Annotated in this window: 36 protein-coding genes (1 of these 36 cut by a window edge); 17 read left to right on the forward strand and 19 right to left on the reverse strand. The window is 37.6% G+C overall.

Features of this window, described 5'->3' with window-relative positions:
• The 4 genes from lgt to PVV57_RS01950 form a co-directional block, all read left to right on the forward strand.
• A protein-coding gene (gene lgt / locus PVV57_RS01935) for a prolipoprotein diacylglyceryl transferase (RefSeq protein ID WP_273717620.1) crosses the window boundary here: on the forward strand, positions 1-551 show its 3' portion. The gene continues 328 nt to the left of window position 1, outside the view; only the last 551 of its 879 coding nucleotides appear in the window; its start codon lies off the left edge, out of view; it ends in the stop codon at positions 549-551.
• Positions 526-1,605, forward strand: a complete 1,080-nt coding sequence (locus PVV57_RS01940) for a class I SAM-dependent methyltransferase (protein ID WP_273783334.1) — start codon at positions 526-528, stop codon at positions 1,603-1,605. The genes lgt and PVV57_RS01940 overlap by 26 nt, the downstream gene beginning before the upstream one ends.
• Before the next feature lie 102 nt (positions 1,606-1,707).
• The gene (gene pgeF, locus PVV57_RS01945; RefSeq protein ID WP_273717622.1) at positions 1,708-2,490 is read left to right on the forward strand and encodes a peptidoglycan editing factor PgeF; all 783 of its coding nucleotides are present in this window, start codon (positions 1,708-1,710) and stop codon (positions 2,488-2,490) included.
• Between the two features lie 761 nt (positions 2,491-3,251).
• Complete coding sequence (locus PVV57_RS01950) at positions 3,252-4,184, forward strand: ribose-phosphate pyrophosphokinase (protein WP_273717623.1); 933 nt, start codon at positions 3,252-3,254, stop codon at positions 4,182-4,184.
• On the opposite strand, the gene PVV57_RS01955 is transcribed toward PVV57_RS01950, so the two are convergent.
• Entirely contained in the window at positions 4,181-5,680 is a 1,500-nt protein-coding gene (locus PVV57_RS01955; RefSeq protein ID WP_273717624.1) for an ATP-binding protein, read from the reverse strand. The genes PVV57_RS01950 and PVV57_RS01955 overlap by 4 nt on opposite strands.
• A gap of 287 nt (positions 5,681-5,967) precedes the next feature.
• On the opposite strand from PVV57_RS01955, the gene PVV57_RS01960 reads away from it, so the two are divergent.
• Both PVV57_RS01960 and pth read left to right on the forward strand, forming a co-directional pair.
• Positions 5,968-6,597 carry a 50S ribosomal protein L25/general stress protein Ctc gene (locus tag PVV57_RS01960; protein ID WP_273717625.1) on the forward strand — a complete coding sequence of 210 codons (630 nt, stop codon included), beginning with the start codon at positions 5,968-5,970 and terminating at the stop codon, positions 6,595-6,597.
• 75 nt (positions 6,598-6,672) lie between these two features.
• Positions 6,673-7,254 (forward strand): aminoacyl-tRNA hydrolase, encoded by a 582-nt coding sequence (gene pth, locus PVV57_RS01965; protein WP_273717626.1) that lies wholly within the window; start codon positions 6,673-6,675, stop codon positions 7,252-7,254.
• Between the two features lie 405 nt (positions 7,255-7,659).
• On the opposite strand, the gene PVV57_RS01970 is transcribed toward pth, so the two are convergent.
• On the reverse strand, positions 7,660-8,400 hold the full coding sequence (locus PVV57_RS01970; protein WP_273717627.1) for a L,D-transpeptidase: 741 nt from the start codon (positions 8,398-8,400) through the stop codon (positions 7,660-7,662).
• Positions 8,401-8,653: 253 nt separating this feature from the next.
• Here PVV57_RS01970 and ychF point away from each other — a divergent pair, with 253 nt between their 5' ends.
• Complete coding sequence (gene ychF / locus PVV57_RS01975) at positions 8,654-9,757, forward strand: redox-regulated ATPase YchF (protein WP_273717628.1); 1,104 nt, start codon at positions 8,654-8,656, stop codon at positions 9,755-9,757.
• Positions 9,758-9,909: 152 nt separating this feature from the next.
• Here ychF and PVV57_RS01980 read toward each other — a convergent pair whose 3' ends face one another.
• The 4 genes from PVV57_RS01980 to petA all read right to left on the reverse strand — a co-directional run bounded on the left by PVV57_RS01980 (position 9,910) and on the right by petA (position 13,148).
• Positions 9,910-10,350 carry a PRC-barrel domain-containing protein gene (locus tag PVV57_RS01980; protein ID WP_273717629.1) on the reverse strand — a complete coding sequence of 147 codons (441 nt, stop codon included), beginning with the start codon at positions 10,348-10,350 and terminating at the stop codon, positions 9,910-9,912.
• A gap of 110 nt (positions 10,351-10,460) precedes the next feature.
• Entirely contained in the window at positions 10,461-11,345 is an 885-nt protein-coding gene (locus PVV57_RS01985) for a cytochrome c1 (RefSeq protein WP_273717630.1), read from the reverse strand.
• Entirely contained in the window at positions 11,339-12,595 is a 1,257-nt protein-coding gene (locus PVV57_RS01990) for a cytochrome b N-terminal domain-containing protein (RefSeq protein WP_273717631.1), read from the reverse strand. Before PVV57_RS01990 ends, PVV57_RS01985 begins: the two co-directional genes overlap by 7 nt.
• Positions 12,596-12,599: 4 nt before the next feature.
• Entirely contained in the window at positions 12,600-13,148 is a 549-nt protein-coding gene (petA, locus tag PVV57_RS01995; protein ID WP_273783335.1) for a ubiquinol-cytochrome c reductase iron-sulfur subunit, read from the reverse strand.
• A 590-nt stretch (positions 13,149-13,738) separates the two neighbouring features.
• On the opposite strand from petA, the gene PVV57_RS02000 reads away from it, so the two are divergent.
• Positions 13,739-14,215 carry a tRNA (cytidine(34)-2'-O)-methyltransferase gene (locus PVV57_RS02000; RefSeq protein WP_273783355.1) on the forward strand — a complete coding sequence of 159 codons (477 nt, stop codon included), beginning with the start codon at positions 13,739-13,741 and terminating at the stop codon, positions 14,213-14,215.
• 738 nt (positions 14,216-14,953) lie between these two features.
• Here PVV57_RS02000 and PVV57_RS02005 read toward each other — a convergent pair.
• Positions 14,954-16,207 carry a CCA tRNA nucleotidyltransferase gene (locus tag PVV57_RS02005; protein WP_273783336.1) on the reverse strand — a complete coding sequence of 418 codons (1,254 nt, stop codon included), beginning with the start codon at positions 16,205-16,207 and terminating at the stop codon, positions 14,954-14,956.
• A 248-nt stretch (positions 16,208-16,455) separates the two neighbouring features.
• Here PVV57_RS02005 and PVV57_RS02010 point away from each other — a divergent pair, with 248 nt between their 5' ends.
• The 5 genes from PVV57_RS02010 to PVV57_RS02030 all read left to right on the forward strand — a co-directional run bounded on the left by PVV57_RS02010 (position 16,456) and on the right by PVV57_RS02030 (position 24,962).
• The gene (locus tag PVV57_RS02010; protein ID WP_273783337.1) at positions 16,456-17,487 is read left to right on the forward strand and encodes a MoxR family ATPase; all 1,032 of its coding nucleotides are present in this window, start codon (positions 16,456-16,458) and stop codon (positions 17,485-17,487) included.
• Positions 17,488-18,399 (forward strand): DUF58 domain-containing protein, encoded by a 912-nt coding sequence (locus PVV57_RS02015; protein WP_273783338.1) that lies wholly within the window; start codon positions 17,488-17,490, stop codon positions 18,397-18,399.
• The gene (locus PVV57_RS02020; RefSeq protein ID WP_273783339.1) at positions 18,396-21,194 is read left to right on the forward strand and encodes a DUF4159 domain-containing protein; all 2,799 of its coding nucleotides are present in this window, start codon (positions 18,396-18,398) and stop codon (positions 21,192-21,194) included. The genes PVV57_RS02015 and PVV57_RS02020 overlap by 4 nt, the downstream gene beginning before the upstream one ends.
• Positions 21,191-23,287 (forward strand): glutamine amidotransferase, encoded by a 2,097-nt coding sequence (locus PVV57_RS02025; RefSeq protein WP_273757931.1) that lies wholly within the window; start codon positions 21,191-21,193, stop codon positions 23,285-23,287. Before PVV57_RS02020 ends, PVV57_RS02025 begins: the two co-directional genes overlap by 4 nt.
• Before the next feature lie 784 nt (positions 23,288-24,071).
• Positions 24,072-24,962 carry a metallophosphoesterase gene (locus PVV57_RS02030; protein ID WP_273717638.1) on the forward strand — a complete coding sequence of 297 codons (891 nt, stop codon included), beginning with the start codon at positions 24,072-24,074 and terminating at the stop codon, positions 24,960-24,962.
• A gap of 1,413 nt (positions 24,963-26,375) precedes the next feature.
• On the opposite strand, the gene PVV57_RS02035 is transcribed toward PVV57_RS02030, so the two are convergent.
• From PVV57_RS02035 to PVV57_RS02090, 12 genes are all read right to left on the reverse strand, one after another.
• Positions 26,376-27,200, reverse strand: a complete 825-nt coding sequence (locus tag PVV57_RS02035) for an outer membrane protein (RefSeq protein ID WP_273717639.1) — start codon at positions 27,198-27,200, stop codon at positions 26,376-26,378.
• A 781-nt stretch (positions 27,201-27,981) separates the two neighbouring features.
• Positions 27,982-30,906 carry a bifunctional [glutamine synthetase] adenylyltransferase/[glutamine synthetase]-adenylyl-L-tyrosine phosphorylase gene (locus PVV57_RS02040; protein ID WP_273783341.1) on the reverse strand — a complete coding sequence of 975 codons (2,925 nt, stop codon included), beginning with the start codon at positions 30,904-30,906 and terminating at the stop codon, positions 27,982-27,984.
• Between the two features lie 98 nt (positions 30,907-31,004).
• A complete protein-coding gene (locus PVV57_RS02045; RefSeq protein ID WP_273783343.1) occupies positions 31,005-32,387 on the reverse strand; it encodes a HAMP domain-containing sensor histidine kinase in 1,383 nt (460 codons plus the stop codon).
• Positions 32,371-33,069 carry a response regulator transcription factor gene (locus PVV57_RS02050; protein ID WP_273783344.1) on the reverse strand — a complete coding sequence of 233 codons (699 nt, stop codon included), beginning with the start codon at positions 33,067-33,069 and terminating at the stop codon, positions 32,371-32,373. Before PVV57_RS02050 ends, PVV57_RS02045 begins: the two co-directional genes overlap by 17 nt.
• Before the next feature lie 81 nt (positions 33,070-33,150).
• On the reverse strand, positions 33,151-34,662 hold the full coding sequence (locus PVV57_RS02055; protein ID WP_273717643.1) for a Do family serine endopeptidase: 1,512 nt from the start codon (positions 34,660-34,662) through the stop codon (positions 33,151-33,153).
• A gap of 187 nt (positions 34,663-34,849) precedes the next feature.
• Positions 34,850-35,305, reverse strand: a complete 456-nt coding sequence (locus PVV57_RS02060) for a cytochrome c-type biogenesis protein (protein WP_273717644.1) — start codon at positions 35,303-35,305, stop codon at positions 34,850-34,852.
• A gap of 1 nt (position 35,306) precedes the next feature.
• A complete protein-coding gene (locus PVV57_RS02065) occupies positions 35,307-37,286 on the reverse strand; it encodes a heme lyase CcmF/NrfE family subunit (protein WP_273783345.1) in 1,980 nt (659 codons plus the stop codon).
• A gap of 7 nt (positions 37,287-37,293) precedes the next feature.
• On the reverse strand, positions 37,294-37,773 hold the full coding sequence (gene ccmE, locus PVV57_RS02070; protein ID WP_273783346.1) for a cytochrome c maturation protein CcmE: 480 nt from the start codon (positions 37,771-37,773) through the stop codon (positions 37,294-37,296).
• 301 nt (positions 37,774-38,074) lie between these two features.
• Entirely contained in the window at positions 38,075-38,848 is a 774-nt protein-coding gene (locus PVV57_RS02075; RefSeq protein WP_273783348.1) for a tetratricopeptide repeat protein, read from the reverse strand.
• Positions 38,849-39,147: 299 nt separating this feature from the next.
• On the reverse strand, positions 39,148-40,566 hold the full coding sequence (locus PVV57_RS02080) for an ATP-binding protein (protein ID WP_273783350.1): 1,419 nt from the start codon (positions 40,564-40,566) through the stop codon (positions 39,148-39,150).
• Positions 40,563-41,231, reverse strand: coding sequence for a response regulator transcription factor (locus PVV57_RS02085; RefSeq protein WP_273717649.1), 669 nt, complete (start codon positions 41,229-41,231; stop codon positions 40,563-40,565). Before PVV57_RS02085 ends, PVV57_RS02080 begins: the two co-directional genes overlap by 4 nt.
• A 21-nt stretch (positions 41,232-41,252) precedes the next feature.
• Positions 41,253-41,489: a hypothetical protein gene (locus tag PVV57_RS02090; RefSeq protein WP_273717650.1), complete on the reverse strand. Its 237-nt coding sequence runs from the start codon at positions 41,487-41,489 to the stop codon at positions 41,253-41,255.
• A 395-nt stretch (positions 41,490-41,884) separates the two neighbouring features.
• Here PVV57_RS02090 and PVV57_RS02095 point away from each other — a divergent pair, with 395 nt between their 5' ends.
• The 4 genes from PVV57_RS02095 to PVV57_RS02110 all read left to right on the forward strand — a co-directional run bounded on the left by PVV57_RS02095 (position 41,885) and on the right by PVV57_RS02110 (position 46,982).
• Positions 41,885-44,035 carry a transglycosylase domain-containing protein gene (locus PVV57_RS02095; protein ID WP_273717651.1) on the forward strand — a complete coding sequence of 717 codons (2,151 nt, stop codon included), beginning with the start codon at positions 41,885-41,887 and terminating at the stop codon, positions 44,033-44,035.
• A 17-nt stretch (positions 44,036-44,052) separates the two neighbouring features.
• The gene (locus tag PVV57_RS02100; RefSeq protein ID WP_273717652.1) at positions 44,053-44,649 is read left to right on the forward strand and encodes a DUF1214 domain-containing protein; all 597 of its coding nucleotides are present in this window, start codon (positions 44,053-44,055) and stop codon (positions 44,647-44,649) included.
• Positions 44,642-45,181: a hypothetical protein gene (locus PVV57_RS02105; protein WP_273717653.1), complete on the forward strand. Its 540-nt coding sequence runs from the start codon at positions 44,642-44,644 to the stop codon at positions 45,179-45,181. The genes PVV57_RS02100 and PVV57_RS02105 overlap by 8 nt, the downstream gene beginning before the upstream one ends.
• Before the next feature lie 1,015 nt (positions 45,182-46,196).
• The gene (locus PVV57_RS02110; protein WP_273783351.1) at positions 46,197-46,982 is read left to right on the forward strand and encodes a DUF1499 domain-containing protein; all 786 of its coding nucleotides are present in this window, start codon (positions 46,197-46,199) and stop codon (positions 46,980-46,982) included.
• Positions 46,983-47,374: the final 392 nt, after the last annotated feature.

The following is a 47,374-nucleotide window of genomic DNA, read 5'->3' on the forward strand; positions in this document are numbered from 1 at the left end:
TGTCCTTTCATGGCGGACTCATTGGCATTATCATTGCAATGATCTGGTTTGCCCGTAAAAATCATATCAACATACAAGCCATGTTTGATATCATTGCTGCAGGAGCTCCTATTGGTATCGGCATTGTACGAATCTGCAATTTCATCAATCAAGAATTATGGGGCAACGTTACCACACAACCTTGGGCAGTTTGTTTTCCCCTAGATCCTTACTATTTACCGCGCCATCCAAGCCAACTTTACGAAGCATTCATGGAAGGATTTATTCTCTTCATGATTCTCTTCATTGTGATTTTTGCCTTCAAAGCATTCAAACGCCGCGGGACTGTGTCAGGAATATTTATTATAGGTTATGCAATCGCACGCAGTATCTCAGAAGTTTACCGCGCTCCTCAAGAAGATCCAGAATGGTTTTCTACTCTTTTTCATTCTACAGGCTTTACCTATGGCATGGCTTTATCTCTTCCCATGCTTCTTTTAGGTTTTTATCTCCTCCTTCAAGCATTTAAAGACAAATCTACCGAAAATGGCATCCCTCAAAGAAAAAATTAAAGAAATCATCGTATCTCATGGGCCAATTACTGTCAGCCAATATATGACGTTGGCACTGACCGATCCTCAATTTGGTTATTATCAAACACAAACACCTTTTGGACGTGCTGGTGATTTCATTACAGCTCCTGAAATAAGCCAATTATTTGGAGAGATAATTGGCATTTGGACTCTTGCGAGCTGGAAAGCCCAAGGTTGTCCTCATCCCTTTATTCTTGCTGAGATAGGTCCAGGACGTGGAACTTTGATGGATGATATTTTGCGAACCATCCAAAAGCTTTCTACAACAGCATTTAATGCTGCTGAAATTTTTCTGATTGAAATAAGTAAAAAACTCGCAAAAGAACAAAAAAAGCGCCTTTGCTCTTATCAAAAAAAAATCCATAGCATTGAAAATTTTAATCAAATTCCTCCAAAACCTCTCTTCCTCATTGCCAATGAATTCCTCGATACACTCCCCATCAACCAATATATTAAAGTCAATGGAGAATGGAAAGAACGCTGCATTACAGTCAATCAAGATGGAGATTTCATCTTTATTGCTGCCCCGCATAAACTTCCCTCTTCTTGTCTAGAAACCTATTGTTCTAAAGTCCCTAACGGAACAATTTTTGAACATGCCCCCTTGCGACATCAATTCATGCAACAAATCAGCCACCATTTAGTGCAAGTAACAGGTTCTGCTTTGCTTATCGATTATGGTGCTTGTAATCTTGCCTTTGGCGATACCTTGCAAGCACTCTCAAAACATAGATTTCGTGATGTTTTTGAGGCTCCTGGTGAACATGATTTAACATCCCATGTTGATTTTTCTTTTTTAAAAAATATAGCCCTTGAACAGGGCTGTTTTGCTGAAATCTTCGAGCAAGGAGAATTTCTTTTAAAAATGGGGCTGCTAGAACGTGCACAACAACTTGGAGAAGGCAAAAGTGCTTCCTTGCAAGACAAAATCCGCCAAGATATCGAACGGCTTGCTAGCCCAGATCAAATGGGCAAACTATTTAAAGTTTTACATTTCAGTGATAAAAATATACCCATACCTCCCCAATTTTGATGATCGGTAATTTTGTTAATAAGCACATCATCCTCCGAAATCTTCATTGACAAATACAAACATCTCCATCCCTACTTCAAATAATCCCCATAAGGAACTTTTATGAAACCTATCCCTCACCCTATCCTTGCCAAAAATCTTTCCCCTTTACACACCCATGGGATAAAACATGGATTTTTTACACGTCAAGGTGGTATTTCAAAAAGCCTTTACCAAAGCCTTCATGTTGGACAAAGCTCAAATGATCACCCTGAACATATTACACAAAACCGCACTTTGGTCGCTCATTATTTTGATGTTGAGGTACAAAATTTAGTCACTGTCAATCAAATACACTCTTGTGAAGTCGTTGTCGTTGATAAAGCTTTTATCGGCTCCCCTCCTAAAGCCGATGCTCTCGTTACGACTACAAAAGATCTTGTAATCGGCATTCTTACAGCAGATTGCGGACCCGTTCTATTTGCGGACCCACAAGCTGGCGTCATCGCCGCAACGCATGCTGGCTGGCGCGGAAGCTTAAATGGAATTATCGAGAAAACAATTGCTGTTATGGAAAAGCAGGGAGCCAAAAGACAATCAATAATAGCAGCCCTTGGACCTTGCATTGGTCCTTGTCACTATGAAGTAACAGGTGAATTCTACAACCAATTTATTGAGTGTCATAGCAAATTTCAAAAATATTTTTTAAAAACAGAAAAAGTCAATCACTTTCATTTTAATCTATGGGCATTTATTATAAATCAACTCAAAGAAGCCGGCGTTAATGCTTCTTGTGTAGAGCTTTGTACCTATCAAGATGAACAGAATTTCTTTTCTTATCGACGTGCAATACACCGCAACGAACCTGATTATAGGCGGCAAATTTCTGCTATTATGTTGAAATAAATATTTCTTGCCTCACAAAAAGATCAAAACCGCAAACAAAATAATGCCAATAACATAAGTAAGCTTTTTTCTACTATGCTTTTTTCATAAAAATTCTTATTGGCTTCACAAAACAAACTCTTCTTTTTAACGTTTTCTTATAATGACCTTTAACACGTAATTATTTAAACATAAAATATCATTGAAGCTGTTTTCAAAATCAAGTCATTGAAGAAAAAGCTAATCTGGATGATTAAAAATATCTTCACTCTATCTAAAAACAATGACATATCGATTTTAGAAAACACCTAGAAATACCAAAAAAATAAAAAACATGACACGCATCACGATCAGCAAAAGAAACCTTAGAACAAGTAATATATAAAGGCTCATAGTGATAAAAATATTTCTAAATTATGAAATATTTTTTATCATGTTATGAACTATTTCATTTTTAAAATAAAAGAGCATACCTATTTAAATGGAATTTTGTAACAAAGCTCTTTAAGCCATCTTACTTATAGTGATCACAACAAATCAAATGAATTTCTCTATCACAGATCCCCCCATACAAATAAACCGCATCCTTTGTTTTTTCTTAACAATTTCAATAATTAACTCTAAAAGGAACAAAAATGTTGGAAAAAGAGAAAACATACCGCATAGCACTTTAACAATAACCGATAAAATTGTAAGGCTTTCGTAATTGTTCTCTTGCAATTTAATAAAAAGAAATTAAAAACCGTGTCGCATTCCTACCATGATTATTCAGAGGTTCTACTATGAAACTTTTCTGCGGAAATTCTAATCCACGCCTAGCTGAAGATGTTACAAATTATCTGAACATACCCTTAGGCAAGGCAACTGTAAAGCGCTTTGCTGATCAAGAAATTTTCGTAGAATTGCATGAAAATGTCCGTGGACAAGATGTTTTTGTTTTGCAATCTACATCTTATCCCGCAAATGATCATTTGATGGAATTACTCATCATGATTGATGCCCTTCGTCGTTCTTCTGCGCGTCGTATTACAGCGGTGATACCTTATTTTGGCTACGCTCGCCAGGATAGAAAGCCTGGACCACGGACTCCCATTTCTGCAAAACTTGTTGCCAACCTGATTACTGAAGCAGGCGCCCATCGCGTTTTAACATTGGATCTTCATGCAGGACAAATTCAAGGTTTCTTTGATATCCCTACGGATAATCTCTATGCTGTCCCTGTCATTTCTCGCGATGTCAAAGTGCATTATTCTCTTGAAAATGTTATTGTTGTTTCACCTGATGTGGGCGGTGTGGTCCGCGCACGCTCACTCGCCAAGCGTTTGAACAGTTTGCTTGCTATTGTAGATAAACGTCGTGAACGTCCCGGTGAATCAGAAGTTATGAATATTATTGGTGATGTCTCTGGAAAAGATTGTCTTTTGCTGGATGATATTGTTGATTCCGGTGGAACTTTATGCAATGCAGCCAGTGCTCTGCTGAAACACGGTGCCAATAGTGTCACAGCTTACATCACACACGGTGTTCTTTCTGGAAATGCTATTGAACGTATTACTAACTCAGAGATGAAAGAATTAGTTATTACAGATTCAATTATGCCAACAGAAGCCATTGAGAAGGCGCATAATATTCGCGTTTTACCCATTGCCGATCTCATTGGAGAAGCAATCGCTAGAACAGCCGCAGAACAATCTGTCTCAAGCTTATTTGGTTAAAGTGGTTCTTTGGGATCCCCGGGTGCCGTTTCGACACCAAGATTGGGAAATGCAACAATGCGTTGACCACTAAAATGCGTATGAATAACAATGAGTCCGCGCTCTTCAAAATAGCTTAAAAGCCGGCGTGCACGACTTAAAGAATGAGTCCCATAAAGACGGGCTAAAAATGCATCGGATGGGCATGGCTTTCCGCTCAATGCGGCCTGTGCCACATTCAAGAAGACTCCTTGAACATCATCTTCCAAACTTTCTGATATCTGCAAAATATGTTTCCAGTGCTCACTAACAACTGTTTGTTCGTCGACAAAAGCTTGAGCGATCGCTAATTTACGCCGAAATTGTGAAAGATTAAAAGGAACCTGTGACATACCATGGATACGGCAACGAACCGAAAAATCTTGATAAAGCACCGCTGTTGAACGATAAAAAGCCTCAGGATCCTCAAGAATTTCCCGAATAACTTGTTCTGCTTGACGATCAAGCTCAACATTAGAAAGTTCAGGAAATAAACTTAGGGGTTCTTCCAATACCTCTTGTTTTTTATGCACTACCTCCTCTAACATCTCGTGCATTGACTTTTCTCTCACCGACTCTCGTATTTGTTTAAATGGCGTTAAAATTTCCTCTGGTGATGCCGTAAAAACGAGTTCTTGTACATCATCCCGCTCTGTTGGAAGTGGCATTAATTTAGGGCTAGAAGAGCGTGCTAAAGTTTCAACAGAACCAATGATAATTGGTAAGGGACGTCGTGATAAAGCAGGGCCTAAAGCGATAAAATGTCCCCGCTCAAGATCTCTAAACATTTCCGCTTGACGACGCTCCATTCCCAAAAGATCAGCCGCACGCATCATATCAATATCTAAAAAAGTCCGCCCTATTAAAAAGTTTGAAGCTTCAGCAGCAACATTTTTGGCAAGCTTAGCCAAACGTTGTGTCGCAATAACACCAGCAAGACCACGTTTGCGTCCTCGACACATAAGATTAGTCATAGCGCTCAGAGAAATTTTACGCGCTTCATCGGAAACTTCTCCTGCCGCAGTTGGAGCAAACAATTGTGCTTCATCAACAACGATAAGCATAGGATACCAATAATCACGTTCCACATCAAACAGTGCTCCAAGGAAAGCCCCCACAGCACGCATCTGTTGTTCAGTATCCAACCCTTCAAGATTAAATACCACCGAAACCCGATGTTGCCGAATGCGATGAGCAATACGCGTCAACTCTAATTCGCTGCGTTGAGCCTCTACAATCACATGACCAAATTTATCTGCCAAAGTTACAAAATCGCCTTCTGGATCAATTACACAGTGCTGCACCCACTGAGCACTTTGCTCTAAAAGACGGCGTAAAAGATGTGATTTCCCTGAACCGGAATTACCTTGTACAAGAAGACGTGTCGCCAATAATTCTTCCAAATCAAGAAATGCTGGCATCGATTTATGCAAAGCACGACTCTCTGATATCTCACCCAAGGCAATCTCAACCTTCATAACATCTCCAGTGTTTGATTTTAAACATATCAGCGCCTATTGGTTGATTCTCCATACGCACCCGCAATTTGTAACATTTCCTCCTTTTTAACGGTAGAAATCATCGATTTTTCCCACAACTCTTGCATCTATGAATAGTTTGAATTATAGAACAAGCTTCTACGTAGACACCCTTGGAGGCAACGTAGAATGGAGCAATCGCTGCTTATCAGCGCATATCTTCATATCCATGCAAAAACTGTTATTGTTTTTGAAGGATCTCCAATCATGTAAAAAGGACTTAAATTATGAGTAAAAGTTACACTCTTAAGGCCGAAAAACGCGAGCGGGTTGGTAAGGGGTCCTCCCGTGAACTTCGCCGCAACGGTCTTATTCCTGCTGTCATTTATGGTGAAAAACAACCTCCTTTGGCAATAACAGTTCCCTATAAAGAAATTTTCTACAAAATCCACGCCGGTGGCTTTCGTACCACCATTGCAACGATTGTTCTCGACAAGCAAAAAATTATGGTCTTGCCAAAAGATTATCAATTAGATCCTGTGCGTGACTTTCCCTTGCATGTCGATTTCTTACGCATTTCAGCAAAATCCGTTGTAGAAGTGAATATTCCTGTCCACTTCCTCAATGAAGATACAGCACCTGGACTTAAAAAGGGTGGTGTTCTCAATATTGTCCGGCACGAAATTGAATGTACTGCTCCAGCAAGTGCTATTCCTGAAGCTATTGAAATTGATCTCTCCAGCTACTCTATTGGTGATTCTATTCACATTTCAGCAGTGCAACTGCCAAAAGATGTGACTCCCATCATTCAAGATCGAGATTTTACCATTGCAACCATTGCAGCTCCTGCTGGTATGGATGTCAGCGATGAAACTTCTGAACAAGAAAATGATGAAGAGAACACGCAAACTTCATAAAACTCAAAAGGCGGGAATCCTTTCCGCCTTAATTTATGAGACATTACCTTACTCATATTTTGACTGAAGATACACATGTGGCTTATTGCTGGTCTTGGCAATCCTGGTTTACAATATCAAAATAACCGCCATAATATCGGTTTTATGGCTATTGATGCCATTTATCAGTCCTTCTCTTTTTCTTCATGGTCGAAGAAGTTTCAAGCAGAAATCTCCAATGGTTTCATAAATAATGAGAAAATTCTTCTTATAAAACCACAAACTTTCATGAATCTTTCTGGTCAAGCTATTGGTGAAGCTTTGCGATTTTATAAATTAGATCTGAAGAATTTGATCATCATTTATGATGAGTTAGACCTGTCACCTGGAAAAGTTCGTATAAAAATTGGTGGAGGAAATAATGGGCATAATGGCATTAAGTCTATTGATGCCCATTGTGGTACTGACTATTGTCGTATACGCATAGGGATTGGTCATCCTGGAAGCAAAGAACTTGTTCATCAGCATGTTCTTGGAAATTTTACCAAATCTGATCAAGAATGGTTACCCCCTCTCTTAGATGCACTTGCAAAAAATATTGCTCTCCTCCTAAAAGGTGACAAATCTCTCTTTATGAATGAAGTTTCACAAACGATAAAAAACAAGAACTTACCCTAATCGCTTATTTTTCTTATCGGAAAAAATCAACCCGTCTCTATAGAGACTTTATATAACATGTTGATTTATAAAAATTAATTGTTTTGTAAGCTGAATAAAAACGCCCAATATCATAAGATTCATTTCAAAACTATTGATAATGAAACTATCAAAACCATTGTCCTACACCTCAAAAGTTGATCAGTTATACGGATAAAAACTCTCAAAAAAAGAAAGAAAAATGCTTTTTATAAATCTTCTCAACGGAAAATCCTGTTGGGGCAACATGAAAAGCTGGCAAATAGAATAATGATATTTGTACATACCTTTTGAAAAAGAGAGGTCTATACACTCTTTTTGGAGAAAGAGAAGATTGGATAGCAAACCAAAATACTCAAATAGCTCTTTCCAATCTTCTCCCTAAAATTAAAAATCATTTGGTTGAATGGTTGACTGTAGCGGATCGTAGTCATTTGATTGTTGGCTGTAAACTGTAGACACACTCCTATTGTTTTGCAATACCACGACGCGTGAACCAACAGGAACACGATCATAAAGATCAATAATATCTTGATTGAGCAAACGGATACACCCGCTTGAAATAGCACGACCAATTGACCAAGATTCATGTGAGCCATGAATACGGAAAAGTGTATCTTTCCCATTTTTGAAAAGATAAAGTGCTCGTGCGCCCAATGGATTATCGGGTCCTGGTGACATTCCTTTCCCCAAATGACCATAACGTTCTGGTTCTCGAGCCATCATGGCGGCAGTAGGAACCCAATTTGGCCACCGACGCTTGCGCTGTACAACCCCTTCACCTTCAAATGCTAGGCCTTCCTTACCGACGCCAATTCCATAGCGTAAAGCCTTTCCATTTTCACCAATAAGGTAAAGAAAACATTCTTGCGTATCGATAACCAACGTTCCAGGTGGATAAGATGTATAATAAATCACTTCTTGTCGCCAAAACTTTGGGTCAATTGTCGCAAGATCAACAGCAGGTAACGGATAAGTTTCATTCGTTACAGGACCGTACAAAGCCTGTATTTCTGGTGGAATGTATCGAGCTTGTTGAAAAGAAGCTGATGACATATCTGACTGATGTGTAGCACATCCAGCCAAAGCTAAAAGTGCTGCAATTAAAAAGGCACAACGCGATAACACTCTTCTATGTTCTCCGATTAATTATTTATACAGATTTGCGTACCATAAAAAACTTAGCACACTATTAACATTAACTCGAAGTTTTCTTAATGATTAAAATAAGGAGAAATTTAAAAGGTAAAAAAGCAGATTATTCGTTGCTGTAGACTTTTTTCTCACTTATCGTAATACAAAGACTATAACTCCTCTGAAAATATGCTATAAAAAAGAAGTTTTATCTTGTCCAGAAAATCAACAGAAAAGAAAGACTCTCATGGGCTTTAAATGTGGTATTGTCGGATTACCTAATGTTGGGAAATCAACTCTTTTTAATGCATTAACAAAAACAGCTACTGCACAGGCTGCCAATTATCCTTTTTGTACCATTGAACCTAATACCGGTGAAGTTGCTGTCCCAGATTTACGAATGGAAAAAATTGCATCGATTGCAGGTTCAAAAGAAATTATTCCTACACGCATTAATTTCGTTGATATTGCGGGGCTTGTCCGAGGTGCTTCAAAAGGCGAAGGTTTAGGGAACAAATTTTTAGCCAATATTCGCGAAGTCGATGCCATTATCCACGTTTTACGCTGTTTTCAAAATGAAGATATTACCCACGTAGAAGGACGTATTGATCCTATTTCTGATGCGACAACAGTTGAAACTGAACTCATGCTGGCAGATCTAGAAAGTCTTGAGAGACGAATCGTACAAATCCGTAAACGAGCAACTGGAAAAGACAAAGAAGCTCTCACAATTCTACCCGTTATGGAAAAAGCATTAAATATCCTACAACAGGGAAATCCTGTCCGGTTATTACTCAAAGATATCTCTTTAGATGAACACCACATTCTGAAGAATTTGAATCTTCTCACTTCCAAGCCTGTGCTTTATGTTTGCAACGTGAGCGAAAATGATACTGCTCATGGAAATAGCTTTACCCAAACAGTTGAAAAAATGGCAACAGAGCAAAATGCGCAAAGCATTATCATTTCTGCTTCTATCGAAGCGGAAATCACACAATTGAGTGAAGCTGAAGCATCAGAATATCTCAATGCTCTAGGACTCTTTGAACCAAGTTTAAATCGCCTTATTCGCGCTGGGTACCATTTACTTGATCTTATTACTTACTTCACCTGCGGACCTAAGGAAACACGAGCATGGACAATTACGCGTGGTACAAAAGCTCCCCAAGCCGCTGGCGTTATTCACTCAGATTTTGAGCGCGGCTTCATTCGTGCCCAAACCATTAGCTACAATGATTATATTGCTCTGGGAGGAGAAAGCGGTGCCAAAGAAGCAGGCAAAGCACGCGATGAAGGAAAAGAATACATTGTGCAAGATGGCGATATCATGTTATTTAAACATAATACTTAAATCTTCATTCTCCTTTAGTATTTTATCTTGAAAATTTTGAATCCATGGAAGATTATTACAAAAACTCCCAAAGTTCTCCTGAAGAAAAAACTGTTGCTACCATAATAATATGGTAGCAACTTCTTTATCCATTAAAGAATGGAAATATAAAATTAGCGTGCCCAATGCCCTTCGTATCTAAATGTTGGTGCGTCCTTTAAAGAATCTTTTGTCGCATTTGTAATAAGTTTCCACTTACCATAATCATTTGTCATCTGGATTGTTTCTGGAGAAACGACCACATAACTCTCCCCTATGCCAAGGAAACCGCCAACAGCAATCACAAACCCTGCAATATTATTTTCACGTAGAATAATATCTTTTACTTCACCAATATTTTCATCTTCTATATTATAGACATCAGCGCCTATAAGGCTGGAAGCAACAAAATCCGTTGCTAAAGGTGTCACATAACGTACAGACTTATCGATCCCTACCTGTACAATACCCGTCGAGGAAATTATTTCAGATTTAGAAGGAACTTCAAAAGACTGAGCATAAGTACTAGAAGCCATCAAAATTGACATAAGAGTAGTAAATGCAATTTTTTTCATTTTAACATCTCCGTTTTTACTTTTCTTTTACTTTACAAAACCTCAATGCATCATAAACAGAATTGTTCCTTATGCTTTTTATACTCTCTACTCTTTCAAAAGCAGTCACTTTATCCTTTTCTCTTTACTTCCTCTTTTGTTTCTTCCTCTAAACCAAACCAAATATGATTTTTTACAATATAAACAAGCCCTGCAAAAATGATTAAAAATAAAATAACACGAAAACCTGTTTTTTTACGAATTTCCATATGAGGATCAGCAGCCCACATCAAAAAAGCAGAAACATCACGCGCGTAATGTTCAACAGTTTGAGGGGTACCATCTTCATAAGTAACGACACCATCACTCAAAGGAGGCGCCATGGTTAAAGAATTACTGGCAATAAAATAAGGATTATACCAATAACCATCCACAATTTCTAACTCCTTTGGCGCTTCCTGATATCCTGTTAAAAGAGCTGTAATATAATCTGGACCCGCTGTATCATAATGAGTCAAGACATCAGTAATTAAAGCAGGAAACGGCAAAGAGGCACCACGTGCACGCGCCATCAATGATAAATCTGGGGGATAGGCACCATTTAAAGCAAATCTTGCTTCTTCTTCCTGCGTAAAGGGAGAAGGAAAATAATCCGTTGCGACCCCAGGACGTTTAAAATTTTTTCCTTCTCGATTAGGACCATCGCGCACTTCATATTGTGCTGCCAAAGCTTTAATCTGTTCTTGATCATACCCGAGAGCTTTTAAATGGCGAAAAGCCACATATTTTAACCCATGGCAGCTGGAACAAACTTGTTTATAAACCTTTAACCCACGCTGCAATTGCGCCTTATCATAAAACCCAAATGGCCCTGAAAAACTCCATTCTTGTTTTTTAGGAATCCGTAAAGGGAAAGAAATAAATTCCTCCCCTTGATCAGAGATATCACTCGCCAAACTCTGAGCAGAAAAGCTCATAGCAATCATAACAATCAGTCCAATAAGAACATTTACCATAGTCTCGTTTTTTTCTGTTTCAGATCTTGCATAATTGAAGAAGGAAGAGAACGACTTTTTTCAAATCTAGGCAAAATCGGCAAAATAACCAAAAAGAATATAAAATAATAAACCGTAGCCAATTGCGTCCATAAAAGAATTCTGTCACTTATTTCTCTTGACCCCAGCCAACCAAGAAAAATGACATCAATAACAAACGCCCAAAAGAAAATTTTATAAACAGGGCGATATCTTGCCGAACATATTTTAGAACGATCTAACCATGGAACAAACATTAACACGAGAATCGAACTGACGAAGAGAACAAAGCCCACAAAAGTTGAAGAAAAAATACCAATATCAAAAGTTATAGCACGCAGCATCGCATAAAAAGGCAAGAAATACCATTCTGGAACCACACGAAGCGGCGCCTTTAAAGGATCAGCTACGCTATAATTTTCGGCTTGCCCCATATAATCGGGCATATAAAACAAAAACCAAGAAAAAAAGATCAGAAAAACAGTAATGGCAAAAATATCTTTGATAAACGCATAAGGCGAAAACGGTATCGTTTCTTTCTCTGATTGTATCGCAAGACCCGTTGGATTTCCTTGCCCCACACAGTGGATCGCCCAAATATGAAGCCCCACAAAAAGAAGCAAAACAAATGATAAAACATAATGGAAAACATAAAAACGATTCAATGTTGGTTGCTCTACGCCATAACCACCAAGAAGTGTCTCATGCAACCATGTCCCCACCAAAGGTATCGTTTTTAAAAGTCCTGCAATCACTGAAGCGGCTGAAATAGACATCATCCCCCAAACAAGCACATAACCAAAAAAAGCAATTGCCATCATGATGATATAAATAAAAATCCCTGTAACCCATACCATCTCTCGCATATTTTTATAAGAACCATAATAAAGTCCGCGCGCCAAATGGATATAAACGGCAATAAAAAAAAATGAAGAGCCTACACTATGCCATGGACGAAAAAGCCATCCAAACTGCCCCTCACGCCGAAATCGTTCACCCGTTTCAAAAGCCAAATGAACATCTGGAACATAATGCATCGCCAAGACAAGACCCGTCAAGAGCTGTGATAAAAGCATAATGGTCAAAATGCCGCCAAATGTATAAAAGTAATTAAGATTACGCGGAACAGGAAAAATCACAAATGCATTATAAAAAAAACGAGGAAGAGGAAAACGCTTATCAAACCAACGGGCAAGAGCGCTTTTAGGACAATAAGGAGGAAACCTTGTCATAACCTTATCCTATTTTGAGCAAAGTATCAGAGAGAAATTGGTAAGGTGGAATAGCTAAATTATAGTTCGCTGGACCTGAGCGCACTCTTCCAGCGGTGTCATAAACAGATCCATGACACGGACACAACCACCCTCCAAACCTACCTGATTGCCCAAGCGTTACACAGCCTAAATGCGTACAAAGATTAATGACAATAAGCCAATTTTCACGCCCTTTGCCTGCTGAACGTGCAAAATCTGTCGCTTCTTTTTCACCTTCAAGATTAGGATTGCTCGCTTGACGATCTTTTAGAAGACTCAAATTCACAGCGCGCGCATCAGCAATTTCTTTTGCCGTACGGTTTCGAATAACAACAGGCTGTCCTCGCCACTTTACCGTTACCGACATCCCCTCTTCAATACCAGAAAGGTCAACCTCAACAGAAGAAGATGCCAAAACAGCCTCATCTGGGCGCAACTGACGGATAAAAGGCCACGTAACAACTCCCATGCCAACTGCTCCTGCAACAGCTGTTACCAAAAACAGAAAATCCCGCCTCGTCTGCTTACCCATTACCTTAACTTCAAAGAGACACTTTTCAAAAACGTCCTTTTATCATACCCTCACCCCTTGTACAATGACGGATCAATCCATTGTCTTAACCCATAAAATATCTTTGTAGAAAACTTATACCATTTGTATGATTGATACAAAAATCTAGTTTAATGATAATTAATCGTTTTACAGAGTGAATAAGAAACCAAAATACCGTAAGTTTCTTGTATTTCAAATCTCTGTTCCTATTCAATCAATCAAAACCCTTCTCTTGCCTGATAAAAATGGATAGAACATGTAAATAAACACTCTTTAAAGAAAAAACTTTCTTGTTATGGTCACATCTCAGTCAAAATGAATGATCCAACCTCATTAAATATCCTACTTTTCACCATAATAAGCCAATTCATTTCATGTATTGCTCAATCAAAGGAAATCATCAATCAAGAGATTTTCTCTTATCTCAAACAAATCTTTATCCGTAACTTTTTCCCTTAAACTTAAAGGTCATACAAACTAAATGTAAAAACATATATTTCTCAAAAAATTTTTTCGAATAAATGACGGCACTTCTTTACAAAGTTGAAAAAAATCATATTACAGAGAACATGACACTTCATATAGCTCTTTTCCAACCTGATATTGCTGGTAATACTGGAACAATTTTACGTCTTAGTGCTTGTTTTGGTTTACATGTGCACATTATTGAACCCGCAGGCTTTAATCTGTCAGATCGTAATCTCAAACGTGCAGGATTGGATTATCTCGAATATGCTTCCTTAGAACGACACATTGATTGGCAACATTTTATAAGCTCCATGAAACACTTTAACCGCCGTCTGTTGCTTTTAAGTACAAAAGCAAAAACATGCTACACGCAGATATGCTATCAAAAAAATGATGTTTTACTTTTTGGTCGTGAATCAGCTGGTGTCCCCGATTATGTTCATGAATCTGCCGATTACACATTGAAAATTCCCATGCAACCACAGGCCCGCTCTCTCAATCTTGCCATGAGTGTAGCCATAACAACAGGGGAAGCCCTGCGCCAAATTGGTTATCATGAAAGAAACTGTAATCTATAAAAACACAACAATTCTATCAAAGCTTTAATAGAATAATCAAAATGTATGAACTCTGGTTCTCAAATAAGGAGAAAAAACTCATCTTTCAAGAATTTTATAAATCTTAAAAGCAGATACTTTTCAACGATACTTTTAGAATAAAGCCTCTAACAATGCATAAGCTATCCTATAAATACAGTTAAAGCGTATAATGCCCGCCATTTCCAATAATCAAGGGCTGATAAAATAAACAGCTATAAAATAAGATGACTAAAAGAAAAATAAAAAGAACTCTTTAATTAAGGTCACTTTATCACAAAGCAGTAAACGCCATTGTATTGCTCATTCATACACTTGATTAAAATAAACGTTTCTTAGTGCTGATTACATCCATTTCATATCACCACCTGTGAATGATTAAATCCCTCTCATAGTAAAAACCATGGAACATTTCCCTCTTTATGCTCATACAAAGAATAAACCGTTATTATTATTCTCTTTGTCTGTTCAAAAAATTTCCCCCTTACTTTAATATGGTTCATAAGAGGCATTCTTCCTCCCTATAATCATTTTTCCTCACACGACCTCCCTTGCTTGTGACGTATAAGGTAATAATTTTGATTGATGTAATATGAACAGATTTGAAATAATCTTACAATATTCGGTACTCTTAATTTCACATGAATAATGACAAATTATTATAAATTAAGTGTCTTAACTTAAAAAATAAAAACAGCCGTGCATTTATAAACAGCCATATTATAAATCAATTTTTTCTAATAATGCATAACGATCCATTAAAAATCCACTTTCAACCCATATCATTTCTAGTTCTTTAAGTTTTTTTCCTAAAAGAATACCTTTTGAAAAACCCTTTTTTATTAAGTCGTTACCATTAATAGGAAAAGTTGGAATCTGCCATTTTTGAACAAGCTGATAAAGTTTGAGATAATCTTCTGTTTTTTGCAAAGAATCCCCTTTTTCTAGGGTCGCGACATGTGATGCAGCGATAGATAAGGATAATTGATCTAAAACCGGCTGTCGTCCATGAAAATAAATCAGTTTTTGCACAAAATGATCAGGACAGTTGTGTTTTATTATTTCTAATTCTGCCCATTCCTTTAATCGTGTTGTTTCCTTATGAGAAAAACGCAAGCGCTGTGCCACTTTATGAAGACGTATAGGATCAGGAGGAAGAAGACTTTCCAGCCGTAAAAATGGATCAACTTTCCAACCAAGTGTCTGTTCTGTTTTCACCAATGCGTGAATTGCATCAATGCCCCATTTTTCTGTTTCAGGAAAAATGAGTGACAAAATTCTGCTTTGTCGCATCCATAAAAGAGCACGTGTTGGGTCTAAAGCCAAAAGAAGCTTTTTCATTTCTGCCCAAATACGCTCAGAAGAAAGTTTTTTTAAACCGTGCTTTAAACGAACACATGCCTTCAATCCTTGCCCATCAGGTCGTCCCGCTCCATACCACGCAAAAAAGCGAAAAAATCGTAAAATACGCAAATAATCTTCGCTAATACGATTTTCTGCAACACCAATAAAACGAACCGTTCGGCTCGCAATATCGCTCAAGCCTCCTACATCATCATAAAGGTTGCCAGCAGCATCACAATAAAGGGCATTTATCGTAAAATCACGCCGTTCAGCATCTTTTTTCCAATCACGACCAAATGCCACTTTTGCATGACGACCATCTGTTTCAATATCACTGCGAAGTGTTGTGACCTCATAAGCACATGAATGCGCAACCACTGTGATTGTACCAAACGCAATCCCTGTAGGAATAGCTTTAAATCCTGCTTCTTCTACACGCGTGATAATCTGTTGCGGTAAGCAAGTTGTCGCAATATCAATATCACTAATAGGCTGCCCTAATAGTTGATTGCGCACCGCTCCCCCCACGATACGCGCCTCTTCCCCCTCTAAAGATAAAACACGAAGAAGTGTTTGGATATCCCTTTGTTGTAACCACGCAACCTGTTTGAAGTTCTGCCTTATATTCACCCTTTAACCTTTCAAAAAAGTTGTCTTCATTGCTTTCAGAAACTCTCTTCATAAAACAAAATTTTTAAGACATCCCTTATAAAACATGCCTCTTTCTTTCAAAGAAATTTTTCTCTTCTATATACGACTTATGAAAAAAACGCCTTATGATGCTTCTTTTCTTCTCATTTTCTGTTACAAACAATAAAATGTCCATTATCATGCAGAGAAAATTACTATTTTTGCGACAAACGCCTTAAGGAAAAAATATGAGTCACCATGATCCAGCATCTAATTCTGTGAAAAAGGTTAATACCAAGCATGAAGCCCAAGTCATTATTGAGGATATTGATGCAGCACACAAAGAATTAGATATTATACAACAAGAAATTGACAAAGTTATTTTTGGGCAAAGTCATGTCATTGAATATGCTTTAACGGCTATTTTTGCTGGTGGTCATGCTCTTCTTGTCGGCGCTCCAGGGCTTGCAAAAACACGTCTTGTGGAAACATTGGGAACCGTTTTAGGGCTTGATGAAAAACGTATCCAATTTACCCCAGACTTAATGCCATCGGACATTATCGGTTCTGAAATTATGGATTCAGATAAAGAGGGAAAACGTTCTTTTCGCTACGTTCAAGGTCCCATTTTTACGCAACTTCTCATGGCCGATGAAATCAATCGTGCCTCTCCACGCACGCAGTCAGCTCTTTTACAGGCTATGCAGGAATATCACGTAACCGTTGCAGGTACTCGTTATGATTTGCCTCAACCTTTTCACGTTCTTGCAACGCAAAATCCTCTCGAACAAGAAGGGACCTATCCACTTCCCGAGGCTCAACTAGATCGCTTTTTGATGCAAATTGATATTGACTATCCTGATCTTACAACAGAGCGACGGATCATTTTAGAAACAACACAAGAAAAAAAATCAAATGCAAAAGCAATTTTATCCGCCCAAAAATTGCAAAAAATTCAAAATATCGTTCGCAAAATGCCTCTTTCAGAAAACGTGATCGAAGCTATTTTAAAAATTGTCCGCTCAGCCCGCCCTGATAAAGACAACAGCCTTGCCAATACTTATGTTTCTTGGGGACCTGGACCGCGCGCATCACAAGCCCTTTCACTTTGTGTTCGCGCTCGTGCTCTTTATTATGGGCGTTTAGCCCCCTCACTTGATGATGTTAAAGCATTAGCCTATCCCGTATTACAACACCGCATGGCCCTTAATTTTTCTGCTCGTGCTGAAGATATAACCGTAAAAGATATTATCAATAACCTTGTGAAAGATGCTCTTTGAATGGCACTTGGCAAAAAAGTTTTACAAAAGCCTCGATTGTCGCTGGCAAAAGAGCTGTATAAGGATACTGGCAAAATGCCATATTTCCTTTTACAAGCACGTCATATTGCCAATACACTGATAACCGGCTGGCATGAGCAACGCAAACGCGGTAATGGAGAAAATTTTTGGCAATTTCGTCCCTATATGGAAGGCGAATCCATTACCCGCATTGATTGGCGCCGCTCAGCGCGTGATGAAAATACGTATCTACGCGAGCACGAATGGCAAATGACACAAACCGTTTGGCTTTGGCCTGATCAGAGCGCATCGATGCATTACTGTTCACGCTTTTCTAAAATCTCTAAAGGCAATCATGCCATCATTCTGACCCTTGCCTTGGCATCACTTCTTGCACGCAGCGGTGAACATATTGCTATTCCCAACTTAATGCCTCCCACAATGACATCCAATGTCGTGGAACGAATAGCCTTTGCTTTAGAAGATTATTCAGATAAAAATTCATTTCCGGATTTCTCAACGATTACACGCTTTTCACATGCCATTATAATGAGTGATTTTCTCGATCATCCTGAAAAAATCATCCAACATTTAAACGTTTTATTGACAAAACAAGTGACAGCTCATTTAATTGAAATCGCTGATCCTGCAGAAGAAAGTTTTCCCTACACAGGTCATACAGAATTTTTTGATCCTGAAACGAAAGAAAAACACATTTTTGGAAAAGCCGAAAATCTTCGTAAGAGCTATTGTAAGCTATATCAAGCACGGCGAAGAGAATTGGTCAATTTTTGCGCACGCCAAGGGTGGTCTTATCACGTGAGTACAACGGATCAACCTTTAACAGAAACCATTTTGCATCTTTCAAATACAATGAGTGACTCTTCATTGCAAAAAAGGAGGGCACTTTGAGTTTTGCTGCTCCCTTTCTGTTACTAGGGCTCTTGTTTCTACCGATCATTTGGTGGCTGTTGCGGATAACCCCTCCATCTCCGCGTCAAGAGCTCTTTCCGCCTTTCCATTTCTTACCCAAACCAACTCATCAGCAGAAAGAAGCAAAACATACCCCTTGGTGGTTGCTCTTGTTGCGTTTAACCATAGCTGCACTTGTTATCATAGCTCTAGCCCGCCCCACTTGGAATCAAAAACCAATAAGCTTTTCCGGATCTCACCCCCTTGCACTCATTATTGATAATGGTTGGGCATCTGTAAAAGAATGGAAAAAACGCATCTCTATTGCTGAAACGCTCCTTGCACAGGCAGAAAAACAGCAAAAAAATATTTATCTTGTTGCAACGGCTGAAAATGATATCTCCGATGTAGAATCCCAACCAGCAAAGATTATAAAGAAGCATTTAATGCATTTGCAACCGCGTCCGTGGCCTGTCAACCGTGTGCATTCCTTAAAAAAACTTAGTAAAATAAACAAAGGAAAACTTCTTGATATTGCTTATTTAAGTGATGGATTACAAACACATGAGGATGAGCAAACTTTTGCTCTGCTTGAAGAATTAAAACCTAAAAACTTCTTATGGTATTTGGCTGATATTTCCGATTTAACCGGCATAACATCCATAGAAAATAACGATGGAAATATGATCGCGCGTATTATTCGCTCAACAACACACGGCACAACACCCGCTACGCTGAGTCTTTACGATTCAAACAATCAACTTCTCGGTCAATTTACAAAAAAATTCTCTGAAGGTGAAACAACAGCACTTGTTCCTTTTGATGTCCCCCTTGAACTACGCAATGATATCGCTTGGATAAAAATCAATAACCAAAACCATGCTGCTGCAACTTTTTTAGTAGACAGCCATAACAGAGTGAGCCGTGTTGCTCTTCTCTCCCCCGATACCAATGAAATGGCACAGCCTTTACTTTCTCCATTTTATTATATTATCAAAGCATTACGAGATCATACACAGCTTATAACTTCCACTGGAAGAGAACTTTCAACGGATATTGATCATTTGCTTAAACAAAATCCATCTGTTTTCATTATGGGTGACATGGTTAATATCCCTGAAAAAGCAGAAAAAAAGCTTTCTGATTTTGTGAATAAAGGGGGAACACTCATCCGCTTTGCAGGAGAAAAACTCAGTAGTGCAGAACATTACGACAGTCTCCTTCCAGTACCGCTGCGTCATGGGCAACGTTCCCTTGGAAGTATTATGTCTTGGACGAAACCACAAAAGCTTGCCCCTTTTGCAAAAAATAGTTTTTTCTTTGATCTTCCTTTTCCAGAAGACGTCACTGTCTCGCGCCAAATCCTCGCAGAACCAAACCCAGATCTTTTTGAAAAAACGTGGCTTAGCCTTTCGGATGGAACTCCTCTTATTACCGCAGCAAAACGTGGTAAAGGAACCCTCATTCTCATTCATATTGCCCCTGACCCTACATGGTCTAATCTTCCTCTTTCTGGCTTTTTTGCACAAATGTTGCAAAAATTAATCACATTCGGGGCTTACGAAAACGCAAATCTAACACACAGAGAAAAAAGAACAACGGTACAAAATCCTTGGCGAACTATAGCCGCTGACGGACGATTACAAATACCACCCTCTGATGTTGTTCCACTGGTCTTTGACGCTCAAAATCCACCCCATCCTTCCTATCATACGCCTCCAGGACTTTATGGGGTCAAAAACGATTTTTATGCACTCAATCTCTTAACTGATACATCACGCTTGATAAAACAATCATCATTGCCAACTTCTCTTCATAAGAGCCCTTTATCTTATAATACAAAAGAAAAAAATCTTATCGGTCCTCTTTTAGGATTTGCCCTCTTATTATTTGCCTTTGATAATTTTCTCATTTTATGGATGGGAGGTATTTTTTCTTTTAATAAACGGCGTAATATGTTTCTCCTCCCTCTCATCATTCTAATTGCCCTGTTTTCATATGATTCAAGGCTTCATGCACAAACGACAGAAAACCATCATGATAGTGTAGAGGCCGCTGGTGCAACACATCTTGCCTACGTTATAACTAACAATCATGAAATTGATACAACAAGTAAAAGTGGTCTAGAAGCCTTAAGCCAATTTATCGCAGAGCGCACAATGCTTACTCCCGGCTCTGTTACAGCACTTGATCTCGATAAAGATGAACTCTCCTTTTATCCTCTTATTTACTGGCCCATTGATGTTAAGAGCCCTATACTAACCCCCAAAACCCTTGAAAAAATAAATAACTTTATGAAGCATGGGGGAACCATTTTATTTGACACGCGCGATCAGATAAAGAGCAATCTTAATCTTGAAGGAGATGCTACTCCAGAAACGCAAAGATTACGAACCATCTTAAAAGGATTAAACATTCCCTCTATTGAGCCCGCATCAACAGATCATGTTGTTGCGCGTTCTTTTTATATTATGCCAGATTTTCCTGGTCTCTACCGTGGTTCACCTTTATGGGTTGAATCCTCATCAACGAACAAAAAAAATAAAAATTCCCTTGCTAGCGGCGATAATGTAAGTTCCCTGCTTATCACCGCAAATAACTTTGCTGGTGCTTGGGCACTCGATGAAAAAGGGTCATGGAAATATCCCCTTGTTCCCAATGATCCGATGCAACGTCTATGGGCATTTCGTGCAGGACTCAATATTGTCCTTTATGTGCTTACTGGAAACTATAAAGCGGACCAAGTTCATGTTCCAGCGCTCTTAGAACGCTTTAAAAGAGAAAGAAGGCAATGATACCACTGTTCACTTTTCAGCCTTTTTTACCGCTCTTTTGGATTCTACTGTTAAGCGGAATATCCATTCTTTTTGTCGTTGTTGGTCTCGTTACACGGCGTCAAGGGTCTTTATTTCGTCTGATGACATTGAGCGCTCTCATTCTTGCTTTGCTCAATCCAATGATTATCAAAGAACAACGCGAACCCCTGAAAAGCACAGTAGGTATTGTTATTGATCGCAGCAAAAGCCAAACTTTTGGAGCACGGATAAACGAAAGTGATGAAGCGCGCGCGCAATTAATCAAAACATTGGCGCATTATCCACAATTTGAACCACGTTTTATTGAAGCTGGAAAACTTGCTGATAATCAATATGCTCCCTCAACGAAGTTGTTTGATGCTTTAACACAAGCACTTTCTGATGTACCGCCCTCTCGTTATGCAGGAACCATTTTTATCACTGATGGACAAGTGCATGACATTCCAAACCTATCAGATCTTCATCATGAAGCACCTCTTAATGCTTTGATCACAGGGCGTTCGGATGAATTTGATCGTCAAATCAAGTTTATTTCTCCTCCACGCTTTGCTCTTGTCAATAAACCACAAAAGCTCTCCATTTTGGTAGAAGATCAAGGAGCCCCCCAAGAAACAATACCCCAGAAAGCCAATATTACACTTAGCGTTAATGGGCAAGAAGTTGGCCATTATTCTGTGACTCCTGGTATTATTTTTGAAACTGAAATTACCCTTCCCCATGCTGAAAAAAATATTATCCAAGCAACAACTGAACCTTACAAAGGTGAACTAAGCTTTGAAAACAACCGCGCCATAGCAACCATTGAAGGAATCAGAGAAAATTTGCGCGTTCTTCTTATTTCAGGGGCCCCTTATAATGGAGAACGGACATGGAGAGATCTTTTAAAAGGTGATTCCAATATTGATCTTGTTCACTTTACGATTTTGCGTCCCCCCACCAAAGCAGATAATACGCCTTTAAGCCAATTATCCTTGGTGGTCTTTCCCACAAGAAAACTCTTTGTTGAAGAGATTAATAACTTTGATCTCATCATCCTTGATGGTTACCAACACTCTTCTGTTCTGCCTTTAATCTATTATGATTATATCGCCCAATACGTACAAAAGGGTGGTGCATTGCTGATGGTAACAGGACCTGAATTCACCCAAAAAAACTCACTTGCGAAAACACCTTTAATAAGCGTTCTACCGGCATTGCCTAATGGAGCTATTCTTGAAAAACCTTTTCGTCCCGCATTAACCAGAGAGGGTGAGCGCCATCCTGTAACAAGGGATCTTGCAACGCTTAACCTTCCAGCCTCTCAATGGGGGCGATGGCTGCGACAAATTGCTATTCAAAATAGTAACAACGGAATTGCTCTCATGAAAGGAGCCGATGAACAACCACTTTTACTTCTTTCCCATGTTGATAAAGGGCGTGTAGGCATGTTGCTTTCCGATGAAAGTTGGCTTTGGGCACGAGGTTTTGAAGGTGGTGGTCCTTATGCGGCTCTTTATCGCCGAATTGCCCATTGGCTAATGAAAGAACCGGAACTTGAGGAAGAAAAATTAAGCTCAACCAACAGCCATCATCATTTAACAATTCGCCGCCAAACTCTGAAAGACTATCCAGAACCCGCTGAAATAACTTTTCCTTCTGGGAAAAAACAAAAGATCATCCTTACTAAAGAGCAAGAAGGTCTCTTCACCGCAACTGTAGCCACTGATGAGACAGGGATTTTTACCATCAAAAATGGCGGTTTGACAATACTGTCTTCTGTAGGGATGCTCGATAATCTTGAATTGTTTGACTTAATTTCAACAAAAGAAAAATTAGCCCCCATTATTAAGCACTCTGGTGGCTACATTGGACGGTTACACTCTGAAGGAAAAGCAAACATTCATCTTCCTCCTTTCCAGCTGATTCAATCAAAAATAAACTTGTCATCTTCCCCAGCACATTCAATTATTTTGAAAGAAGCGACAGAAACTCGTTTAATCAATACCTTTTATTTTTCGGTATTTTCTGGTTTTTTGGCACTGCTTATTTGCCTTTTATTGTTAAGCAGCATGTGGTATCGTGAAGGTCGTTAAAGAGTCCTGAAATTTCGTAGAGTAGTTTTAAAATTAAGCTTATATTTTTGTATATTGACTTGTTTTTTACAATTAGACAAAACATTAACTTATAATGAGTAATTTATCATTTTTTCATATTGCGTTATTATTCTCAGGAGGATTTTCCTTATTTGTAATCCTTTCCATATTAAATCAATTAAAATCATTCTCTTGCATATCATTAGAAGGGGCGCCATATAGATAAAAACCATTGAAAAAGAGAGTGAGATGTCTCTTATGAATCCTCTTAAGGCAAGGATTTTTATAAAATTGGGATCGAATCGTATAATGGTTTTAGTTAGCTCCTTGTATAAAGGTAAAAATGATATTTCGTTTGAGATATTCTTTTGGGAATATTCCTCGTGAGGTGTTTTTTTTTGCGTAAAAACATCTCCCATAAAAGTGATATATGGCAGTGCAAAACCATAAAAATTCCTGATAAATACAATACATTCTTTTGCATGTTACACTGAGTGATAAGATTTTTTATGATAATGTGTGGTCGTATAAAAGCCGTTTAAAAATCTTGAAACTTTATGACCATCATTTTAAAGTTTATCCCATCATACAAAAGACATATCGGTTGCTAGGAATGATCTGTTGTATTACGCTGTCCTTTTTCATAAAAAAGATAATACAACACCAATTCTCCTCAAAATTTTCTCATATTTTCAACTTTTCATTTTACAATCCTTCTTGCCTTTAAGCACTAACTTACCTTATGTTTATTCTTTAAATCGCCTTTAATACTCTACGAGCTTTTATGTTTTATCTTGCCCATATATCGGATGTACATCTTTCCCCTCTCCCAAAACCTTCCCTTTTTGAACTTTCTGGAAAGCGTCTTACCGGTTATCTGAATTGGCAAAAAAAACGTAAGAGTCAAATGGCAACAAATGTTCTTGAAACTTTAATAGATGCCTTGAACAAAAAAAAGCCTGATCATCTTGTGATCTCTGGTGATCTTGTGAACCTTGCTCTCGATAAGGAATTTGAACAAGCCCGTCGTTGGCTCCTTAACTTGGGACAACCTCAAGATATTTCTTTGACATTTGGCAATCATGATGCCTATGTCCGTGGAGCCTTGCAAAAAGCATGTACTCTCTTTAAACCTTGGATCACAGGTGATGTGCCTCAAAAAAGCGCCTTTCCTTTTCCTTATATGCGCATTCGCGAAGATGTCGCCATCATAGCTGCTTCTTCAGCCATTGCGACACCTCCTTTTCAAGCTTCTGGTTATTTTGGTAAAATGCAAGCGCAAACGTTACCGCACCTTTTAAATGAAGCAGCACAGCGCAACCTTTTTCGTGTCGTCATGATCCATCATCCTCCTTTTCCCAAGGCAACGTCTTGGCATAAAAAATTACGGGATATAAAACGTTTTCTAGACGTTATAAAACGTCACGGTTGCGAACTTATTCTTCACGGACATACTCATTTACCCACTTTAAAATACATTGAAGGACCAATTAAAAAAATCCCTATTGTTGGTGTTCCTTCCGCATCACAAGCTTTTGGTGATAAAAAACCACCCGCAGGCTTTAATTTATTTTCCATTGACCGCTTACAAAAACAATGGCACTGTCAGTTGCAACGTTATAGCATTATCAACCCCCAAAACGAGATCGCCTGTACTGAAACAATTAATCTTTAAATGCTTAAACACTTCCAACGTTACCCAAACAATCTAAAGCGAAAATATTTTTACTTCATATCCCTTTGTAAATCATAATTTTATTGCCCTTCTCTTCTTAACAAGACAAAGTTTACCCTTCTTTTGTCGATAAATCAATTTCTCTCAGAAAAGCTCCATTGGCTTGCCCACTGATGTGACTAACTTTACAAATTCATTGGTTTACGTCCTTCCCATTCTCAAGGACGAAAATTTCTATCCTATCTGATCTATCAATAATCCGGATTCTTTTCGTACGGGTTTCCTCTGCCGATTGTGTATGCGATTTACTTCACAAATTTCTACAAACCTTGCTTTACCCCTCCCACCAAAGCATCTCATACGCAAAATCCTCATACCACTTAATGATATTTTATAGGATAATAGAGAAGCTTATTTAGCTTCTATACCTCAATATCAATGACGATAAAAAGCCCAATAATAACTAAAACATATAATTTCAATAATCCATCCCCTTGTAATTCATAAACAAATGATGTTGATTGATTTATGATAAATAAATTTGAAATGATCCCCTACTTTTATACTCGACAGTTATTATCGTAAATTTGAAGAATTTATGAAAAATAATAGACTCTATTTCAATAATAGACATAGATAATAATGTTTTTTATGTCACGATAAATTATTAATTTTCTATCTATTTTTCCTATAAAGTATTTTATAATTATTGTATTACTCTGTATTATTATTTATAATAAAGTATAAAATATCCAATAATAATAAAAAATTATAATATGAATTTTCATTATTATTGAGTTATGATGCTGATGTAATTTTAACGCGCTTTAAAAGAAATTTTTTGTTATTAAATAAAATATTTTATGATAGCGTAAAATAGAAAAGTCGATTGTATGAGAGGCTTTTCAAATACGATAGAATGCCATTGGGTTGCCAATTTACACGTTTGTTTTAAATAAGCATCTTTGCTACTTAAGCTCATTTCACGACGGCAACCCATGAATGGATTAATGGTAAAATCCATTGAACACTATGTTTTTACGTTTATGAGGGAGAAAATCGCTACCATTACACTCTTTTCCCCCAATATTGCAATGGCTCTCGGTACTTAAGACGGTTCATTAGAGGCATTTTTTCTTTCTTTAATGTTTTTTATCCTCACGGCTCTCCCGACTTTTGACGTGCAAAAGAGATGGTTTTGATTGTTTCAACATAGAATAGATTTGAAATGAGAAAATCTTATGATATTCGTAATTCTCATTCCACATAAATAGTGAATTATCTTTATAAATCAAACTATTGTTCAAATAAAACAGCATTCCTTCTGAGTGCAGGAATATTTTCCTGTACCTATTAAAAAATAAAAGCCTCATTTGAAAATGAGACTTTTAAACCGTTTAATTCTGCAAAAAATTAAAATTTATAAGCTACACCCACGCGGAAATCATTTGTCTTGTAGCCTATTTCATATTTATCCTGTACGAACTTCTTCTTGCCAAAATCTGAATAACGATATTCTGCACGCACAATGACATTATCAGTCATTGCAAAATCAACACCCCCTCCAAGGGTATAACCAATCATGGTCTTTTTCTCATCATGCAATAAATCAGAAAGATCAATTGCTCTACTTTTGCTATCAGCTATTGACGCAAAAATATTCTGAAGCTGCGTATAAGCAACCCCTCCAGAAACATAGGGCATCATACGCTCAATCGCAAAACCAACTTTCACCCGCGTAGCACCAGACCATTTTTGTTTTAAAGTATGACGTATAGCCTCAATAAGCAACGCTGGAGATTCCTCCTCATGAGAATCTCTTGTTAGACTTGTTCTTTCTGAAGATTTTGATGTTTCTCCAGTTTGTTTTTTTTGGGGTATAGGAATATCCTTCGCATTCTTTTTATCAGACCACATAATATCCGTATCAATACCTATAATAAGACCATTATCGATATCAATATTGGAACCTGCATAAATCCCCCCTATAAAACCAGAAAGTTTAGGTAAATTTTCTTTTGGAACTCGCTCCCATTTTCCAGCAGCCTTTAAATAACTTGCAGTTGTTTTACCTGAAAAATTGCCAATCTGTCCTCCAAGATAAAACCCTGTCCAAGAAAAAGCAGGTGCTGTAATAACAGAAACAGGCTGCTCACGAACAACGACATCTCCTGCCTGTAATACAGAAATTGAAATTAAAGAAAAGATAGATGTTGAGACTAAATACTTTGTAATCATAATTGCTCCCCTAAAAGCTAATGTGATACATAAATAATAGTAAATCGTTTCACACTTTTTGCAAAAAATCTATAACAAAAATGACACAGTTATAAAAAATTAAAGTTTACATTAAAAAATAAAAATAGTTTATTAATAAATATATTATAAAACTTTTAAATATTATTAATTTTACATTAATTATTACTCTATATTATCTTTTATATTTTCATATTTTTTATTATTAGCGAGCATTGTATAAATAATTATAATATCAATTTTTTGAAAAAATGAGAGAGATAATCAACAAAAGTTTTTGTCTTATCTAATTAAAATATCTTCGTAATATTAGTGTTATAAGAAATCATATATAGCCACTCCCTCTATAAGTTTTTATCTAAAGCTGCGTGATAAAAAACACTCTTTCCCATATTCTTGTGTTGAAGATTTCTCAATTCATCAGTGTATCTGATAGACTGCTGCTTAATAAATGAGCCATATGCTTTTATCATACCCATGAGCTAAGACCATAGAGTATCATTCACTAAAAGGTCGTCACTAGATTGCTTTTTTATAAAGAATGATGCCGAAAAACAAGCTCATTTAACAAATGAAATTCTTTCATCACACTTGAGAAATCAATAGAGAAAAATTTTCACTCTCTAAAACTGTCAAGTATATAATAAAATATTAAAACTAAGATATAAAAATGGAATGAACAGTTTTTATTATTCTATAATATCTATTTATGTTTTATCTAATAATCACATTCAATGCTTTCATAAAATTATTATAAAATATATTAATATTTCATAATTTTTGTAAAAACTGAACAAACCAATTGCCCAGTTTCTGCAATTAATTGTTCAACACGAAGCAAATCAGGTTCCCCAACACTATTTAGCAAAAGGTCACTTAATCCAGGAGGCATATCATTGGGATCAAGGAGATCATTTAAACAAAGCCGTATAATTTGACTCAAATTTGTATAGAGACCATAGGCATAATGTAAATCAGCAATACATGACTGATTAAGAAAACTGTTCGGTAAGTGGTCTAAAATATCCGCGGTCGTCGCTCCAATTTGAAACTCAATGACATGCGTAATAAGAGCAAATTGAGCGATAAACTCCAAATCCATAATGCCACCAGACATCGTTTTCAAATCCCATTGATTTTTTGGCGGCTTTTCTTTTGCAATCAAAGAGCGCATTTCACATACTTCTTTTGCGACTTCGTTCTTATTACGAGAAATAGCAATAATTGCACACACTTCATTTTCTAGCTTTTGTAAAAAATCTGGATCTCCTGTAATGCCTCGAGCCCTTGTTAAAGCAAGATATTCCCATATCCATGCTTCTTGACGATAATATTTTTTAAAAAATGGAAAAGAAACAGCAACAGGTCCTTTATTGCCTAAAGGCCGTAACCTTAAATCAACGGCATAAAGAACACCTTGGCTTGTAAGTGTGGATAAAGCAGAAACGAGGCGCTGTGCTAAACGCGTATAATATTGAGAGATGTAAAGAGGCTTTTCTCCATCAGATATTTCTGCATCATCATCGTGTTCATAAAGTAAAATGATATCAACATCCGAACCCGCTGTTAATTCACGACTTCCAAGCTTCCCCATTCCCAATATGCCAACGCGTCCCCCTTTAATACGGCCATGAAGACGAGAAAATTCCTCTTGAACGGCAGAAAATGTTTTTGTAATCATCAGATCAGCAAGCGCAGTAAAAGCAAAACCTGCTCTTTCCCCTGTAATTGTACCATTCAAAATTCGAATACCAATCAAAAAACGTTGTTCATCTGCAAAAATCCTTAAATGGTCGAGAATTTCCTCATAAGAAAGAACATCTTCAAGAAAATATTCAAGCTGTTTTTCTAAATAGGTTCTTGTCGGTAATTCTGAAAGAATATTTGGGTCTAACATTCCATCAAAAACATGAGATCTGCGTGTAATAATTTCCGCAAGACGTGGCGCAGCCCCCATAATAAGGACAAGCATATCTAAAAGAGAGGGATTAGACTGCAAAAGACTAAAAAGCTGAATTCCTGAGGGTAAGCCCTGTAAAAAACTATCAAAACGCAACATCGCCTCATCAGCACGTTTTGTTGCGCCAAAAGCTTTCAAAAGAGCTGGTGTTAATTCTGTTAATCTCTCTCGCGCTTCAGCAGATTGCGTTGCTTTATAACGACCAAAATGGAGGGTGCGCATAATCCGACAAATATCACTCGCTCTTTCAAAACCTAAACGGCTTAATGTTATTAACGTCTCCGGATCATCTTCTTCTCCTGTAAAAACTAAATTGCCAATTTCTAAACCAAGTTCTTGTTCATTCTCAAACAGTGCTGCATAGTGTTTTTCAACAACATGAAGTGTTTTTAATAAATCACGGATAAAACCGCGTCTGTCGTGATAGCCCATTAAATAAGCAACGCTCGTGAATTGAGAAATATCATTGGGAAGAAGATGCGTTTGTTCATCCGCAAGCATCTGAATACGATGTTCCACATTTCTTAGAAAAGCATAACTTTTTATAAGATTATCTCTTGTTTCCCCACTAATCCAACCAAGCGTGTGAAGTTCCGCTAACATTGCAACTGTCTGGCGTCCACGTAATTGAGGAAAACGCCCACCAGCAATAAGTTGTTGTGTCTGAACAAAAAACTCAATTTCACGAATACCACCACGACCTAACTTTATATTATGTCCATAAGCTGCAATTTGACCGTAACTTTTATGCGCATGAATTTGACGTTTGATCGAATGAATATCAGCAATCGCAGCATAATCTAAATATTTTCGCCACACATAGGGAAAAAGTTCTTTCAGAAAGTTAAAACCTGCTCTCTTATCGCCAGCAACTGGACGTGCTTTAATCATAGCGGCTCGTTCCCAATTTTGTCCACGCCCTTCATAATAACGCAAGGCAGTCCTGACCGGTAAGGCCAAAGGTGTTGATCCTGGATCTGGACGAAGACGAAAATCAAGACGAAAAACATATCCTTCCGCAGTGCGCTCTTGAATGATACGGATTAATCGACGTACCATTTTAGAAAATACGTCGACACTTTCAGAAAGATTACCAATATGAGGGGACGTTTCATCAATAAAAACAATAAGATCAATATCAGAAGAATAATTAAGTTCTCCTGCTCCTAATTTTCCCATCCCTAAAATGATTAAACCACAGTCTTTTTCTGGATTCTCACGGCTCAGCAAATTGATCTTACCATGATCATGTGCTTCTCTTAATAGAAAACGCAATGCTACACCTAGTGCAGCTTCACCCAAACGTGTCAACCAAGCACATGAAACTTCGTAAGTAAAAACACCACTCAAATCAGCTAAAGCAATGAGGACATGCACTTCTCGTTTTTTGCGCCTTAAAGCAGCCATCAATGAAGTTTCATTTATAGATTTATCCTTATCAATAACCGTAATATCATCGATAATTTCGCTCAGCCTTGTTTCTATATCAACATGCAATAAAGGACTAAGATATGATGGGTTGGCAATTAAAACCTCACGCAAAAAAGGAGATAAAGTCATAACCGCACGGATAAAATCAATTTGCGTTCCATTTTCTGAAATGATGGAAACAAGCGGTTCTAAACCTTCTTTCCTTGCTTGTTCTTCCATGTCTTTTAACCATTGGGAACCACTTTCATGGAGAGGGCATAAAGAGAGAAGCTGTGTTTTTAAAAAAGCTTGTTTCATCTCATCTCCCTTGAAAAGCATTTTGCCTTCCTTATCCATTGCATTATACTTGTAAAATAGTCGTTCCGTATGAAAAGAAAAAACTGAAGAAAATATCTTTAAGGAAATAACAAAACAACCCTAAGCCCTGGATTTGCATTTTCAAGTAACAATTCACCCCCGTGCAGCTTCATAACTGCTTTTGCTATACTTAAACCAATCCCAAAACCAGGTTGTGTACGGCTTTCTTCAAGACGAACAAATCGTTCTGTTACTTTTTCACGTTTATCCTCTGCTATTCCTGGACCATTATCGCTTACAACAACTAATAAATGTTCATCACGATATTCCATTGATAAGCAAACCTTCGCTTTTTCCCCATCTTTAGATGCATATTTAATCGCATTATCGATAAGATTAAAAATTGTTTGCGCGACAAGCTCACGATTCAATTTAAGCTCTTTATCAAATATATCTCCTAACTGAAGTAAAACACCTGACTCTTCAGCAAAAGGCTCGTAAAGCTCAACAGCATCTTCAAGGATCAGTTTCATATTCATCATCTCAAGATGCTCAATAGCACTGCTCGCTTCGATGCGTGAAATCATTAAAATCGCATTAAACGTACGAATAAGTTGATCTGATTCAGCAATAACACTCTCAAGGACCTGACGATATTCAAACTTTGTCTTGTTTGCCGAAAGCGCCTCTTCAGCACGATTTCTAAGACGCGTTAACGGTGTTTTCAGATCATGAGCAATATTATCTGATACTTGACGTAAACCAATATTTAACTCTTCAATGCGGTCTAACATAACATTAAGATTCGTTGACAATCGATCAAACTCATCCCCTACCCCTGAAACAGGTAAACGCCCACTGAAATCACCTTCCATCAAGCGCCGTGATGCTGCCGTGACCTGATCAATCCTTTGTAAAGCTCTCCTGCCAACAAAAAACCATATGAGTAAAGCGCCTCCCACCATTGCAGCAAGTGCAATGATCACAGCTTTACGAATAACCGCCGCAAAACGTTCGGGCTCATCCAAATCGCGTCCTATAAGAATCTTCATAGCATTAGGCAAATCAAAAACGACCGCCAAAGCGCGATGTTCACTTGTTCTGCCATGTTCTCCAAAACGTGAATACAAAAAGGAGGTAGAAATAAAACCACTCTGCTTCAAAAGACCTAATTCAATACGTGCTACATTGCCTGCTAAAATACGCCCCATAGGATCTGTGACAAGATAAAGAAATGCCCCTGGTTGTCTTGAACGATAATCTATCGTGCGTATTAATAAAGGGAGCCCTCCATAATTATAAGCATTTTCAATATACTTTAATTCTTCATGTAAAGCCTGTTCAGTTTGCTCTGTTAACAACGAAGCAGAAAATGCCGTCATATAAATAGAAAGACCTGTTGCCACCAATCCAAACAATAAAATGTAAAGCGCTGAAAGCCTTAGCGCTGTCGTGCGCATTATATTAATCAAACGATTCATCTTTGTTATCTGGTGCTTTCAGCATATATCCAGCGCCTCGCACAGTATGAAGAAGCGGAACATCAAAATCTTTTTCAATTTTGGCTCTCAAACGAGAAATATGGACATCAATGACATTTGTTTGTGGATCAAAATGATAATCCCAAACATTTTCCAAAAGCATAGTGCGTGTAACCACCTGCCCCGCATAGCGCATTAAATATTCAAGTAAACGAAACTCTCGTGGTTGCAATAGAATGTTTCTATCCCCCCGTTTTACCGTATGTGCTAACCGATCAAGCTCAAGATTGCTTACGCAATAAACAGTTTCTGCTTCTTTAGGATTCTTCCGCCGTTGTAATACTTCAACACGCGCAAGAAGTTCAGAAAAAGCATAAGGCTTTGTCAAATAATCATCTGCCCCTGCACGCAAACCCGTCACACGATCATTAACTTGCCCTAAAGCTGAAAGGATAAGAACTGGTGTTTCATTGCCTTTAGCACGCAATTCCGAAATAATAGAAAGCCCATCACGACGCAAAAGCATCCGATCAACAACCATAACATCATAACTTTCTGTGATCGCTAAAGCGTATCCAGTATCACCATCATAGGCAACATCAACGGAATGCCCTACCTCCCAAAAAGCCTTTTCGAGATAACGTCCTGTCTCACGATCATCTTCGATAACGAGTATTTTCATAAAACGCATCTCCGTTATTTTTATAAAATTACATTGTAGGACAGAAATCTACAAAATCTCTGTCCCACTCATCATAAAGTGCTATTTTTTGAAAATTGGAAGAGCGACAAAACGATTTTGATCATTTGTTCGGATCTGTAAGAGTATAGCTTTTCGCCCTAGCTTTTGGGCATCCTTGATTGCATCAGTAATATCAGAAGTTTTTTTAACAGATTTATTATTCACTGTCACAATGACATCACCTGGGCGGATTCCCTTATCTGCAGCATCTGAATCCGAATCCACATCTGTTACAACCAATCCTAAATCATCGTCAGAAGGAGCAACAATTAACCCATAATCTTCCAATGTTTCATCTGAATCTCCACGTTCATTTAAATATTTTGAACTTTCTTTCTTACCTGCATCTTCAGGCATTGCAGCAAGTTTAACTTTGATATTTTCCTCCTTACCGGATCTCCAAATCCCTAAAGTCACGGTTTCTTCCGGACTCATATTTGCAATACGCTTTGCCAAGTCACGAGAATCATTAATTTTTTCATCATTCACTGAAATAACGACATCACCTGCCTTGATACCAGCCTTTGCTGCTGGCCCTTTTAATGGATCAGTAACCAAAGCACCTTTCGCTTCTTTCAAACCTATCGAATCAGAAATTTCCTTCGTTACTGGCTGAATCATAACCCCAAGCCAACCACGTTGAACTGAACCTTTTTCGATAAGTTGTTGCACAACCTGTTTCACTGTCCCTGCCGGAATAGCAAAAGCAATCCCAACATTGCCTCCTGAAGGAGAAAAAATCGCCGTATTAACGCCAACAACCTTACCATTCAAATCAAAAGTTGGACCTCCAGAATTTCCTCTATTAACAGCAGCATCAATCTGAATAAAATCATCATAAACACCCGTGCCAATATCACGTCCACGTGCCGAAACAATACCTGCTGTCACAGTTCCACCAAGACCGAATGGATTACCAATAGCAACAACCCAATCTCCAACGCGAAGCTTTGAATCATCACCAAAATCAACATAGGAAAATTTTCTTTTATCATTTACTTTTAGGACAGCAAGGTCAGTTTTGGGATCTTTCCCAATAAGCTTTGCGTTCAATTCTGTACCATCATCAAGAACAACTGTATAACTTGTCCCATCAGAAATTACATGATCATTGGTCACAATGTAACCATCAGACGAAATAAAAAAACCCGATCCAAAAGCTATAGGACGGAGTCTCTGTGAATGATTGGGAAATTTATTTTTAGGCTTATCAAAATCATAAAACTCTTTAAAAAGCCTTTTCAAAGGGTGTTGATCTGGTAATTGATCAATCCCTGGACCACTAAAAAAGTTACTAAAGAACCAATCTTCTTTCTTTTTATTGCTCTTTACTTGTACTGCAACAACCGCTGGTTTTACTTGAGCAACGATATCTGCAAATCCTTGTTGTTGCATTAACGAAGTAAATACAGAACTTGCATGAGCCTTTGTCGTCCATAAGCTTGATGTACATCCACTAAAAAACAGTGCACTCTCCAATACTGCGGAAAAACTTACTGCGACAAATGTTTTAAAGAAAGTTTTTTTTAACATTTACTCTATGCTCCTATTCAATCATACTTTCTATCCCAATCTGATCACTTATAAAATACCAGACCTTACCGTTTTCTGTCTAAATTGTTAAAGTTTTGTAAGATTTCAGTATCCTTCAATATAATTACAATAAGGTTGAATGCTCATTGCAAATGAGCTAAGCTTTCCCTCTTATATAATATCCTTTTTAATGTAATGGCGTTTTTGACTGTTTTTTCTTAATTGCATTTACAATCATTATTTTCCCACGCTTATACCCTTTTAACTGGAAAAATATGACACTTGCACCAATGATGATAATAATCAAAGGCGAAAACCATAAAAACCAAGTTGTTTTATTAAATGGTGGTTTTAAGAGAATGAATTCACCATATCGCTCAACAAGAAAGTCAATCACCTGCTGATTACTATAGCCCATTTTTAGTTTTTCCCGAATTAAAAGCCTTAAATCACGTGCTAGAGAAGTATCTGAATCATCAATTGATTGATTTTGACAAACCGGACAACGTAAATGCGATGAAATACCGCGCGCGCGCCTTTCAAGAATTGTATCCTTTAAAATCTCATCTGGCTCTACTGCTATAGCTAATCGAAAAGGAAACATTGCGATTAAAAAAAATAAAATCCAAAGAATTTTTTTCATCTCAATGTCTTCTCCAAAAATTTAAAGCAAGCAGAACCCTCTTGTACATGCCAGTACGAAACCAGTACCCCAGAAGAGAAAGACATCCTCCCATAGCCATCATGAATGCCCCTAACCAAATGCATATGATATAAGGCTTCCACCATATGTGCACAACAAGACCCCGATTATCGAGATGTCCCGGCACAATATAGAGCTGCGATAAGCCATAATTTTGAAGACCAACTTCCGTTGTCAAAGTATTTTGGCTTGAGTAAAATCTCTTTGAAGCTGTTACATGACCCACGATTTTTTTATTTTCATATATTTTAAAACAAAACTCCATTGCCGAATAATTCGAACCAAAACGATCATGCACGGTATCAAAATAAAGCATTTTATCCGCTATCGTCACCCACTCTCCTATGTTCATGGTTAAAATACGTTCTTGACTAAAACTTGCCACACAGACAATACCAAATAATGTAACGCCTAGTCCCATATGTGCCATTGCTGCACCAAAAACAGACCACGGCAATCCAAAAAATCTCTTAACGCGTACTGAAAAAGCTCTCTTGCCATATCCACTTTTTCCCCACAGGTCCGCTAAACTGCCTAAAAAAACAAACGCTGAGAGCCCAATGCCTAAAACTGCAAGAATATCACGCACAGATGTCGCATAAAATAGTATAAAACAGATGGTAGCAACCAAGACAAAAACAAACCACAACCGTTCAAAAACTGCGAGAAAATCACCGCGTTTCCATGCCATCATTGATCCAAACGGAACAAACAACAACAGCAAAAGCATGAGTGGTCCGCAGGTAAGGTTAAAAAAAGCAGCCCCTACAGAAATTTTTTGCCCTGTTAACATCTCAATAAAATAAGGATAGAGTGTACCAATCAATACTGTGGCTGTTATTGTTGTCAGTAACAAATTATTTAAAACAATAAACCCTTCGCGCGAAATTGGTTGAAAAAATCTTTCTGTTTTTACAAGAGGGATGCGCAAAGCAAAAAGAAGAAAAGCCGCTCCCGTAAAGAAAAATAAAAGTGCAAGAATTGCTTGTCCCCGTGCTGGATCAACAGCAAAACTATGAACAGAAACTAAAAGTCCCGAACGAACAAGAAACGTTCCCATAAGAGAAAGGGAAAAAGTAAGCAATGCTAAAAACAAAGTCCAACTTTTCAATATTCCTCGTTTTTCGAGAACAAGAGCAGAATGTAAAAGAGCCGTTCCTGAAAGCCAAGGCATAAACGAAACATTTTCAACAGGATCCCAAAACCAATACCCTCCCCACCCTAGCTCATAATAAGCCCAATAGGAGCCAACCATAATCCCCAATGTCAAAAAACACCAAGAAAGTAAAAGCCAAGGACGGACCCAACGCGCCCAAATCTTATCAATATGCCCCATAATCAATGCCGCAACAGCAAAAGAAAAGCAAAGTGAAAAACCAACATAACCTAAATAAAGAAGGGGGGGATGAATCGCTAATGCGATATCTTGTAAAAGAGGATTGAGATCATTTCCCTGTAATGCTGGTGGATTCACACGTAAAAATGGGTTGGATACAAAAAGAATAAATAAAAGAAAAGCGCTTGTAATCCAACTTTGACAAATTAAAATGAGTGTCTTAAAATCTTCCGGCAAATATTGGCTAAACAAAGCCATCAATGCACTAAAAAAAGTGAGACTTAAAACCCATAACAACATAGAGCCTTCGTGGTTGCCCCAAACACCGGTGATTTTATAGAGCATCGGTTTTTCTGAATGAGAATTCTCAACAACATTTAAAACAGAAAAATCAGATACAACATGAGCGTAAATCATCACTAAAAAAGATAAGAGCAATAATGTGAAAGTGATATATGTTAGAGGAATAGCTGTTTGCATTAACAAACGCTCTTGCCTCCAAAAACCTAAAGCAGGCAAAAAAGCTTCTAATAAGCTTACGGCAAATGCTGCGGCTAAAAAAATATGACCCAGTTCAACAAGCACAATCGAATTATTTCTCCATACTGTAATGTTTTTTCAAGCGATCAGCGGTTTCTTTAGGCATATAAGTTTCATCATGTTTTGCTAAAATACGCGTCCCTATAAAAAAACCCTGTTTATCGAAATGTCCTTCTACAATCACCCCCTGACCTTCACGAAAAAGATCCGGTAGGACACCATTGAAAACCACTTTTTCATGTTTTGTGTTATCCGTTACAAAAAAAATAACGCCTCTCTCTCCCGTATATTGAACGGTCCCCTTTTCAACAAAGCCGCCCAAACGCAAAGAGCGTCCAGTTAAAATATCTTCTCTTGTAATATCAGAGGGCATTCTAAAAAAACTGACCGCATGACGCATTGCATACACAATGAGACTTGCTGCAATTGCCATAACCAAACAACACAATAAGATGATCAGTAAGCGCTTTTTTTTTCGCTGCTTTAAAATAAGCTTCAACGAAGCAGAATTCTTTAAAGATTGATTGTTCATAGACACTCTACGAAAAAATTTTCAACACGTTCTATAAGCATCCATATTTTATTTTTTTAAGAGCTTTGCACATCTTCTATAGAGGTGCAACTTTTTATCAAATACCTCACCTTTGCAAACAAGCTTATCAATACTTTTCTTCCTTTTTTGATTTTTACACCAATTTTTATTTAATCTATAACGACTTGTGCCGTGTTCTTGACATTTTTCATTTCTGTTCTTCACCCCTTCCACATATACCTTCCACTTCTAGATGTTTACTGCTCTTGTCGTTCTAAATAGCTTTTCTCTTTTTATTTCTCTATCTCAATTGGCGACGATCACTTTTCTTTGTCCGTTCACTTGCTGTGCCAAGTAACTGAAACATCATTTTTTCAACCCGTGAGCGTCCTGCAAAACTTTCAGGCATTGTATCAAGAAAGCTTTGTAAAAACTGCACTGCCTGCGCCGTTTTTCCGGCTTGATGAAATGCATCGGCCAACAATAAACGCGGGTAAAAATCTGTTGGCGCTAAATCTGCTGCTTTTTGAAAAGCATTTTGTGCCTCTTGCGTTATCACTCCCCCTTCAGAACCAACCAATGCTAAACCATATCCTACAAGCCTTGGGGCTGTTTCTCCATTCAAACGAAGTGCATCTAAATAAGTATTCACAGCTTCTTGAAAATGACTTTCTTCGAGATACCCTACCGCTAACGCATCTGCTAACTTGCCATCATGAGGAGAGCGGAAAAAAAGCACTTGTAGACGAACAAGCTTTTCTTGCTGACTTAGAATTTTAGGATTCTTATCCATTAATTCGCTAAAAAAATAACTTTTCACTTCTGGATTGCCTGTCAGCCCATAGATACTCCAAGTCATAAGCAGGACAAACAAAACACTTAAAGCTTTAAGAATATTTCTTTTTTTATAATGCCTATAAAGCTTATGAGAATCAACCGTATGCATATGACTTCTATAACCATTCATGGTTTGAACTTGCCAATTTTTCTTTACCCCATCGTCAAAACGTAGTGAAAGAAAAAGAATAATTGCCAGAAAAGTGAGAAAAAATGCTGCCAAAATGAGTAAGAGCATATCGTTTTTTTCCAATACGAACAAAGATAACGCGCTTATCTTTTGCTCTCTTCATGAGAAGAGTGATGTGAAAGGATAAAAATTTATCTTTTTATGAAGAATATCGTAAAATCTATTGTTCATTTCTCTTATATGGCTCACCTCTACCAAGAAAACAAAAACAAGATTTTATTTTCTATTTTGATTATAAATACGGATCTTCTGAAAAGCCTCCCTCCTTTTTTGTCCCTACTTTTTTGTATTGTCTAAAGATTTCTTTACAAAGTTTATAGACATTTCCTGCTTAAGGAGAAAATATGTTATTCTCCCATTTTGGGTAATAAGACTTTTGTACACAGCCCCCCCAAGACAGAACGCGATAAAAAGAGATTGCCACCATATTCATTCACCATATCTGAAACAATTGCTAACCCTAAACCTGTCCCCGGCTTACTTTCATCAAACCGCCACCCTCTTTTTAACGCTTCATCAATTTTATCTTCTGTTAAACCAGGACCATCATCTTCGACAAGGATACTAAAGTATTTTTCTTCTTCAACGTTTGCTTCTAAACAGCAAGAGATCAACACCTTTACACGAGACCATTGAGTAGCATTTTCAATCAAATTCCCTATAATTTCTTCTAAATCTTCCTTCTCTCCAGAAAAAACAATATCATCAACATCCATCATAAATTCAATTTGTTTTTCAGGATTAAGCTTTTTCATAACCCGCACTAAACGATCAACCATACTGCGGACAGATGTATGATAGACAACACTATCGCATTGTGCTGCAATCCGCGCCCGCTGAAGATAATGATTGATTTGAGCTTGCATTATTTGCGTTTGCTCTCTCAACAAACAAGCCTTTTCTCCGCGCATCTTATCTGTCTCATTCATAATCACGGACAGAGGTGTCTTCAATGAATGCGCGAGATTACCAACCTGCGTGCGAAATCGCTCAATAATACGCTGATTATTCTTAATGAGAGCATTCATCTCTTGGGCAAGCGGCATGACTTCGCTGACTAAATCGGTATTCACATAGTGAACTCTTCCTTTTCGAATATCATTCAATGCGCGTCGAATAAGCTTAAATGGTTGAAAACTAAAGAAAATAATAGCCATATTAATAAGAACACTCCCGATACCAAAACTCCAAAGAAAAATTTGCAAAGTTCGCTTAAATCCCTTTACTTGAGCATGCGCTTCATCAATATTCCCAACAAGCCGAAAACGTGCAATATGATTTTTATTATCAAGAACAACATCACTCTCAATCACTTGTAGCTTTTGACCATTGTTTCCCTTTATCCGATAAGAGCGAAAGAATTTATTGTCAAAAGGTATATCGACATCGCTGGGTGTAAATATCTCTCCTGATCCCAATGAGGGGGAGGTCAATCTTCCTTTTAAATTATGAGATATGGCAACAACTTCCCAATACCATCCCGTTGTTGGATCAGCATAACGAATATCATCAATTCCAGCCCCTTCTCTCAAAGTGCCTTCTGGTGCTACCGTCACTGTTGCAATCAAACTATAGAGTTGAGCAGAAAGAATACGCTCTAGGCTCTCTTCAGTTGAACGTTTATAAAATAAAATACTCACTGTAGAAATCGATAAAAGAGAAATAACAACCCATAGTGTTGATAAGATCATAACACGTAAACTGAGAGATCGCGTAATTACAAAAAAGAGTCTCTGAAACCAATGATCCTCTTTGAAAACATTCATTCATCACCTCCCGCTCTCACGCGATACCCCATTCCTCGAATAGTCTCAATCAAATCCACGCCAAGCTTCTTGCGTAACCGCCCTACAAAAACTTCCACCGTATTCGAGTCCTTATCAAAATCCTGATCATAAAGATGCTCAGTAAGCTCCGTTCTTGAAATGACCCTGTCACAATGATGCATGAGATATGAGAGAAGTCTGAATTCATAAGATGTTAGTTTAATCAATTGACCATCCAAAAAAACACGAGATGTCTTCGTATCCAACAAAACATTTCCGTAACATAAGGTACTTGTCGCATGTCCTGTCGTACGACGAATTAGCGCCCGCAAGCGCGCTATCACTTCCTCCAAATGAAATGGCTTCACAACATAATCGTCAGCCCCTGCATCAATACCGTGTACCTTATCAGACCAGCGATCTCGTGCCGTTAACATTAAAACAGGCATGGTGCGCCCTTCTTGACGCCATTTTTCAACAACACGAATACCATCAGTCTGCGGTAAACCTATATCAAGTATCACCGCGTCATAAGACTCTGTGCTGCCTAAAAAATAAGCCTCTTCACCATCAAAAGCACTATCGGAAACATATCCTGCATGTCTTACAGCTTCTGCTAATTGATGGTGAAGATTCCGATCATCTTCAACGATTAAAATACGCATCACAACACCATCTGTCAAAGATTAATCAGTAGGAACGAAAAACTCAACACGGCGCAATTTCTCACCATTACGGGCTGGTACAACAAGCACAATTGCACACATATTCTTTCCATCATGAACAACCAGTTCTGAACGAACGAGAACTCCTTTCTCTTGAGTTGCAACCTTCTTACCCGCCTCAACGCAACCGGCAGCCATAACAGAATCGGCTCCTAAAAAAGCAGTTATTAACACGAACAAAAAAACTTTTTTCATCATAGATATTTCAATAACCTCTCTTCTTATCTTCTGATAAGATAAAAGAAATAATGTTTTTTGGTGGGCAATTTAAAAATCACAAGTCAATTTAAAAGCGACAAATGAAAAATAATTTATCCTCCGTCTTACAGAACAACATACTAATATTAATTAAATTTACAGAATAACATACTAATATTAATCCAAATTTTTAAAAATTCAAAATAAAATATTTTTAATAATGAGCATAAAGTTTATTGGATAAAATAATACAAGCTTAATACACTGTTTTACGGGAAATGAATAATTTTCAAATAAACTCTTTCTCTGTAGCTCTATAGAAAAAAAATACTTCTACTCCATATAATTTTTATAGATTTGTTTGGTTGTATTGCTTTGCCATAGGCTCTTTTTAAATGTTTAATTTTTTTAAAAAAAAGAAAGGACAACAGCATAAGCCATTTCACAGCCCTGCTCTCATCGAATTAGATGCACGATTAGATACAGCGCTTTATCGCATTCGTTCTGCTAACAGTTTTTTCTGGAAAAAGGCAAAAATCATCTCACAAAATTTTCATCTTCAAGGATGGAAACGCTTTATCGTTGAAGTTCTCGATGAAATACTAACATTAGGGTTGATGGGCTTTACTCTTTTTACCATTTTGGGCATTTCTGTTTTTGAACTAACCAAAACAGATTGGGCTTCTCCTAAAAATTTTTCCATTCTTTTTCTAGATCGCTATGGAAATTCCATTGGTCACCGTGGTGCACTGCCGGCGATTTCTGTCCCCGTTGAAGAAATGCCTGACACCGTTATTAAAGCGGTTCTCGCTACAGAAGACCGTCGTTTTTTCGATCATTGGGGTATTGATTTTCAGGGGCTTACACGGGCACTTTCACAAAATATGCAAGCTAAAGGTGTGGTGCAAGGTGGTTCAACTCTCACACAACAATTGGCTAAAAATTTATTCTTAACAAACGAGAGAACCATAACACGTAAAATCAAAGAAGCTTATCTTGCTCTTTGGTTAGAGGCAAACTTTAGCAAAAAACAGATTTTGCAACTTTATCTTGATCGTGCCTATATGGGAGGAAATAATTTTGGTATTGCAGCCGCGGCAAAATTTTATTTTGGAAAAAATATACGTCATGTATCTTTGAGTGAATCGGCTATGCTCGCAGGGCTCTTTAAAGCTCCAACAAAATACGCCCCTCATAGCCATCTTTTTGCGGCTCAAACACGTGCCAATGTCGTCCTTTCTAATCTTGTTAACAGCGGCTTTATGACAAAGAGCCAGATTATCAACGCACATCGCCACCCTGCTAGGGCACTTCCCCAAATAGACAATAATCAGCCTGATTATTTTCTTGATTGGGCATTCGAAGAAGTCAAAAAAATGCGTGATCAACTTCCAAGCCATAGTTTAGTCATTCAAACAACCATTGATCCAGCACTTCAAAAAATAGCAGAAGAATCAATTGCATATCATTTACATCAATATGGTCAACAATATCGCGTAACACAAGCCGCCACCGTTGTACTCGATAATAATGGCGCCGTATGTGCAATTGTTGGAGGACTGGACTATAAAAAAAGCCAATTTAACAGAGCGACCCAAGGTGGACGACAAACTGGTTCTTCATTCAAACCTTATGTTTACGCAACCGCCCTGGAACACGGTCTTTCACCTTCAACAATTGTTTTAGATGCCCCCATCAATTGGGGCGGTTGGACACCAAAAAATAATTCTGGTCGTTATCTGGGAAAAATTGATTTAGCAACGGCTTTAGCCTTTTCCATTAATACAGTCCCTGTTTATCTCACCTATCAATATCTTAACCGCGATACAAAACCCATCATAGACCTCATCAAGAGTATGGAAATTAACGCACATATTTTATCACATAAAACGATGGTCCTTGGAACTTCCAACATGACCCCCATGGATCAAGCAACTGGCTTTAATGTCTTTGCGAATGGCGGGATCGCTGGTAATCGTCATGGGTTCACACAAATCAGAACAATCGATGGTCATGTAGTGTGGGATTTCGAGCATAACGGTAATAAGCTCCATCGAGTACTCAGTGAACAATCAGCAGCTTATATGAACCAAATGATGGTGGGTGTCACAACACGAGGATCCGGTAAGCGTGCTGCTCTACCCATGACTCTTGTTGCTGGAAAAACTGGAACATCACAATCCTATCGTGATGCTTGGTTTGTTGGCTTTACGGGCAATTATACTGGAGCGGTATGGATGGGAAATGATAACTTTTCACCAATGAATCGTGCTTTTGGGGGTGGTGTTCCTGCCATGATATGGCATCGCATCATGCTCGCAGCACACCAAAATATCATGCTCAAACAGCTCTACGGTGTAAAAGATTCCCTCCTTCCTTATCAGCCACCAACACTTTCCTCCCATGCTAATTCTGAATTTTCCCCCCCAATACCCTCTACACTTTCTCCTGAAACATTGCATATCGTGCGATTGATTAACAAAGATCTAAAAAAACAATCTGCAATTTTTTTTAAAATGAAAACAACGGGAGATTCAACATTTTGAATTCAAGATATTCACGGATGCTTTTTAATATTACCATTTTCTTTTTTATCTTCGCTTTTTCGGTTTTATGGGGAACATTGAGTGTCGATTATGTGCTCAATTCCTTTCCTCATTTTGGACGCTTTACAATTGGAAAATGGAGTGCTTACCCACAAGTAGGAACCACCAATATGGATCCTTATACCCGTGCCCGCACTGCCAAACAAGGCATCGTTTCACTTGGACGCACTGAAGGTATTAGGTTCCAGATTTGGCAAGATAACCAAGGGCGTCCACTCCACCCTCTCTGTCATTATTTGCTCAAAGGCAGCATCCCTGAAACCCGTCTTTTTACCCTTTATACCGCAGATAAATCCCTTAAACCCTATACTTCATCGGAAGATATACCTTTTGAACTCCACACAAATGCTATTACTTATGAACATGATGGCTCCTTGCGCATCAATATTTCATCCACACCGCAAGCCGGAAATTGGCTTGCAACAGTGAGCCAAAAAGAATTCGGGCTTATTCTCACCCTATACGATACCTCAATCATCTCAGCAACGGCATTACAAAAGCTTACAATGCCCTCTATAGAACAAATCCCATCAGGACAAATAAATTGTGATTAGATTTATTCATACCGCACTTCTTGCAATCATTGGCGCTATTATTGTTCATATTTGCGTTCTCTTTATGATCCCCACTTGGGCACAAAATAATATATGGACAAGCCTTAAAAAATCTGGAGCCCCTTATCAATTTGTTGATTTACCTCCCGATAATCCTATTCAACAATCTGCTGATCCACTCTTTCTTCTTAAAGTCTGCAGATTTAATCTTGAAAATGGACCTGTTCATTTAAAAGCTTTAAAAACACGACAATTTTGGTCACTGGCAGCCTATACACACAATGGAATTATTTTCTATAGCCTTAATGACCGAACAGCCCCTGATGCTACACTCGATCTTATCATTGGAAAACCAATACAAATCATAGAACTCAAAAAGTCAAAGCCTCAAAAAAATGCCAATTCAGTTTTGATTGCTAAAAATTTGAATGAAGGTTTTGTTATTTTACGTATTTTTTCCCCTTCTTCCCTTGCAAAAAAAGAAAGTGAAGCTTTTCTTTCATCAGCGACCTGCCGCATATTTTATGAATAAAAATATTCTCACTTCTCATTTGTACAACGACCTTCTTTTTAATAAAAACGAAACAAGATCTATCAAAACAGTTATCTTTTTCCTCTATTCAGCGAATACTCGAATTCCGGTTTGTCTGATTTTAGATGCTTAAATTTTTTATTGAGATAGAAAAATATTTTTAATCCTCTCACATAATCCTCTATTAAAATACAAACCACATGTATAAAGAAAAAGTAGCCTATTAATTAGTAATATAAGATAAAATCTCTGTTTTACATATTCATATTATACTTGCAAAATACTTTTATTTATAATGATAATTTATTTCTTTAACTGTTGAATGAGTGCTCCGAATATCGCAGGATTCTCTCATTCCAAACTTAACCCATATTGAATCAATCAAAACCATGTCTTTTGCACGTCAAAAGCGAGATTGGCGTGTAAATAAAAACTGTACGAGAAAAAACTAAAAATGTCTCTTATAAACGGTCTGCTCAAAAGTTATCGCAACATTGGAGCGAACAAATAGAATGATAATGCTGGTTTTCTTCTTCATAAACGTAAAAGTGGGGATGCTTAATCGCTTTATCGTTATTACCCTTCATAGACACTGTCGCGCAATGAGTGTGACAAGCGTTGAGAGATGTCTCTTAAAAACAAGTGCCGTGAATTTGTACCCTAATAGTGTTCCATTATTCGATAGGCTTATCTTACAGAAAAAATTTTCCGCAATGAGAGGAAAAAGAGGAAAGTTCTATATGCTGATAAAAACGGAAAAACTTGTTCGTTGATCTTATTTTTACGTATTTACGAACATTCTTATAAAGTTCGATCAATGACATCATAAAGTGCTGAAGAAATACTTATTACCTTCAATGAAGCGCTAAAATAATCGCTAGAAATTGATGAGACATCTCGCATCCTTGACCTCAAAAATAAGTGCTTTACTTTTGTCTTATAAGCAAAAGCTTTTTGTAAGATAGATAATTTGAAAAAACTTTGCTTATAATTTACAGCTGAGGGGAAAAACTTCATGAAGAAGAAATATGTTCGATTAATTTCAAGAGCAGCGGTATGGTCCCCTCGCTTTGGTGGATTAGCGTTTTTTATTTTATTATTTTCGATCATCTTACAACGTTTTTCCGTGCTTAACATAAGCGACTTTATAATTTTGATAGGAATCTCTACTTGTTGTGTGATTATTTCTCTTCTTCTTGCTTTAAAAGCACTTCATAGCTTATGGGTCTATGGAGCCCTAGGGGGAATGAAAGCTTTAAAAGGGATCATTTATTCACTCATAACTGCTACACCATTGATGTTATTTTTTGGACTTTGGTTGACCTTACCAGCTCTTTACGATATTTCTACCGACACACAAAGCCCACCCACTTTTTTTCGCACAATACGTCCCAGCGATGCTTTACCCCTCAAAAGTGTTTTGACTGAACAAGCAACATTACAGATGTCACAATGGCCAGAAATGTCGGGGCGCCGTTATGATGGCTCACCTAACCGTATTCGCGAATCCGTTCTCAATGTTTTAGAAGCCTATGATTGGCCTATTGTCGCACAACGAGAATTCAAAGGCGAAGACAATGAGATTTATATTGAAACAAGAGCTAAAACTTTTTACCTTGGTTTTATTTCAGACATTATCATTCGTTTAACTGATGAAGGGGATACTACTTTTGTTGATATGCGCTCTGCTTCTCGCTATTTACCAAGAGATTTGGGAATGAATGCTGCTTTTATTATCAATTTTATGGATGCACTTGATACAGAAATCGCTTCTCTCCCTCTTTCTCAAGATGATGGATAAAAATCAAGAGAGATAAGACACTTTATTTCATAAAAATTGCTTATTTTTCAATAAATCATGATACATAAGCAAACAATCACTTTTCAAAAACTATAAACTGACAATGCTTATACAAAAGACAATAATCTCAAAATAACCCATGCTTGAAATAATTAAAAAGATTCAAAAATAGGAAATAAAAAACAGAACTCTTGATGATAATGCTTGATATTTATTAAAGACACTGTCTCACTGTAATCAGCAAACATTTTTTTAAGATTATATGCTATTAAATAAATTAAATTTATAGTATATATTCATAAAAATTATTATAAAAACAATTACAAAAATTAAACCTATCACTAACAATAATATGTTTTTTTTGTATTCTTTTTTATTATAATTTTTATATT

This window comes from Bartonella sp. AU15XJBT, assembly GCF_028618615.1.
Taxonomy (GTDB): domain Bacteria; phylum Pseudomonadota; class Alphaproteobacteria; order Rhizobiales; family Rhizobiaceae; genus Bartonella.

Coding starts and splice junctions, on each gene's coding strand:
- PVV57_RS01940 (WP_273783334.1), top strand. CDS start 526: ATGGCATCCCTCAAAGAAAAAATTAAAGAAATCATCGTATCTCATGGG.
- pgeF (WP_273717622.1), top strand. CDS start 1,708: ATGAAACCTATCCCTCACCCTATCCTTGCCAAAAATCTTTCCCCTTTA.
- PVV57_RS01950 (WP_273717623.1), top strand. CDS start 3,252: ATGAAACTTTTCTGCGGAAATTCTAATCCACGCCTAGCTGAAGATGTT.
- PVV57_RS01955 (WP_273717624.1), bottom strand. CDS start 5,680: ATGAAGGTTGAGATTGCCTTGGGTGAGATATCAGAGAGTCGTGCTTTG.
- PVV57_RS01960 (WP_273717625.1), top strand. CDS start 5,968: ATGAGTAAAAGTTACACTCTTAAGGCCGAAAAACGCGAGCGGGTTGGT.
- pth (WP_273717626.1), top strand. CDS start 6,673: ATGTGGCTTATTGCTGGTCTTGGCAATCCTGGTTTACAATATCAAAAT.
- ychF (WP_273717628.1), top strand. CDS start 8,654: ATGGGCTTTAAATGTGGTATTGTCGGATTACCTAATGTTGGGAAATCA.
- PVV57_RS01980 (WP_273717629.1), bottom strand. CDS start 10,350: ATGAAAAAAATTGCATTTACTACTCTTATGTCAATTTTGATGGCTTCT.
- PVV57_RS01985 (WP_273717630.1), bottom strand. CDS start 11,345: ATGGTAAATGTTCTTATTGGACTGATTGTTATGATTGCTATGAGCTTT.
- PVV57_RS01990 (WP_273717631.1), bottom strand. CDS start 12,595: ATGACAAGGTTTCCTCCTTATTGTCCTAAAAGCGCTCTTGCCCGTTGG.
- petA (WP_273783335.1), bottom strand. CDS start 13,148: ATGGGTAAGCAGACGAGGCGGGATTTTCTGTTTTTGGTAACAGCTGTT.
- PVV57_RS02000 (WP_273783355.1), top strand. CDS start 13,739: ATGACACTTCATATAGCTCTTTTCCAACCTGATATTGCTGGTAATACT.
- PVV57_RS02010 (WP_273783337.1), top strand. CDS start 16,456: ATGAGTCACCATGATCCAGCATCTAATTCTGTGAAAAAGGTTAATACC.
- PVV57_RS02015 (WP_273783338.1), top strand. CDS start 17,488: ATGGCACTTGGCAAAAAAGTTTTACAAAAGCCTCGATTGTCGCTGGCA.
- PVV57_RS02025 (WP_273757931.1), top strand. CDS start 21,191: ATGATACCACTGTTCACTTTTCAGCCTTTTTTACCGCTCTTTTGGATT.
- PVV57_RS02030 (WP_273717638.1), top strand. CDS start 24,072: ATGTTTTATCTTGCCCATATATCGGATGTACATCTTTCCCCTCTCCCA.
- PVV57_RS02035 (WP_273717639.1), bottom strand. CDS start 27,200: ATGATTACAAAGTATTTAGTCTCAACATCTATCTTTTCTTTAATTTCA.
- PVV57_RS02040 (WP_273783341.1), bottom strand. CDS start 30,906: ATGAAACAAGCTTTTTTAAAAACACAGCTTCTCTCTTTATGCCCTCTC.
- PVV57_RS02045 (WP_273783343.1), bottom strand. CDS start 32,387: ATGAATCGTTTGATTAATATAATGCGCACGACAGCGCTAAGGCTTTCA.
- PVV57_RS02050 (WP_273783344.1), bottom strand. CDS start 33,069: ATGAAAATACTCGTTATCGAAGATGATCGTGAGACAGGACGTTATCTC.
- PVV57_RS02055 (WP_273717643.1), bottom strand. CDS start 34,662: ATGTTAAAAAAAACTTTCTTTAAAACATTTGTCGCAGTAAGTTTTTCC.
- PVV57_RS02060 (WP_273717644.1), bottom strand. CDS start 35,305: ATGAAAAAAATTCTTTGGATTTTATTTTTTTTAATCGCAATGTTTCCT.
- ccmE (WP_273783346.1), bottom strand. CDS start 37,773: ATGAACAATCAATCTTTAAAGAATTCTGCTTCGTTGAAGCTTATTTTA.
- PVV57_RS02075 (WP_273783348.1), bottom strand. CDS start 38,848: ATGCTCTTACTCATTTTGGCAGCATTTTTTCTCACTTTTCTGGCAATT.
- PVV57_RS02080 (WP_273783350.1), bottom strand. CDS start 40,566: ATGAATGTTTTCAAAGAGGATCATTGGTTTCAGAGACTCTTTTTTGTA.
- PVV57_RS02085 (WP_273717649.1), bottom strand. CDS start 41,231: ATGCGTATTTTAATCGTTGAAGATGATCGGAATCTTCACCATCAATTA.
- PVV57_RS02090 (WP_273717650.1), bottom strand. CDS start 41,489: ATGATGAAAAAAGTTTTTTTGTTCGTGTTAATAACTGCTTTTTTAGGA.
- PVV57_RS02095 (WP_273717651.1), top strand. CDS start 41,885: ATGTTTAATTTTTTTAAAAAAAAGAAAGGACAACAGCATAAGCCATTT.
- PVV57_RS02100 (WP_273717652.1), top strand. CDS start 44,053: ATGCTTTTTAATATTACCATTTTCTTTTTTATCTTCGCTTTTTCGGTT.
- PVV57_RS02110 (WP_273783351.1), top strand. CDS start 46,197: ATGAAGAAGAAATATGTTCGATTAATTTCAAGAGCAGCGGTATGGTCC.